The organism is Amycolatopsis sp. NPDC004747, assembly GCF_053601335.1.
In genome coordinates, this window is record NZ_JBSGBQ010000042.1 from 1 (window position 1) to 55,140 (window position 55,140).

Genomic DNA, 55,140 nt, shown 5'->3' on the forward strand with positions numbered 1-55,140 from the left:
TCAAGGCACGCTTTCCCGCCTTGACAAACCCGACCGCCGGCTGAAAATCCCACCGGAGGGGCGGGGGAGGTCGGACCCGCCCCAGCCGCGGCAGAGTGAAGCCGCGGCAGAAGCGGCGCGCAGGCGTTCTGCCGCGGCTCCAAAGAAAAGCGTCCTCGCCGGACAGGCAGGCTCCGGGATGACCACAACTACCGCTGTCGGCCGCCGGTCATGGAGTTGGGTCGCTGGGTGGTCATCCCGTCGCCTGATTGAGGCCTATCACTTTGAGCCGGGCCCGCAAGCGTGCGCTGTCATCTTGCCTTTCGCTGTGCGTTGCGGGCCCGGCTCAAAGTGATTTGACGGCCTCAGGCGACGGGATGACCACCCAGCTCCTTTATTGGGCTGCGCTCAGCGGCCCGCCGGGGTCACGTTCAGCATCATGCCCGCCAGCCCGCGGGCCCGGACCGAGAGCTTCTTCGCCACGTCGCTCAGCACCACCGACGCCGGGGCCTCCGGCTCGGACAGCACGATCGGCGTGCCCGCGTCGCCCTGGGTGACCACCCGTGGGTCCATCGGGACCTGGCCCAGCAGCGGCACCTCCGACCCGATCGACTTCGTCAGCGATGCCGCCACCGTCGAACCGCCGCCGGAGCCGAAGATCTCCATGCGCTCGCCGGACGGTGTCTCCAGCCAGGACATGTTCTCGATCACCCCGGCCACGCGCTGACGTGTCTGCAGCGCGATCGCGCCCGCCCGCTCCGCCACCTCGGCCGCCGCCTGCTGGGGGGTGGTCACCACCAGGATCTCCGCGTTCGGGATCAGCTGGGCCACCGAAATCGCGATGTCGCCGGTGCCCGGGGGCAGGTCCAGCAGGAGGATGTCCAGGTCGCCCCAGAACACGTCCGCCAGGAACTGCTGCAGGGCCCGGTGCAGCATCGGGCCGCGCCACACCACCGGGGTGTTGCCCGGGGTGAACATGCCGATCGAGATCACCTTCACGCCGTGGGCCTGCGGGGGCATGATCATCGTGTCGACCTTGGTCGGCTTCTCGCGCGCGCCCAGCATGCGGGGGATCGAGTGGCCGTAGATGTCGGCGTCCACCACACCCACCGACAGCCCGCGCGCGGCCATCGCCGCCGCCAGGTTGACCGTCACCGACGACTTGCCCACGCCGCCCTTGCCCGAGGCCACGCAGTACACCCGGGTCATCGAGCCCGGCTGGGCGAACGGGATCACCGGCTCCGCCGCGTCACCGCGCAGGGACTTCCGCAGCTCCGTGCGCTGCTCGTCGCTCATCACGTCCAGCTCGACGCGCACGTCCACCACGCCCGGCAGCTTCGAAACCGCCTCGCGGGTGTCGTTGGTCAGCGTCGCCTTGAGCGGGCAGCCCGCCACCGTCAGGTAGATCCCGACCGTGACCACGCCGTCGTCGCCGACGACCACGTCCTTGACCATCCCCAGGTCCGTGATGGGTTTCCGGATCTCGGGGTCTTGCACGCTCTTCAGCGCGCTGCGGACGTCGTCGACGCTGGGGAGCTGCTGGGTGCTGGTCACCCACCCCATGTTACGAGCCGGTAGGAGTGCGGGCCTTCCTGGGCTTGACGTCCAGGTCCTCCCGGAGCCGGTCCAGCTCGCTGCGGAGGTAGTCGCGCGTCGCCACTTCGCCGATCGCCAGGCGCAGCGCCGCGAGCTCCCTGGCCAGGTACTCCGTGTCCGCCTTCGTCTGGGCCGCCCGGTTGCGGTCCTCCTCCAAGGACACGCGGTCACGGTCGTCCTGGCGGTTCTGGGCCAGCAGGATCAACGGCGCCGCGTACGCCGCCTGCGTCGAAAACGCCAGGTTGAGCAGGATGAACGGGTACGGGTCCCACTGCAGCGACACCGCCGTGATGTTCAGCACGATCCACACCACGACGATCAGCGTCTGCCAGAACAGGTACTTCCCGGTGCCCAGGAACCGCGCGATCCGCTCGGTGAACCGCCCGAACGAATCCGGGTCGATGTTCAGCCTGAACCGGTTCTGGCCGCGGGGCTGGTCGAGCCGCCGTCCCGACGTCAGCTCAGGCACGGTCTTCCTCCAAGGTGTCGTGCAGCCCGGTCTCCCGCCAGTCCTCGGGCAGCAGGTGGTCGAGCACGTCGTCGACGGTCACCGCGCCGATCAGGTGGTCCTCGGTGTCGACGACCGGCCCGCAGGTCAGGTTGTAGGCCGCGAAGTACCGCGTGACCTCGGCCAGCGACGCGCCCGGCTTCAGCGGCGGCAGCCCGGTGTCCACGGCGCTGGCCACCAGCTCCGCCGGCGGCTCGCGCAGGAGCCGCTGGAAGTGGACGACGCCGACGTAGCGCCCGGTCGGCGTCGCCGTCGGCGGGCGGCAGACGAACACCATGCTGGCCAGCGCCGGCGGCAGCTCGGCGTTGCGGATGTGGGCCAGCGCCTCGGCGATCGTCGTGTCCGGGGTCAGCACCACCGGCTCCGGCGTCATCAGGCCGCCCGCGGTGTCCGACGAGTACTCCAGCAGCCGCCGGACCGGCGCGGACTCCTCCGGCTCCATCAGCTCCAGCAGCCGGCTCTGGTCGGCCGGGGCGAGCTCGGCCAGCAGGTCGGCCGCGTCGTCGGGGTTCATCGCCTCCAGGACGTCGGCCGCGCGCTCCTCGGCCAGATAGGCCAGCAGCTCCTTCTGGTCGTCGTCCGGCAGCTCCTCGATGACGTCGGCGAGGCGCTCGTCGTCCATCGCGTCGGCGACTTCGTGCCGCCGCTTGAGCGGCAGGTCGCGCACGGTCGCGGCGATGTCGGCCGGGCGCATCGTGTCGAACAGCATGAGCAGCTGGCCCGCCCCCTGGGGCTGGGCGCCGAGGTCGGCCAGCCCCAGCCCGGCCACCTCCGACCAGGGCAGCACCTGCATCGCCGCGCGACGGCGGCCCAGCCCGACCCGCCGCTCGCGGATGGCCAGCTTGGCCAGCACCCAGTCGCGGGTGCGGGTGGGTTCCATCCCGGCGTCGACGACGGTGATCCGGGTGTCCGAGCCGGCCAGCGTCGCGTGCGCGTCGAGCAGCTGGCCGAGCACCAGGACCTCGTTGGGGCGCTGGTTGAACTGGCGCATGTTCACCGAGCCGGTGGCCAGCGTGACGGCGCTCGGCTCGATCGCGGTGACGCGCAGCATCGGCACGAAGACCCGCCGCCGGGTGGCCAGCTCGACGACCAGGCCGAGGATCCGCGGCGGCTGCGCGTCCAGGCGCAGGCCGGCGACCAGGTCGCGGACGCGGCCGATCGACTCGCCGTCCGGGCCGAATACCGGCAACCCGGACAGCTGAGCTGCGAAAACCCTGTTGACCCCGGCCATACCGGTGACACTATCGGCTGGCTGCCCAGGGAGCGATTTCCGCCACTGTGACAAAGGCCGGATCTTCGCTTTCTTCGCCGAACTCGCGAAGTTCTTCGATCATCCAGAGCCAGTTCTGCACGGCCCGCACGAGCGTCCACGCGCGTGTCTTCGAAGCGTCCAGCTCCTGCGAAGCGACGATCAGGTCGAACCGTACGTCCAGTGTGGACTCGGTGAAGCGGTTCCAGAACAACGGGATGACGCCCCACTCGAGATCACCGGCCAGTGGCTTCGGGTCGATGACGAGCCACGGCTCGCGGGTACCGGCCAGCACGTTCTCGTAGTGGAGGTCCTCGTTCACCAGCAGTTCACCCGCCGACGGCCCGAGTTCGCGGCAGATGGCCACGGCGTCGTCGACGAGCCGCTTCTCGAACGGCTCGCCGAGTTCGGCCCAGCGGCGGGGGAGTTCCTCGGTCAGCCGCGCCGCCTCGGTGCGCAGGTGCCGGGTCAGGGAGGCCGGTGCGGGGACGGCCAGCCGCCGCGCCAGGCCGCCGATGAGCGGGATCGCCGAGCGCAGCGGCAGGTCGTCGAGGGTGCGCCCGGCGTCGAGCCGTTCGAGCAGCAGGACGCCGTCGTCCGGCGCGGAATCCAGCAGCAGCACCGCACCCCGGCCGGCCCATGTGGACAGTGCGAGCGGTTCGTCGGCGGATTCGGCGTCCCGCCAGCCGAGCTTCAGCACCACCGGCGTGCCGTCGGCCAGGCGCGCGGGCTGCACCACGCCGACGTAGCCGTGCATCGCCTCGCCCTCGAACGCGCACCCCCACTTCCGGGCGTACTCCGCGGCGAGCTCCGGCAGGGCGGCCAGCCACGGGACGGCCTCCTCGCCGAGCACCCGGGGTGCGCGGGCGGCGAACAGCGGCGGGACGCGGAGGAGGTCGGTCACCACCCCAGCCTGGCAGCCGCGTCCAATGCGTTTCGTCGGGTCCCCGGTGGGCGTACGCTGGGCTTTCAAGGGGAAACGCAACCCCGGGAGCAGCCATGGTGGTGGAGATCCTCGGCGCCGTCGTCCTCGCGGGCGGAGTCTGGCTCGCGTCCAGCGTGCGCGTGGTGAGGCAGTACGAACGCGGGCTGATCTACCGGTTCGGCCGGGTGCGCTCGCGGGTCCGCGAACCCGGGCTGGCGGTGCTCGTGCCGTTCGCGGACCGGCTCCAGAAGGTCAACATGCAGATCGTGACCATGCCGATCCCCGCCCAGGACGGCATCACGCGCGACAACGTAACGGTCCGCGTCGACGCGGTGGTCTACTTCAAGGTCATCGACCCGGTCGTCGCGGCGGTCAACGTGCAGGACTACCGGTCGGCGGTCGGCCAGGTCGCGCAGACGTCGCTGCGCTCGATCATCGGCAAGAGCGAGCTCGACGACCTGCTCTCCAACCGCGAGCGCCTCAACGAGGGCCTGGAGCTGATGATCGACAGCCCGGCGCTGGACTGGGGCATCCACATCGACCGCGTGGAGATCAAGGACGTCGCGCTGCCGGAGGCGATGAAGCGCTCGATGTCGCGGCAGGCCGAGGCGGAGCGGGAACGGCGTGCGCGCGTCATCTCCGCCGACGGCGAGCTGCAGGCGTCGCACAAGCTCGCGCAGGCCGCGGCGACGATGGCCGACACCCCCTCGGCGCTGCAGCTGCGGCTGCTGGAGACCGTGGTGCAGGTGTCGTCGGAGAAGAACTCGACGCTGGTGCTGCCGTTCCCGGTGGAGCTGCTGCGGTTCCTCGACGCGCAGACGCCGAAGCCGGCCGCCCCGGCGGCCGAACCGAAGCCGGCGGCGACCGAGGCGAAGCCGGAGGTGAACGGCCACGCGACGCCGTCGCCGCGCAGCCCGGGCGACGCGGTGCTGCCGTCGGCGGACTAGTCCAGGTAGCCGTTCGTGCCGAGGATGATCAAGGTGGTGAAGAACCCGGCCCACAGCGCGATCACGACGTAGCCGACGATCACCGCGGCCGTGGCCAGCCCGCGGCCGCCCGCCTCGCCGCGGTTGGTCTTGCTCAGGGCGATGTGGCCCATGACGAGCCCGGCCAGCGCGGTGACGCCGGAGCAGAAGCCCAGGATCGAACAGACGAGGGCGCCGATCGCCAGCGCGTTGTCCTGAGCGCGCGGCTGCGCCGGATACGGCTGGCCGAACGGCGCGGGCGGGCCGAAGGGGGCCGCGTACGGCTGACCGTAGGCCGGCTGCTGCGGGTAGGCCTGGGGGATCGGCTGACCCGGGGGCGCGTACGGCGTGCCGGGGATGTAGGCCGCCGGGGTTTCGTACGCGCCGGGCGGCAGCTGACCGGGTACCTCCGCGGCGACGGTGGGACCCGGCTGCTCGGCGGCGGCGGGCTCCGCGGTTTCGCCCGTCCCGGGCTGCGCCGCGGGGACCTCGGCGGCGGCCGTGGTGTCGTCCGCGGTCGTCGCCTCGGTGAGCGTCGCGTCGCCGGACGGCGGCTCGTAGGTCTCCGGCGTGTAGGACGCCGGCTCCGCGGCCGGTGGCGGGTCGTACGCCGCCGCGGTCGGGTCGGCGGCCGGGCGGTCCTTGTCCCCGGACGGGTCGGTCATGGCGGGTCCCCTCGTACGTGTGGGAACCACGTTAGCCGGGGCCGCGGCGGGACGTCCCGGCCCGGCGCGGTTCGCCGGAGCGTGAGCGCCCTCATAGCAGGGTTTCGGCTTTCGGGTCATACTCACCGGTAACCCAGCGCCGGGAGCGGCGTCGTACTCCGGAAAGGGAGCCGTGATGGCCCGTCTCGCCCAGACCGCCGGCCTGACCGACGTGCAGTCGGAGATCCTCGCGACCGTCCGCCAGTTCGTGGACAAGGAAGTCATCCCGCACGCGCAGGAGCTCGAGCACGCCGACACCTACCCCGCCGACATCGTCGCGGGGATGAAGGAGATGGGCCTGTTCGGGATCACCATCCCGGAGGAATACGGCGGGCTCGGCGAGTCGCTGCTGACCTACGCGCTGGTCGTCGAGGAGATCGCCCGCGGCTGGATGAGCGTCTCCGGCGTGATCAACACCCACTTCATCGTGGCGCACATGATCTCCCGCCACGGCACCGAGGCGCAGAAGCAGCACTTCCTGCCGCGGATGGCCACCGGCGAGGTCCGCGGCTCGTTCTCGATGTCGGAACCCGACCTCGGCTCGGACGTCGCCGCCATCAAGACGAAGGCGAAGAAGACCGACGACGGCTACGTCATCGACGGCTCGAAGATGTGGCTGACGAACGGCGGGTCGTCCAACCTGATCGCGCTGCTGGTCAAGACCGACGAAGGGGCCGAGAAGCCCCACCAGAACCTGACCACGTTCCTGGTCGAAAAGCCCGAGGGCTTCGGCGAGGTGGCGCCCGGGCTGACCATCCCCGGCAAGATCGACAAGATGGGCTACAAGGGCGTCGACACGACCGAAGCGGTCTTCGACGGCTTCAAGATCGGCGCCGACATGGTGCTCGGCGAGGCGCCGGGCAAGGGGTTCGCGTACATGATGGACGGTGTCGAGGTCGGCCGGGTGAACGTCGCGGCCCGCGCCTGCGGCATCGCGATCCGGGCGTTCGAGCTGGCGGTGGAGTACGCCCAGCAGCGCAAGACGTTCGGCAAGGCCATCGCCGAGCACCAGGCGGTGGCGTTCAAGCTGGCCGAGATGGCGACCAAGGTCGAGGCGGCGCACCTGATGATGGTGAACGCGGCCCGGCTCAAGGACTCCGGCGCGCGCAACGACGTCGAGGCCGGGATGGCGAAGCTGATCGCCTCCGAGTACTGCGCGGAGGTCACCCAGGACGCGTTCCGCATCCACGGCGGCTACGGCTACTCGAAGGAGTACGAGATCGAGCGCCTGATGCGCGAGGCGCCGTTCCTGCTGATCGGCGAGGGCACCAGCGAAATCCAGAAGACCATCATCAGCCGCGGGCTGCTGCGCGAGTACAAATCGCGGTCCTGAGTACGTTTGTCGCTCTGTCGACATTCGCACCGCCCGGCCTTTCGGGGTAAGCGGCTCGCACGGTCCGGGCGTTCTTGACAAGATGGACGCCCGGACCCACGAGTGCGCAGGTGATGATGGTGAGTAGTCCCTTTGGCGGGGGGCGGGCGCCCGGTGGCCTGCCGCGGCTGCCGACGCCGCCGACCGGCTGGCCGATCGGGTCGTACGCGACCTACGGCGAGGCGCAGAAGGCGGTCGACTTCCTCGCCGAAAGCGAGTTCGCGGTCGGTGACGTCACAATCGTCGGGGTCGACCTGATGCTGGTCGAGCGCGTGATCGGCCGGCTGTCCTGGGGCCGGGTGCTCGGCACCGGCGCGGTGTCCGGGGCCTGGTTCGGCCTGTTCGCGGGGCTGCTGCTCGGGCTGTTCGTCAACCAGGGCTTCGCGTTGCAGGTGCTGACCGGGGTCGTGCTCGGGGTGCTGTCCGGGCTGATGTTCGCCGCGATCGGGTACGGCATGTCGCGGGGGCACCGCCGGGACTTCTCCTCGGCGAGCCAGCTCGTCGCCGGCCGCTACGACGTCCTGTGCCAGCCGCGCTCGGCGGAACAAGGCCGGGAACTGCTCGCCAAACTGGCGCTGAAACCGCCGTCCGCGAACCCCTGAAAAACCCCAGCTCTAGCAGGGGAGAATCACGATTCGACGCGCGGTGCGCTGGATCGTTACCGATACTGCTTGCGGGGTGTGATCGCCCGGCATAAGTTGGCCGACACCAGTCGGGCGGCCTCGCCCTGCAGCGCGGCGGCCCGAGCACTAGCACGTCGGGGTGCTGGCGCGGTTTCGCCTCATCGCGTCGCGGTGCCCACGGGGTACCGCGGTAACCGGCGTGCACGCGGGTGAGGAGGCCTTATGGGGAAGAGGATCGGCGCGGGCAAACGGGGACGGTCGCCCGGCCGCACCGCCGTCCTGCTGGGGGCAGGGGCACTGGTGACCGGCATGCTCGCCGGTTGCGCGACGAGTTCCGGGCTCAAGATCAACATCTACATGTCGCCCGAGGACAACTTCCAGAAGGTGGTCGACGGCTGCAACCAGAAGGCGGCCGGCAAGTACGAGATCATCTACAACAAGCTCCCCCGTGGAGCGGACGACCAGCGGCTGCAGATGGCGCGCCGGCTGGCGGCGGGTGACACCGCCATGGACATCCTGGGCCTCGACGTCACGTGGGTCTCGGAGTTCGCCGAGGCCGGCTGGGCCGAGGAGTGGACCGGCGCCAACAAGGCGGAGGCGTCGCAGGGTGTCCTGCAGGGCCCGCTGGACACGGCGACCTACAACGGGAAGCTGTACGCGGCCACGAAGAACACCAACGTGCAGCTGCTCTGGTACGACGACCGGGTGACGCCGAAGCCACCGGCGACCTGGGACGAGATGATGCAGGCCGCCCAGCGGCTCAAGGGCCAGGGCAAGCCGTACGAGATCGTCTTCACCGGCGCGCAGTACGAAGGCCTGGTCGTCTTCTACAACACGCTGGTCGCCTCGATGGGCGGGCACATCCTGTCCGACGACGGCAAGTCCGTGGTGATGGACGACGGCGCGGTGCAGGCGCTGGAGCTGCTCAAGAAGGTCTCGACCTCCGGGCTCACCGACCCGTCGCTGAGCAACATGAAGGAAGACGACATCCGGCAGGCGTTCCAGCGCGGCCAGGCCGCCTTCCAGCTCAACTGGCCCTACGTCTACGCCGCCTACGCCAAGGACAAGAAGGCGGACCTCCCGCACTTCAAGTGGGCGGTCTACCCCGAGGCCAAGGCCGGGATGCCGGCCAAGACCACGATCGGCGGGTTCGACCTGGCGGTCAGCACGTATTCGCAGCACAAGCCCGAAGCCTTCGAGGCGGCGCTGTGCCTGCGCAGCCCGGAAAGCCAGAAGATCTCCGCGATCAACGACGGCGTGCCGCCGAGCATCGAATCGGTGTACCACAACGACGTTCCGCTCGATCCGGGCAAGCCGGCGTCGGCCGACAACCCGAACATGGCGATCCAGTACCCGATGCGCGACGCGATCCTCGCCGCGCTCAAGACCGCCGCGGTGCGCCCGCTGACCCCGGCGTACCAGAACGCCTCGACGGTCATCTCGAAGATCCTTTCGCCGCCGTCGGACATCGACCCGCAGGCCACCGCGGCCAAGCTGCGCGAGCAGCTCGGTGACGCGCTCCAGTCGAAGGGAGTGATCCCGTGACCGTCCAGGACTCGACCCCGGCGGAGACCGCCGGGGCCACCGTCGCCGGGGAGGCGACGTCGCACAAGAAGGGCAAACCCGCCCTCTCCGAAGGGAAGAAGGCCGAGCGGCGGCTCGGGCTGTGGCTGTGCGCGCCCGCCTTCATCGTGATGATCGCGGTCACCGGCTACCCGATCCTCTACTCGATCTGGCTGTCGCTGCAGCGGTACGACCTGCGGTTCCCGGCGCAGCAGGAGTTCGTCGGCTTCGACAACTACGGCGCCGTGCTGTCCAGTTCGTACTGGTGGACCGCCTTCGGCACCACGATGTTCCTCACCGTCGTCTCGGTGGCGATCGAGTTCGTGCTGGGCATGGCGCTGGCGCTGGTCATGCACCGGACGCTCGTCGGCCGCGGCCTGGTCCGCACCGTCGCGCTGATCCCGTACGGCATCGTCACGGTCGTCGCGGCGTTCTCGTGGTACTACGCGTGGACGCCGAAGACCGGCTACCTGGCGAACTTCCTCGCCGCCGACGCGGCCCCGCTCACCGAGCAGTGGCCGTCGCTGTTCATCATCATCGGCGCCGATGTGTGGAAGACCACGCCGTTCATGGCGCTGCTGCTGATGGCGGGTCTGGCGCTGGTGCCGGACGACCTGCTCAAGGCCGCGGCGATGGACGGCGCGAGCGCGTGGCAGCGGTTCACGAAGGTGATGCTGCCGGTGATGAAGCCGGCGATCCTGGTCGCGCTGCTGTTCCGCACGCTCGACGCGTTCCGCATCTTCGACAACATCTACGTGCTCACCAACGGCGCGCAGGACACCGGGTCGGTGTCGATGCAGACCTACGACAACCTCGTCAAGGGCCTCAACCTCGGCATCGGATCGACGATGGCGGTGCTGATCTTCATCACGGTGGCGATCATCGCGTTCATCTTCATCAAGGTGTTCGGCACCGCCGCACCGGGTTCGGACAACGGGGGTAAGCGCTGATGACGATGGGAACCGTCACGACGGGCCGCAAGGTCAGGTGGGGCCTCGTCGACATCCTGGTGCTGGTGTTCGCGCTGGTGCCGGTGCTCTGGGTCGTCTCGCTGTCGTTCAAGACCAAGGACACGATCACCGACGGGGCGTTCATCCCGCAGTCGTGGACGTGGCAGAACTACGCGGACATCTTCCAGACCTCGGAGTTCCTGCTGGCGCTGGTGAACTCGATCGGCATCGCGATCATCTCGACGGTGATCGCGGTGGTGCTGGGCACGATGGCCGCGTACGCGGTCGCCCGGCTCGACTTCCCTGGCAAGCAGCTGCTCGTCGGGCTGTCGCTGCTGATCGCGATGTTCCCGCAGGTGTCGCTGGTGACGCCGCTGTTCAACATCGAGCGGAACATCGGGCTGTTCGACACGTGGCCGGGGCTGATCCTGCCCTACATCACGTTCGCGCTGCCCCTGTCGATCTACACGCTGTCGGCGTTCTTCCGGGAGATCCCGTGGGAGCTGGAAAAGGCGGCGAAGATGGACGGCGCCACGCCGGCACAGGCGTTCCGCCGGGTGATCGCGCCACTGGCCGCGCCGGGCGTGTTCACCACGGCGATCCTGGTGTTCATCTTCTGCTGGAACGACTTCCTGTTCGCCATCTCGCTGACGTCGACCACCGCGTCGCGCACGGTGCCGGCGGCGCTGTCGTTCTTCACCGGGTCCTCGCAGTTCGAGGACCCGACCGGGCAGGTGTGCGCGGCCGCGGTCGTGATCACCGTCCCGATCATTGTGTTCGTGTTGTTCTTCCAGCGTCGCATCGTGGCGGGGCTGACCTCCGGTGCGGTGAAGGGGTAGCGCAATGGCAGAGATCGTGCTCGACAAGGTGTCGAAGAAGTACCCCGACGGCGCCCTCGCCGTGTCCGAAGTGGACATCACCATCGCCGACGGCGAGTTCATCATTCTCGTGGGCCCGTCCGGCTGCGGGAAGTCGACGACGCTGAACATGGTCGCGGGCCTGGAGGACATCTCCTCCGGTGAGCTGCGCATCGACGGCAAGCGCGTCAACGAGAAGGCCCCGAAGGACCGCGACATCGCGATGGTGTTCCAGTCCTACGCGCTCTACCCGCACATGAGCGTCCGGGAGAACATGGCCTTCCCGCTGCGGCTGGCCAAGGTCGACGACAAGACCGTGCGGGCGAAGGTCGAGGAGGCGGCGAAGATCCTCGACCTGACCGCGCACCTGGACCGCAAGCCGGCCAACCTCTCCGGTGGCCAGCGCCAGCGCGTCGCGATGGGCCGGGCGATCGTCCGCAGCCCCAAGGCGTTCCTGATGGACGAGCCGCTGTCCAACCTGGACGCCAAGCTGCGCGGCCAGATGCGGACGTCGGTGTCGAAGATCCAGAAGCAGCTCGGCACGACGACGCTGTACGTGACGCACGACCAGACCGAGGCCATGACCCTGGGCGACCGGGTCGTGGTGCTGCGGGCCGGGTACGTGCAGCAGATCGGCTCGCCGCAGTTCCTCTACGACAACCCGGCGAACCTGTTCGTGGCCGGGTTCATCGGCTCGCCGTCGATGAACTTCGTCCCGGCGACGCTGGAGAACAACGAGCTGCGGAGCGCGTTGGGCACGACGCCGCTGACCGACCGCGTCCGGCAGCTGGTGGAGCGGGCGAACGCGCCCCGCGACGTCATCGTCGGCATCCGGCCGGAGCACTTCGAGGACGCGGCGCTGGTGGAGGCGGGCCAGAAGGCCGGCGGCGCCACCTTCACCGCGCACATCGACGTGCTCGAGTCGATGGGTTCGGAGAAGTTCGCCCACTTCACGCTGGAGGGCGAGACGGCCACGTCCGAGGAGCTGGCCGAGCTGGCCGCGGACAGCGGTTCGTCCGACGTCCCGGGCGCGGAGTCCCAGATCGTCGCCCGGCTCTCGGCGGAGTCGTCCGCCGCGGAGAACGCCGACCTCGAGGTCTGGTACGACGCGGACAAGATCAAGCTGTTCGACCCGTCGAACGGCAAGAACCTCACCTACGAGGACTGAGCCCGCAATCCGTGAAGGCCGTCCCGGTTGCCGGGGCGGCCTTCACGGACGTCCGGGGGCGGGCAGGCGGGGCAGGATCGTGTTCGCCGCGGTGCGGGCCAGCGCGCAGGTGCCGTCGCCCGCCGTGCCCGCCGTCTCGACGACGCTGATCTCCGCCAGCTCGCGGTGGCCCTTCAGGCCCGGGGCCGGCTGGGTCGCGTCGACCAGGCAGAACGCGCCCGCCACCCGAACACGGGCCTCGCGGCCGCCGAGCTGCTCGACCTGGCCGGCCGGTTCGCCCGTCTCCACCGTGAGCTTGAAGCTGATCTTGCCGCGGATGCAGCTGTGCCCGGACAGGCCGATCATCGGCTGGCTGCCCTTGCCGGCGGCGTCGTCGAGGTCGCGGGTTTCGAGCGGGACGCACGGCGCCACCCGGCCCCACGAGCCGTCCGGGAACGTCAGGCGCGCGACCTTGCGGGCGGTGATCGCGTCCAGCGCCGAGCCGACCGCGCCGTCCGCGACGCCGCAGCGGCTGGCCTGGTCCCCGGCGTCGGTCACGGACAGGTCCAGCCGGTTGCCGTCGGCGAAGGTGATCGCGCGGGTGCACGCGCTGTGGTCGTTGAACGTCGACTGCTGGATCGCGACGCCGTCGGGCAGCGGCCCGAGGTAGGCGTAGGGCTTGATGTTCGGGTCGGAGTCGAACGCCAGCGGTCCGACGACGATCGTGCGCGGGCCGGCTTTGGCCTCGCAGCTCTCGAACGTCGGCACGGTGACCGCGCCGGGCGCCACTTCGCGCACGTTCAGCAGGCTGCAGTAGTCGATGCTGCCGAAGTCGCCGAGCGCGTCGGCGGCGGTCAGCGGGGTGGGCCCGGAGCTCGGCGCGGGGGCGGCCTGGGTGGTGGCGCAGCCGGCGGTCAGCAGGGCGCAGAGCATCGCGACGGCCAAGCGTTTCGAACTCGGGTACACGGGGAGCAAGTATCACCACATCGAGCCGAAAAACCAGCCCTGACGGGGAGATCTCTCAATCTTTTTCCGGGCACCGGCGGCGAACCCGCAGTTCAGGCGGTTTTCGCTGCGCGGCAGCGGGTTCGGCCAGTCATCTGAACGATTTTCGGTTTTACCGCCCCCTAAGGGAGAGATCCTTCCCGTGAGCGATGCGGAAGCGGGTACTCCGGTGGTGAAGTGGAGGTATCGGAACTTCGAGGAAAGGGAAACGACGATGAGCGCACCGGTCACACGACGGCTGTCCCGTCCGCGCCACGGCCGCATGATCGGCGGCGTCTGCGCGGGCTTGGCCCAGCGGTACGGCATGAAGCCGGGCACCGTCCGGCTGCTGGCCGTGCTGTCCTGCCTGCTGCCCGGGCCGCAGTTCGTGGCCTACCTGATCCTGTGGGCGGTCATCCCGTCCGAGTGAGTGTTCGACGCGCCGGTGATCCGCAGCGATCACCGGCGCACTGCGGTGCCTCAGGGGCGCCAGCAGGACATCGCCTCGTCGACTTCGCGCTCGCTGAGCGGCGGGTGGGGCAGCACCGACGGCTTGCCGGGCTCGGCGCGGAGCCCGTCGAGCAGCATGGTGAGGGAGCGCCGCCAGAGGTCCGGGTCGACCGCGCAGGTGAACTCCACCACCGAACCGATCATCATGTGCACCATCGCCATGTCCGAAGGGGCGAAGTCGGGCCGCAGGCCGCCGGCCGACTGGGCCCGCTCGATGAGTTGTGTGATCAACGGCACCATGCGGGCCTTCTCTTCGGCGACGTGCTCGTGGCCGAACTTGTTGGACAGCATGATCTCGCGCAGGCCGCGGTCGGCGGAGTGCAGCTCGGCCGCCTGCCACGTGAAGTCGACGAACGCCTGCCACGCGTCCTCGGCCTTCAGCGACTCCACGGCAAGGTCGCAGATCTCTTCCATCCGCTCGGCGAACATGGCCTCCACCAGGTGTTCCTTGCTGGGGAACCGGCGGTAGACCGTGCCGACGCCGAGCCCGGCGTGGTGGGCGATGTCGTCCAGCGTGGCTTCGAGCCCGCGACGGCCGAACACTTCGCGGGCCGACGCCAGGATGCGACGGCGGTTGAGTTCAGCGTCACGCCGCAGCGGCCGCGCCGGTGCGGCGGGACCAGCGTCCCGTGCCATGTCCGCCATTCTAACGCCTCAAGTAGAGGCGCCCTCTCCGCTTCTTGTGTACTTTGGACGACGTAAGGGGAGATACCTACTCCACATAGTCTTTTGATCACGATCTGTGAGGGACATCCATGTCCGAGTCCACGCTCGCTGCCGCGCCGTCGGGGGACACGCGCGCCGCCGAGAACCCCCATCACGCCAGACGCTGGCTGATCCTGGTGATGATCGGCATCGCGCAGCTGATGGTCGTGCTGGACGCGACCGTCGTGAACATCGCGCTGCCGTCGGCCCAGCTCGACCTGGGCTTCTCCAACGACGCCCGGCAGTGGGTCGTCACCGCCTACGCGCTCGCGTTCGGCAGCCTGCTGCTGCTCGGCGGGCGGCTCGCGGACCTCTTCGGCCGCAAGAACGCCCTCCTCGTCGGCCTGGCCGGCTTCGCCGCGGTGTCCGCGCTCGGGGGTGCGGCGACCAACATCGAGATGCTGCTGATCGCCCGGGCGGCGCAGGGTGTGTTCGGCGCGCTGCTCGCGCCCGCCACGCTTTCGCTGCTGACCACGACGTTCACCGACCCGAAGGAGCGCGGCCGCGCGTTCGGCGTGTTCGGCGCCATCGGCGGTGGCGGCGCGGCGGTCGGGCTGCTGCTCGGCGGCGTGCTCACCGAGTACCTCGACTGGCGCTGGTGCATGTTCGTCAACATCATCTTCGCCGTGATCGCCTTCGCCGGCAGCTCGGTCCTGCTGCGCAACCAGAAGGACGAGGGCCCGCGGCCGAAGCTCGACCTGCCCGGCACGATCACCGCGTCGGCCGGCCTGTTCGCGCTGGTCTACGGCTTCGCGAACGCCGAGTCGGACTCGTGGTCGTCGGTGTCGGTCTGGGGCTTCCTGGCCGCCGGCGTGGTGCTGCTGGGCGTGTTCGTGTGGCTGCAGCAGCGCGTCGAGCACCCGCTGCTGCCGCTGCGCGTGCTGCTCGACCGGGACCGTGGCGGCTCGTACCTGGCGATGTTCCTGCTCGCCATCGGGATGTTCGCGATCTTCCTGTTCCTGACGTTCTACGTGCAGCAGAACCTGCGGTTCACGCCGATCGAGAGCGGTGTCGGGTTCCTGCCGATGGTGGCGACGCTGATGCTGTCGGCCACCACGGCGACCGCGGTGCTGCTGCCGCGGTTCGGCCCCCGGCCGCTGGTGCCGACCGGCATGGCCATCGCCGCCGCCGGCCTCTTCTGGCTGAGCGGGATCGGTCTCGAAAGCACGTACGTTTCCGGCGTCCTCGGCCCGCTGCTGGTGATGGGCTTCGGCATCGGGCTGGCGATGGCGCCGGCGATGAGCGTCGCGACCTTCGGTGTCGAGGCGCACGACGCGGGTGTCGCGTCGGCGGCGGTGAACACGATGCAGCAGGTCGGCGGTTCGATCGGCACGGCGCTGCTTTCGACGCTGGCCGGCAACGCAGCCGCGGCCTTCATCGAGGGCAAGACCCCGACGCCGCAGCTGGCGGCCGAGGCGGCCATCGAGAGCTACACCACGGCGTTCACCTGGGCCGCGGTGATCTACGTGGCCGGCGCGGTGCTCAGCGGGCTGCTGCTGCGCCCGGGCGTCCCGAAGGGCGAAGCGGCGCCGGGCGCCGTGCACATCTAGTGGTCCCGGTGACGTGACCGGGTTCCCCGGTCACGTCACCAGGCCGTGGCGGTAGGCGTAGACGACCGCCTGGACGCGGTCGCGCAGGTCCAGTTTGGTCAGGATGCGCGAGACGAACGTCTTCACCGTTTCCTGGCTGATCACGAGCCGCTCCGCGATCTCGCTGTTCGACAGACCGTCCGCGAGGAGGCGGAGGACCTCCAGCTCGCGGGGGGTCAGCGGGAGCTCCGGTGCGGCGTCCTCGGCGGGCCGGATCCGGGCGCCGTAGCGGCCCACGAGCCGGCGCGTCACGTCCGGGTCCAGCAGCGCCGCGCCGGTGGCCACCGTCCGGATCCCGTGCAGCAGCCGGTCCGGCGGCGCGTCCTTGAGCAGGAAGCCGCTCGCGCCCGCGCGCAGGGCTTCGTAGACGTACTCGTCGAGGTTGAACGTCGTCAGCACGAGCACCTTGACCGGGTGCGGGACCCCGGCCCCGGCCAGCAGGCGGGTGGCCTCGATGCCGTCGAGCACCGGCATGCGCACGTCCATCACCACGACGTCCGGGTGCAGCCGGCCGGCCAGCTCGACCGCGGCCCGGCCGTCCCCGCACTCGCCCACCACCTCGAAGCCGGGCTGGGCACCGATGATCGTCACCAGCCCGGTGCGGATCAGCATCTGGTCGTCGCAGACGAGGACCCGGATCGGGGCGCTCACGTCGGGTTCCCCGTCGGAATCCGGGCGTGCACGGCGAATCCGCCGCCGTCGTGGCCCGCGCTGAAGTCGCCGCCCAGGACGGCGACCCGCTCCCGGAGCCCGGCGAGCCCGCGGCCGCTGCCGCCGGGGGAGACGCTCGACGGCCCGTTCGTGCTGACCGCCACGGCGATTTCCCGGTCCCCGTGGTGCACCTCGACCGAGGTGCGGCTGCCGCGGGCGTGCTTGAGGGCGTTCGTCAGCGCCTCCTGCACGACCCGGTAGGCCACCAGGTCGGCGCTGCCCGCCGACTCCGCGGGCGTGCCGTCCTCGGTGAACTCCACCGGCTGCCCGGCCTGGCGGGCCTGCTCGACGAGCGAGCCGAGCCCGCCGGGCGACGGCCGGCTGTGACATCCGGGGCTTCGCCCCGAGCCGGGGGCTCCGCCACCCGGAACCCCCGAAAAGCCGTTGACCTCGGTGCCGTGATCGGGGTTCAGCAGGTCCAACAGGTGCCGCAGGTCGGTGATGGCCCGGCGGCCGGTGTCGGTGATCGCGGTCAGGGTCTGATCGAGCCGCTCCGGTGCCGCGGTCAGGTACCGGGCCGCCTCGGCCTGCACGACCATCGCCGTCACGTGGTGGGTGACGACGTCGTGCAGCTCGCGGGCGATGGTGGTGCGTTCGGCGGCCCGGCTGGCCTCGGCGACGCGGCGGCGGTGCCGGGCTTCGGCGGCGCGGGTCCGGCGCAGCCAGGCCCCGATGCCCCACGCGAACGCCAGCAGCAGGGAGAACGTCACGAACTCCGAGACCGGCTCCGAACCGAGCCGGGAGAGGACGATCGCCAGCACCACGTACGCCACCGAGAGCACGGCCGCGGTGGTGCGCCGGTGCCGTTCGAGATGGGCGCCGGCGCTCACCAGCGCGAAGCCGAGCGCGGCGGCGGCGACCGTGTGGTAGCCGCGGAGCTGGTCGACGGCGAAGCCGAGCGCGACCAGCGTCAGGCTCACCGCCGGCCACCGCCGTCGCAGGGCGAGCGGAAGGCTTTCGACGGCGACCACGAGGACGGCCAGCGCGTCGAAGGGCCGGTCCGGCACGCCGCCGACCTGCGTCCCGTGGCCTTGGAGCACGGGGAGGAAGGACCCGGCCAGAAACAGCAGCCCGAGGGGCAGATCACGGATCACGACGTCCAGCCGGCGCCACCGCGCCAGTGCCGCCCGGTGCTCGATCACGCGGGAAGTGTAGTGACGTCGGCGGTCCGCTCGGCGCGGCGCCGGGGCACCAGCCGGCCCCGCCGGTGGGCCAGCCGCAGGAAGACGCACGTCGCCAGGAAGCAGAACAGCACCGAGTACAGGCTGCCCTCGGGCCCGAAGTCGCCACCGGTGAGCAGCGGCGACCCCGACGTGACGGCGTCCAGCAGCCCCTGCGAGGCGCCCTGGCCGGAGACCACCGCGCCGAAGATCCCGGCCCCGGCGAAGTTCCAGCCGAAGTGCAGGCCGATCGGCAGCCACAGCTTGCGCGTCGCGATGTACGCCGAAGTCAGCAGGCCGCCGCCTTCGATGGCGATGGCGATGGCGCCCCACAGGCTCGCGTGCTCGTTGAACAGGTGCATGAGGCCGAACACCAGGCCGCTCAGCACCAGCGCGAGCCAGGTGCCGAGCCACTTCTCGACGAGCCGGAACAGGATGCCGCGGAACAGCAGCTCCTCCGTCACCGCGGCGGCGGCCATGAAGCCGACGAGCCCGAGCGCCCCCGGCAGGCTGCCCCAGCCGCGGATCTCGTAGTCCCCGACGAGGGCGATGTTCGCGATGACGGCCGCGAACAGGGCGATCCCGACCAGCGTCCCCCGGCCGAGCGCGCTGCGGGCCCCCGGCCCGGCCAGCTCGGCGACCGGCCGCTGTTCGGTCTTCCGCACCACCCAGCGGTAGGCGTAACCCGCGAGCACGGCGGTGAGCCCGCCGAACACCAAGGTCAGCCACGGGTTTCCGGCGACCGCGGCAACGCACAGCTGCCCCGCGAACGCCACCGCCGCCACGGCCAGCAGCTGCCACACGAACCTCATGAGAACCCCTTCGCCTCTCCCGCGGCGGAAGCCCCGCGGCCTGGGAAGAACGCTAGGGATCCGGCGGCGGCGAATCGTCACCATCGAGCGGGCACCCGCGCGTAGCTCGCACGGGGGACGCTTGAACCTTCCCAGGGCCCGGAGCCCTAATAAGGACGTGGCCGGGGACGTCGAATTCAGCGAGTACTTCGCCGCGCGGGTCCAGCGGTTCCGCCGGGTCGCGTTCGCGCTGTGCGGGGACTGGCACGCGGCCGAGGACCTGGTCCAGGCGATGTTCGTCCAGCTCTACCGGCGCTGGCGGCGGGTCCGGCCGGGCACGGTCGACGCCTACGCGCGCCGGATCCTGCTGAACCTGTTCCTGGCCGGGCGGCGCGGTTCCGGGCGCGAGTACGTGACGTCTGCGGTGCCGGACCAGGAGTCGCCACCGGGCCGGGACACGCCGTTGCGCCTCGACGTCGAGCGGGCGCTGGCCGGGCTGACGCCCCGGCAGCGGGCGATGGTGGTGCTGCGGTTCCTCGAAGACCTGCCGGTGAGCGAGGTGGCGGCGCTGCTCGGCGTCGCCGAAGGAACGGTCAAGTCCCAGACGGCCCGTGGGGTCGAGGCTTTGCGCGCGGCCCTGCCGGCGCCGACGGCGGAGGAGCCGTGATGGAGGACGTCCGGACGGCGTTGACGGCCTACGTGACCGACGGCGAGCCGCCGCTCGGGCTGACCGCCGGCGCGGTGCTGGCGGCGGCCCGCCGGTCGCGCCGGCAGCACCTGGTCACGGGCGCGGTGGCGGTGTGCGTCGTCGTGCTGGCCCTCGTGCTGGCGGTGGTCGTGCTGCCGCACCGGGACCAGGTCGCGAGCCCGCCGTGCCCGGGCGGCACGGACACGCGCGCGGCGCTGGTCGAGCGGCTGAGCTGCCTGGTGGGGCGGGCGGTGCGCGCGCTGCTCCCGCCCGAGGCGCAGGTCTCGCGGCTGACCATCCCCGGCGAGACCCCGCCGGCGGACCCGTTCCACCTGATCGCCGACCCGGCCGGGGACGCACCCGGCGACGCGCTCTTCCACATGGGCGTCCGGGTGACCGACGCCCGGGGCACGGGCTCGGTGTACGTCCTCATCCTGCCCGGCGGCGGGGGCGGGCCGAAGTGCGGTGACCCGGAGCAGATCGGCTGCCGCACGGAAACCACCCCGCGGGGCCTGCTGTGGCTGTCGACCCTGCGCTCGGGCGACGTCGTGACCAACCGGGCCGGCTTGGCCGCGCCGAACGCGCACGTGCAGTTCTGGTCGGACGACAGCGGTGTGCTGCCGCAGCCGGGCGTCCGCCTGCCGAAGCGGCGCCCGGAGCCGACGCTGACCCTCGACCAGGTGCGGCAGCTGGCCCTGACGCCGGGGTTGGACCTTTAGCTCAGGGCACCAGCGCCACGAACCCGAGGCCGGTCGTGCGCTCGGCCAGGTCGAGGGCGGCCGCCGGGTCGGCCAGGCCGGCGGTCACCAGCTCGACCGCCGGGAGGTCCAGCAGCCCGGACCGGACCAGCCGCCACACGGTCGTCACCGTCCGCTCGTCGCTCATCCACGAGCCGCGCAGGGTGAGGCGGCGGTGCACCAGGTCGCCGTACGGGACGGCCAGGTCGTGGCGCACGCCGCCGACGAGCACCAGGGAGCCGCGCACCCGCAGGCTGTCGTAGGCGGCCATGGTCGCGTCGGCCGACGGGGTGGCCCCGAGCGCGTCGACGGCCACGTCCACCGGGCCGATGCCCGCCGCGTCCGCCGCCCGGTCGCCGGTCAGCCGGTGGGTGCGCACGCGCCGGTCGAGCCCGGCCAGCCGGTCGAGCGCGGCCTCGTTGCGGCCCACCGCGGTCACCGTCGCCGCGCCTTCCGCCAGTGCCGTCAGCACCGCCGCGCCGCCCAGCTGGCCGGTCGCCCCGACCACCGCGACGTCACGGCCGGCGAGCGGGCCCGCCGCGTGCAGGCCGGTGGCGGCGATGCAGAGCCACGGCAGGAACGCCAGGCGGGCCGGGTCCGGGTACGCCTCCGCGCCGGGCAGCTTGACCAGGGTTTCCTTGGCGCACAGGGCTTTCTCCGCGAAGACGCCGTCGCGCCACACCGCGCGCATGCGGTCCGTGCGCGCGCTGCCCGCGCCGGAGCCGCCCAGGCCGACCCAGCCCACCAGGACCTCGTCGCCACCGCCCGCGTCGAGCAGCGCGGTGTCCAGCACGAGGTCGCCCGGCTCGACGTGGAACACGTCCGGCGCGACCTCGAGCACCCGCCCGACGCAGGACGGCCCCAGGACCAGGGGCACCGGCAGGCCGCCGCGGTTCCCCGCCACCACGGCTCTCGTGTACGCCGGGACGTGCGCGGCGAGCACTTCCACGAGCACACCACCGCCCTTGAGCGTGGGCTCCGGCACTTCTTCGAGGCGGACGTCCTGTCCGGTTGCGATCCAAGCTTGCATGGCACCAGCCTCGCGGCACGTTAAGCTGGTATCCAGAATCGCCTTGTTCTGGTACTGGAGGTTCCAGGGTGAGCACCGAACTCGGCGCGTTCCTGCGCAGCCGCCGGGAGCGGCTGGCCCCGGCCGACGCGGGCCTGCCGGCCACCGGACGGCGCCGCACCCCCGGCCTGCGCCGCGAGGAACTGGCCCTGCTGGCCGGGATCAGCGCCACCTGGCTCACCTACCTCGAGCAGGGGCGCGACGTGCGGCCCTCCGGCCAGGTGCTCGACGCGCTGGCCCGGGCGCTGCGGCTCACCGGCGCCGAGCGGGAGCACCTGCACCGCCTCGCGGGAGGCGGGAAGACGCCGGGGGAGAGCGCCGTCGAGGAAGCCGCGCTCGAGGTCGCGGGCGTCCCGGCGTTGCTGGGCGGCAATCCCGCGTACGTCACCGGGATCTGTTACGACGTCCTCGCGCTCAACACCGCCGCCGAGGAGCTGCTCCCGGGCATCGGCCCGGGTGGCAACATCGTGCGCTGGTTGTTCACCGAGGCGGCCGCCCGCGAGGTGCTGGTCGACTGGGAGCAGGAGGCCCGCGGCGTGCTGGCCCGGCTGCGGGCGATCGCGGGGCGGCACCCGGACCACCCGCGAGTGACCCGGCTGGTGGCCGAGCTGACCGAGGCCAGCCCCGAGGTGCGCGCGTGGTGGCCGCAGTACGACGTCCAGTTCAGCCACGCGGGCCACAAGCGCCTGCGGCACCCGAGGCTGGGCGAAATCACCGTGGCGCACGCCGCGTTCCACGTCGCCGAGCGGCCCGAGCAGACGCTGGTGGTCTACCACCTAGTGACGCCGTGACCGCAGCGCCTCGATGACGTCGTCGTCCCAGCGGTGGGTGCGGATCAGGCGGTACCGCTCCGCGGCCACCCACATGTACGCCTCGGCGTCGGTGCGGTCGCCGATCAGGCCGGCCTGCCGCAGCATCGCCACCACCGGGCCGAACTCCTCCTCGAACCACCGCTGCGCGACGCTCGCGCGGTCGCAGAACCTGCCTTCGTCCTGCATCAGCCGGAAGCCCCACGCCTCCACGTGCTCGCCGAGCTTCGCGTAGTCCCACGGGTCCGACACGATCACCGACGCGCGGGCGTGACCGGTCAGCGGGACGCGCTCCAGGAACAGCCGCCGGTAGTCCTTGACGATCAGGTCGCCGCGGTGGCGGATGCCGCTCGGGTCCAGTTTGGTGCGCACCACCGTCACCATGGCCTCTATTGTGGACAGTCCCTGGGCGAGCGCCACCGAGACGCGGTGGTGGCCGTCGATGATGAAGTGCAGCTCGCCCACCCGGTAGACCTCGATCGGCGGGATCTCCTCGCCGCGGCGGGCGGCCAGGGCCAGCCGCTCCCAGCGCTCGCGGACCCGGGCCGACGTCGGGCGGAAGCGGCGGTCGAAGTCGCGGCTGCGGTCGACCGTGCCGACGATCGACTCCAGCTTGATCACGCGCAGCCCGATCCGGTGCTCGCCGAGGTAGCCGAGCGCCTCCACCACCTCGTGGAACGGCAGCATGATGTTGACGTCGTCGGGCTCGCGCCGCAGCCACGTCGAAAGCCGCGAGAGCACCTGGCCCCGGCGCGCGCGGAGGAAGTCGTTCTCCGCGTCGGCGCGGGGGAATCCCGTCTCTTTCATGGCAACTCCATGATCCGGTGGCCCACCACGTTGCGGATCCGGGTCGTGCCGGCGACCCGGTCCGGCACCGGCTCGCCGTGGGGGTGGATGTGCCCGTGCAGCAGCCACTTCGGGCGCAGCGCCGCGATCGTGGGGTGCAGGCACGCGAACCCGCGGTGCGGCGGGTCGTCGCGGTCGCCAAGGTGCAGCGGCGGCGAATGCGTCAGCAGGACGTCGACGCCGCGCCCGTCGCGCCACCGCCGGAACCGGGCGCGCCGGACCAGCCCGCGGGCCCGCCGGGCCTGCTGGCGCTGCGTCCACTGGTTCGGCCCGTCGTTGTAGCGGATCGAGCCGCCGAGCCCGGCGAACCGCAGGCCGGCGACGTCGACGAGCCTGCCGTCGGCGTTGATGCCGCCCGCCGGGCCGGGCCAGACCGTGGGAAATCCGTCCTTCATGGACAGCCCGCCGTAGCGCGTGTAGCCGCTCAGGTCCGGGTCGTGGTTGCCGGGCACGAACACGCACGGCACGTCGAGCGCGCTGGCCAGGAAGGCCAGGTAGTCGTACGGCAGGTCGCCGGCGCCGATGACGAGGTCGACGGAGACGGCGCGGACCGCGTCGGTCCACAACCGCTCGTCGACCTCGTCGGAGACGACCAGCGCTTTCGGCATGCGCCCAGGATAGGACGCGCCGCCGTTATTTCATCCCGTGCGCGAACCCGGGGTCGGCGACGATGACGAAAGTGATGACGAAGATCCACACGAGGCTGAGCGCGAGCGCCCAGAACTTGAGGTTGGAAAGCAGCCTGGACATGACAGTGCTCCGAAGGAAATCCGGTGGGGAAAGGGGGACTAGAGCCAGCCGTTCTTCCGGAATATTCGGTACAGCAACAGGCAGATCCCCAGGATCACGGTGATCACCAGCGGGTACCCGAACTTCCAGTGCAGTTCGGGCAGGTAGTCGAAGTTCATCCCGTAGATGCCCGCGATCATCGTCGGCACGGTGATGATCGCCGCCCACGACGTGATCTTGCGCATATCGGTGTTCTGCTGCAGGGAAATCTTCGCGACGGTCGCGTCGACCAGGGTGGACAGCAGCTCGTCGAACGCCGCCACCCGCTCCGACACCGTCGTGAGGTGGTCGGCGACGTCACGGAAGTACGAGCGGACGTCGTCGGGCACCAGCCGCGTGTAGCCCTCGGCCAGCCGCTGGATCGGCGTCGCCAGCGGCATCACCGCGCGGCGCAGCTCGAGCACCTCCCGCTTCATCAGGTAGATCTGCTCGGCGCTGACCTGCGAGCGGGGCGCGAAGACCTGCGCCTCCATGACGTCGATGTCGTTCTCGATCCGGCCCGTGACGTCGAGGTAGTGGTCGACGACGTGGTCGGCGATCGCGTGCACGACCGCGGACGGGCCCAGCTGCAGCCGCTCCGGGTCCTCGTCGAGCTCACGGCGCAGCCGGGCCAGCCCGGAGTGGTTCCCGTGCCGGACGGTGATCACGAAGTCGCGGCCGAGGAACACCATCAGCTCGCCGGTCTCGACGATCTCGTTCGCCGTGGTGGGGGACTCGTGTTCGACGTACCGGACGGTCTTGACCACCAGGAACAGCGTGTCGTCGTAGCGCTCCAGCTTCGGCCGCTGGTGCGCTTCGAGCGCGTCCTCGACCGCCAGCTCGTGCAGCCCGAACGTGTCCGCGACGCCCTGGATCTGCTGGGCGTCCGGCTCGTGCAGGCCGATCCAGACGAACCCCTCGTGCCGCTTCCGGACCTCCTTGATCGCCTCGGAGTGGGTCCAGCGGCCGGGCAGGCGCTCACCGGCGACGTAGACCGCGCAGTCGACGACGTACGCGGACAGCGGCACCGGAACCGGGCGCACCGGAACGGTGCCCTTGTTGCCGCGGCCGCGGAGGCCGCCGAGCGAGGGAATGGCAGGCATGGGATCTCCTGGTGTCGTGCGTGGTCGTGCGAGACGACGGACCAGGGGCGGAAATGCGTCCGCCCGGCGACACACCAGCGTTCCCGGGGGAGAGAAGGCCTACCAGGAGATGAGCCGGCCGGCCGGTGAGGTGGGAACGCTGGGACTACTAGGGAGCGGACTATCGCCACTACTCATCGAGTTCCTCACCTCCTTCGGGCCGGGGGCAACAGTGGTGGGGCTCGCGTTGACGCGCGAACACCGATGGTTGAGGGTACTCCTCACTACTGATGCGTGTCGGACCAGGCTCACGCGGTGTTACGCGACAGGAGATGACGAGTGCAGTTCGGTCGGTACTACGAGGAGTTCGAGGTCGGTGCGGTCTACAAGCACTGGCCGGGCAAAACGGTCACCGAATACGACGACCACCTGTTCTGCCTGCTGACCATGAACCACCACCCGCTGCACATGGACGCGCACTACGCCGAGGAGACGACCGACTTCGGCAAGAACGTCGTCGTCGGCAACTACGTCTACTCGCTGCTGCTGGGCATGTCCGTGCCGGACGTCTCCGGCAAGGCGATCGCGAACCTCGAGGTCGAGTCGCTCAAGCACGTCAAGCCGACCTTCCACGGCGACACGATCTACGGCGAGACCGAGGTGCTCGACAAGACGCCGTCGAAGTCCAAGGACGACCGCGGGGTGGTGTACGTCGAGACGCGCGGTTACAAGCAGGACGGCCTGATCGTGTGCACCTTCCGGCGGAAGGTGATGGTGCCGAAGCGCTCGTACGGGGAAACTCGGGGCGGGGAGCAGCCGGGCCGGCCGGTGCCGCACGAATGAGGCTCTGATGGACCTGGACGGGATCAAGGGCACACTCCGCACGTTCGCGGAAGTCGAGGCCCGCGGCGTCTCGCCGCTGTACGAGCACCTGGCGCTGCAGGCGGCCGCGGACGACGACGTCGCCGGCCTGCTGGCCTCGGCCCGCGACGGCGAGGTGCGCGGAACGCTGCTGATGGCGGTCGCGCACCGGCTCGTGCAGGCGGACCCGATCCACCCGCTCTCGCGCTACTACCCGTCGCTGGGCGGTTTCGACGGGGTGGATTCGGACACGTGGCCGCTGTTCCGGTCGTTCCTGCTGGAGCGGGCCGCGAAGGCGCGTGAGCTGATTTCGTCGCGTTACACGCAGACGAACGAGGTCCGCCGGGCGGCGCTGCTGTACCCGGGCGTGGCCCGGGCGGCCCGCGAGGCGGGCGGCAAGGTCTCGCTGCTGGAGGTCGGCTGCAGCGCGGGGCTCCTGCTCGGCCTGGACCGCTTCGGCTACCGCTACCAGTGCGACGGCGGCGACCAGCTGACGGCCGGCCCGACGAAGGCCGCGGTGGGGCTGCACTGCGCGCTGGACCTGGCGCCGGGCGCGGTGGTCCCGAAGCTGCCGAAGAAGCTGGCCGTGCTCGACCGCGCCGGCCTCGACCGGGCACCGGTGGACCTGTCGGACGAGGACGAGCTGGCCTGGCTGGAGGCGTGCGTCTGGGCCGACCAGCCGGACCGCATCAGGCTCCTGCGCACGGCGGCGGCCGAGCAGGCCCGCCGCCGGCCGCGGTTGATCACCGGCGACGGGGTCGACGACCTGGCCTCGGCGGCCGCGTCGCTGGAGGGGCCGCTGGTGGTGATCACGAGCCACGCGCTGGCGTACTTCCCGGCTTCGCGGCGGGCCGCGTTCCTCGAGGCGTTGGCGGGGCTGGCTGCTTCGCGGCCCGTGTGGTGGGTCTCGGAGGAGTTCTACGGAGCCGGGCTGGAACTCGTGCTGCCGGGCCGCGACGACCTCTCGGGCGCGGACGGGCTCGCGACACTGGGCGTCGTGCGGTGGGAGGACGGGAAGGCCGAGGCGCACGCGCTGGCGCGGACCGCACCGCACGGGCAGCGGATGACCTGGCTGCCGCTGTAGTCAGGCGCGCGGCAGGGCGTTCCAGTCACGCAACGTCACGTAGAGGAGGTCCACCAGCGCTCCAGCGGCCTCCAAGGCCGAAAGGTCTGCCGCATCGGACCAACGGACGTCGGCGGCGTCGTCACCAGCGGTGAGAATGCCGCCCTCGACCTCGCAGGCGTAGTCGAAGATCTCGTACGGTCCCCGCCGCACCGAGCCGATGAGTGTGCCCGGAATCACGTCGAGCCCGGTCTCCTCCCGCAGCTCGCGCACCACGGCCTTTTCGTCCGTTTCGCCCGGTTCGACTCGGCCGCCCGGCAGCGACCACTGCCCCGAACCGGGGTCGTTCCGGCGCCGGATGAGCAGCAAACGGCCGTAGGGGTCGAACGCGATCCCGCCGACACAGCGGATCGTGGTGCTGGTGAGGCCCTCCATGTCCCGAAGGGTAGACGTGACCGAAACGAAAAGGGACGTCCTGTACACGGAGAGTAGCCGTACGGTACACTTCGGACCGCGTGCTGACCCAAGCGCGGGACTTTCCTCCCGTGCGCCTGTCCAGTGCGGTACAAGTAAAACGTCAGATTCTCTGCTGTTGTCCGGTGTCACCGTAAGAGACGGGATTTGATCGCGGTGAACGTGAAGAAGATTGCGGGCCTCGCCGGTATCGCGTTGGTGCTGTTCTTCGTCATCGCCCAGCCTGGGCAGGCCGCCGGCCTCGTCGGCAACATCATCGACTTCCTGCGCAGCTCGGCCGAATCGGTGATCACCTTCGTCAGCAACGTGTTCAAGGGCTGATCGCGGGGTTACCCTCGAACCATGTTCGCGCCACGCGACCCCGACGAGTACCTCCTCGACACCGAGCGGCGGGTCATCCGGATCCGCCGCCACTGGGCGGTGCTCCTGTGGGACACCTTCGAGGCGGCCGCGCTGCTGGCCGTCTGCGTGCTGGTGTCCTACCTGCTGCCGCCGGCGCTGTACATCGGCCAGAACATCCTCTGGTACGTCGCGCTGCTCGTCGTCCTGCGGTTCGCCTACGTGGTGATGGAGTGGTGGGTCGAGCGCCTGGTGGTCACCGACAAGCGGTTCGTCATGACCACCGGGGTGTTCACCACCAAGGTGCTGATGATGCCGATCAGCAAGGTCACCGACCTCAGCTACGTCCGCAGCGCCACCGGCCGCATGATGGGCTACGGCACGATGGTCGTCGAGTCCGCCGGGCAGATCCAGGCGCTCAACAAGATCGACTTCCTGCCGCGGCCCGAGGAGTTCTACGACACGATCTCGGAGCTCGTCTTCGGCGACAAGCAGAAGCAGGCCGAGCGCTTCTCCATGATCAAGGCCCAGCGGGCCGCCCGGGGCAAGAAACCCGTCGGCTGAGCCCGCCCGGGGTGTGACCTGGCGCATCGTCGACAATGGACACGATGCGCATCGACCTGCACGCCCACTCCACCGCTTCCGACGGCACCGACACGCCGGCCGGGCTCGTCGCCGCGGCCGCGAAAGCCGGGCTCGACGTCGTCGCGATCACCGACCACGACACCACCGCGGGCTGGGCGCCCGCCTCCGAAGCGGTGTCACCAGGCCTGACGCTCGTTCCCGGCGCCGAGCTCTCCACCGTGTCGATCGACCCCGGCACTGGCCGCCAGATCAGCGTCCACCTGCTCGCCTACCTCTTCGACCCGACATCCGAGCCCATCGTCACCGAGCAGACCCGGCTGCGGCTCGAGCGCCGCACCCGGCTGCGCCGGATGGCCGAGCGGATGGCCGCCGACGGCCTCCCCATCGACATCGACGAGATCTTCGGCCTGCTGCCCGAGGACTCCCCGCCCGGCCGTCCCCACCTGGCGCAGGCGCTGGTCCGGGCCGGGCTGGTCAAGTCCGTCGACGAGGCCTTCGCCGACTACCTCAGCCCGCGCCGCGGCTACTACGTCGCCCGCCGGGACACCCCGGTCGAAGAGGCCATCGACATGATCGCCGCGGCCGGCGGGGTCACGGTCGTCGCGCACCCCTTCGCCTTCAGCCGCGGCGCCACCATCAGCGAGGACACCCTCGCCGGGCTGGCCGCGCGCGGGCTCACCGGTGTCGAGGCCGACCACCCCAACCACGACGCGCCGACCCGGGCCCGCGTCCGCGAGCTGGCCGCCGAGCTCGGCCTCGTCTTCACCGGATCCAGCGACTACCACGGCACCAACAAGACGATCAAACTCGGCGAGTGCACCACCGACCCCGGGCAGTTCGAGGAGCTCGCTTCGCGCGCTACGGGGTTCCAGGTCGTGAAGGGCTGAAATGACCCTCGCCGACGTCTTCGACGCGAAGCTCTTCATGAGCGCGACGATCACCCTGATCGTCATCATGGACCCGCCCGGCACCGTGCCGGTGTTCCTCAGCCTCGTCGGCCGCAAGCCGATGGCGACCCGGGCGCGCGCCGCCCGGCAGGCCGTCCTGGTGTCGCTGCTGGTCATCAGCCTGTTCGCGGTCGCGGGCCAGGCGATCCTGGCCTACCTCGGCATCGGCATCCCGGCGCTGCAGGGCGCGGGCGGGCTGCTGCTCCTGCTGATCGCGCTGCAGCTGCTCACCAGCAACGGCCACGAGCCCGAGGCGGCGGCCGAGGACGTCAACGTCGCGCTCGTGCCGCTCGGCACGCCGCTGCTGGCCGGGCCCGGCGCGATCGCCGCGACCATCGTGTTCGTCCGGCAGGCCGATGGGCACATCGGTGCCTACATCGCCCTGGCGCTGGCGATCGTCACCGTGCACTTCGTGATCTATCTCTGCATGCGCTACTCCGGTCTCGTCATCCGGCTGATCAAGGAAAGCGGCATCACGCTGCTGGCCAAGGTGGCCGGTCTGCTGCTCGCGGCCATCGCCGTCGAGCTCGTCGCGAACTCCGTCCGCGGGTTCATCTCCGGCGCCGGCTGAACCGGCCACCCGGGTTGTCCTGCCGGACAGGATCGGCCCGGTCCGTTGACATCGTTGGCACCGCTCCCGCAGCCTGAAGCTCGGCTCAGCGTTTGAAACGATTCAACGCCCTTGCGGAGGCCTCGATGAAGTGGCTCAGAGCAGTCCTGCCGGTCACGGTGCTGGTGGCGAGCGGCGTGGTCGCCGCGCCCGCCGACGCCGCGCCCGGCTGGCAGAAGTACGTCGTCGCCCCGGCGAGCCGGGACGTCCGGCCGGTGCAGGTGCTGTCCACCACCGGGGACGTGACGAACCCGAACGGCCTGCTCGGGCGGGGAGTGGCCACGTTCAAGCGGCAGGCGCCGCCGCCGAAGCCGGTCTGGCCAGCGGGGACCACCGCGGCCGCGTCGTCGTTCCACGCGCCGAACAACGGCGGGAACGGTCAGCCCAGGACGTACGACCCCGGCAACGCCGTCGACGGCAACCCCGAGACGTTCTGGAACGACGACACGATCGGGGTCTACCCGGACGTCCTGACGATCACCGCGGGCGCGCCGGTCGCGCTGCCCGGCGTGACCGTCCTGTCCAATGTGGACGGCGTACCGCAGGACTTCACGGTCGAGGTGCTGGACGCGGGCGCGTGGCGGGTGGCCGCCACGGTCAGCGGCAACACGGCCGTGCAGCGCGCGGTCACCTTCGACCGGCCGGTGACCACTGCGCAGGTCCGGATCACCGTGACCAAGGACCAGAACACCCCGTCGGGCGAGTTCAGCCGGGTCGCCGAGGTGTGGCCCGGCGTGGTCGCCGACCCGCCGGTGCCGACCGCCGTCGTCGACTTCGGCAAGGTCGTCGCCGGGTACCCGAAGATCGCCTTCGCGGGGGCGTCGGCGAACCGGCCGGGCGTCCGGCTGGCGTTCTCGGAAACCCTCCAGTACCTGGGTGAACGCTCTGACTTCACCCGCTCCGACTTCTCCGGCGGGCCGGGCACCGACCAGTTCGCCGTGCCTGCGGCGCCGACGGTCTGGCGCGACACCAAGGGCTGCGCGTCCGGGAACCAGGTGTGCGCGGACGGTCTGCACGGCTTCCGCTACCTGCGGATCAGCCTCGACGCGCTGGCGTCGGACGCGCCGTCGGCCCAGCCTTCGGGTGAGGTGCGGATCAGCGGCGTCTCGCTCGACTTCACGCCGTTCCTCGGCACGCCGTCGACCTACCGGGGCTGGTTCGAGTCGTCGGACTCCGAGCTGAACCGGTACTGGTACGCGGCGTCCTACACGAACGAGCTGGGCATGGACACCTTCCGGGAGTCCGATGTGGACCCACGTGGTGCGTTCTCGCCTTCGCTGGACGGGAAGCTGGTGCTGCACGACGGCGCGAAGCGTGACCGTGACCCGTACGTCGGCGACGTCGCGGTGTCCGGCCTGACGCAGTACCTGACCCACCAGGACGGCACGGCGGCTCGGAACGTCCTCGCCGACTTGGCCGACCACCAGCGCGCGGACGGCTGGATCCCGCCCGCGTCGATCAACAGCTACACGCTGCCGCTGTTCGACTATCCGCTCTGGTGGGTGACTTCCAGCTGGGACTACGTGCTCTACTCGGGCGACACCGCGTACGCGGCTTCGTACTACCCGCACCTCCTGAAGACGCTGGACAGCTGGTACCCGTCGGTGACCGATTCGCGCGGGTTGCTCGCGAAGGGGCTCAACGGCACCGGCGGCTACGGGGACTACGCGTTCCTGCCGCGTACGGGCGAAGTGACGTACTACAACGCGTTGTACGTCCGAGCGCTTCAGGGCGCCGCCGGTCTGGCGCGCGCGACGGGACACGCGGCCGACGCGGAGAAGTGGCTTTCGCGTGCTTCGGGTGTCTCCGCGGCGGTGAACCAGTTCCTGTGGGATCCGGCGGCGGGCGCGTACCTCGACTCGGCGACGGGTGCGGTGCGGCACGGCCAGGACGGCAACAGCCACGCCGTTTTGGCTGGTATCGCGTCTCCGGCGCAGGCCGCTTCGGCGCTGGCGCGGCTCGCGGCGGGCGCGTTGCCATACGGGAACCCGTTCATGGACAACGACACTTTGGTCGGCGACGGCACGAAGCGCGTGTACGCGTTCACGTCGTTCCCGGAGCTGCAGGCGCGGTTCCGGACCGGGCAGGCGGCGTCCGCGATCGACCAGATCAAGCGCATGTACGGCTGGATGGCCACGCACGACCCCGGCATCACGGCCTGGGAGGGCATCGGCGAAGGCGGCTCGCACTACGAGCAGGGGTACACCTCGGCCGCGCACGGCTGGTCGACCGGAGTCGTGCCGGCGTTGACGAACGAGCTGCTGGGCGTCTCGCCGACTTCGCCGGGCTTTGCGACCTGGACGGTTTCGCCGCACCCGGGCTCGGTTTCGTGGGCGCGGGGAGCGGTGCCGACGCCTCGAGGCGCGTTGTCGGCGTCGTGGTCGCAGCAGGGTTCGGTGTTCTCGTTGACGGTTTCCGCGCCGCAGGGGACTTCGGGGTCGTTGGTGGTGCCTTCGGGGCGGCTGGTGCTGCTGGACGGGCGAGCGGTGCGGGCCGCGGGTCCGCTGACGGTTTCCGGTGGCATGCACACGGTCTTGGTAGTGCGTTAGCCGGGCTTTCCGCGCGGGGCCGCTCGCCCCGCGCGGAAAGTGTCGGTGGTGGTGCGTAGCGTGGGCGGCGTGAAGGAGCAGATGGGCTTCGACTTCGGCGTCGCGCAACCGGTGCGGCTCACGAAGGTCTCGCCGGCGCGGCTGGCGACCTTCGACGACTGCCCGCGCCGGTACCGCCTCGCGTACCTCGAACGGCCGACCCCGCAGCGCACCGGGCCGTGGGCGCACAGCACGCTCGGCGCGGTGGTGCACAACGCGCTGCGGGCGCTGTTCGACCTGCCGGTGCTCAAGCGGGTGCCGCAGCGGGCGGTGGCGCTGGTGGCCGAGTTCTGGAAGGACGCGGGCTTCGAGAGCGAGGAGCAGGCGGCGCGGTACCGGGCGCGGGCCAAGGGGTGGGTGGCGGAGTACGTCGAGGACAACGACGTCTCGCACGACCCGGTGGGCTTGGAGCGCTGGGTCTCGGCGCCGGTCAGCGGCACGCCGGGGGAGCGGCCGTCGATGATCATTGAGGGCCGCGCGGACCGGATCGACGCCCGCTCCGGGGAACTGGTGATCGTCGACTACAAGACCGGCCGCCGTCCGCCGGACGAGTACGAGGCGCGGGCGTCGCAAGCGCTTGCGCTGTACGCGGTGGCGGCGGCGCGGACGTTGCGGATGCCGTGCACGACGGTGGAGCTGCACCACCTGCCGACGGGCACGATCGCGGCGGCGGAGCACACGCCGGAGAGTCTGCAGCGCCACCTCCAGCGCGCGGAAGAGACCGCCGGGGACCTGAGGCTGGCCACGGATACCCTGGACGCGGGCGGCGACGGGGACGTGCTGTTCCCGGCCCGCCCGGACCGGCGGTGCGCTTGGTGCGACTTCAGGCCGAGCTGCGCGGCGGGCCAGGAAGCGGCCCCGCAGGCCCAGCCGTGGGACCTGCTCGCGCCCTGACACGGGAGGGAACGTGGCTTCACCGGACACCGACGAACTGGCGACCGTCCCGCTGCCCGCGGGCGAGCCCGAAGCCGGGCGGGGACCGGGCCGGTCGGCCGCCCAGCCCGAGGCACCGGTCGCCGGGCGGGAAGTGACCGAGGTGCCGACCGTGAAGCAGGAGCGGGTCGAGCCCGAGCCGGCCGAAGCCGCTGCGGCGGCCGAAGCCGCTCCGGCGGGCGAAGCCGCTCCGGTGGGCAAAGCCGCTGCGGCGGGCGAGGGGCAGGCCGCTCCGGCCAAGGTGCGCGGCCGGTGGTGGCGCGGGTTCACGGGCTCGCTGGCGGCCGGCCTCGCGGTCCTGGCGCTCGGGGTCCTGGTCGTGGGGGCGATCTGCCTGTACACGGGGGTGCCCGGCCCGGGCGCGACTCTCCTGATCGGTCACCCGGTGGCGGCCGTGCTGGCGCTGCTGGCCCAGCGGGTCGCCGACCGCCGCAACGGGCCACCGGCCGTGGGGGCGGGTGTGGCGGTGGTGCTGTTCACCGTCTCCGCGCTGACCCTCTTCTGGCTCACCTGACCCGAGCCCGGCGTCCGCCCTCGACCGATCTCGCGTGATTGTGGCCGGGGCTCGCGTGATCGGGGCCGGAACTCGCGTGATCAGGGCCGGAACTCGCGTGATTGCCGGCGGGGCTCGCGTGATCGGGGTCGGGAATCGCGTGATCGAGCCGGGGATCGCGTGATTGGAGCCGGGACTCGCGTGATCGCCGGCGGAACTCGCGTGATTGTGGCCGGGACTCGCGTGACCGGAGGCGGAACTCGCGTGATCAGGCGGGCATTTCGCGTGTTTAGGCGGGCATCTCGCGTGTTTGGAGGGGCATCAAGCCGGGTGGGTTACTTCAGGGCGGTCAGGGTCGGGCCGCGTTGCTCCAGCAGCACCGGGCCGGCCACGCCGAGCCGGATCGGGCCGGGGTAGCCGCGGCGCTCGACGCCCACCGTGCGGATCGTCGAGCCGTCGTTCTCGTTCAGCACCGCCAAGCCGCCCTTGATCGGGACCACCAGCTGCTGGGCGAACGTCACGCCCGGGCCCAGTGCGCTGCTCAGCGTCCAGCGCGGCGACAGGTCGTCGCGGGACAGGGCCAGCACCTTCGAGCCGCTGAACCAGTACGTGTTCGCCGCCGTCTGGGTGGTGGCCTCGGTGCCCGAGGGCGGGTCGGCCGCCAGGTCGCCCGGCGGGACGTCCAGCGGGTACGCCGCTCGCTGGGTTCCGTCGCCGTTGTAGGTCACCAGGAGCTTCTGGTCCGGGAGGACCACCGCCGTCAGGTCGCCCGACATCGCGATCACGCGGGCTCGCTTGCCCGCCAGCACCGAACTGAAGCTGACCTGCGGCTCGTCGTCCTTCTCCGGCGCCGCCTTGTACACCGTCAGGCGGTCGGCCGGGTCGCCCGGGCAGCGCTCGATCACGCCGATGCGGCCCGACGCCGCCGCGATCGTGCCGTACGTGCAGCCCGTGCGGGGCTGCTTGCCCGCGTTCACCAGCGCCGGGACCTGGCCGTACTCGGCGCTCTGCACCAGGTCGTCGCGCCAGGTCGTGAGGAGTGTCTTGCCCGTCGCCGTGACGTGCGAACCGTCGTCCACCAGCTGGGTGCCCAGCTCCGCGTTGCCGTTGCGCTGCGCGGTGATCCGGCCCGTGCCCGGATCCAGCTGCGTGACCTCGCTGCAGTTGCGGCTCTTGTGGTAGACGGCGTTCAACCGCCCCCAGACCGTGTCCAGCGTGCACAGCGGCAGGTCACGCGTGTAGTGCCAGCGGACCTGCCCGGTCAGCGGGTCCCGGACGGCGACCTCGCCGCCGTCTGCGGTGGCCACCGAGTCGCCGGCCACGACCGGGACCGTGGTCGCGCCGCTGGGGGCGCTCCAGATCTCCGCCATCGACCCCGGCACCTTGTCCGGGGGCGCGGGCAACGCCGGGGGCGCCGCCGCTTCGGTCCGGTCGGTGGCCGCGCTGTCGCTCGTCGCGCCGATGACCAGCGCGACGGCGAGCACGACCACCACGATCAGCGCCGCGGCCACCCTGTCCCGGCCGCGGTTCCACGGCGAACGCCGGGCCTTGACCCGCGGCGCGGGCGGAGTGGCCGGGGCGTCCTCCAGGACGTCCTCGGAGCCGTACTGGGGGGTCGGTTCTGCCGCGGGCTCGACCTCTTCGGGCGCGCTTTCGGGCGCCTTCTCGTCTTCGCTCACTTACCCGACCCCCGTGCGTAGGCCTCAGTCTGCCGACGCAGGTGTATCAGACGTCGCGGCCGGACGGCGACGGCGGCGTCGCCGAGCCGGGCGCTCGGCGTTCTCGCCGGCTTCCTTTTCGACGGCCGGGCCGGTCGCCTCGGGGGCGTTGCCGCTGCGGGTGCGACGGCGCGTCCGGGTGCGGCCCTCCGACGCGGGAGCCTCCTCGGAAGGGGACGAGGCGGCCGCGTTGTCCGCGGCCTCGATCGCCTCGGCCGCCCGCGCGCCGCCGCGGGTGCGCTTGCGCGGGGCCCGGGTGCGCTTGCGCGGCGCGTCTTCCGAGGCGGGCTCGCCACGGCGGCGGCCGCGCTTCTTGCCGCCCAGGTCCTCTTCCTCCTCGGCGGCCAGGCCCGCGCGGGTCCGCTTGGCCAGCGGCAGCCGCCCGGTGGTGCCCTCCGGGATGCCCAGGTCCTCGAACAGGTGCTTCGACGACGAGTACGTCTCCACCGGCTCCGGCATGTCCAGGCCGAGGGTGTCCGAGATCAGCTTCCAGCGCGGCTCTTCGTCCCAGTCGACGAGGGTGACCGCGACGCCGGTGCGCCCGGCGCGGCCGGTGCGGCCGATCCGGTGGACGTAGGTCTTCTCGTCCTCCGGGCACTGGTAGTTGATGACGTGCGTGACGTCGTCGATGTCGATGCCGCGGGCGGCGACGTCGGTCGCGACCAGCACGTCGACCTTGCCCGAGCGGAACGCGCGCAGCGCCTGCTCGCGGGCGCCCTGGCCCAGGTCGCCGTGCACGGCGGCGGCCGCGAAGCCGCGCTCGACCAGGTCGTCGGCCACCTTCTGGGCGGTGCGCTTGGTGCGGCTGAAGATCATCGTGAGCCCGCGGTCGGCCGCCTGCAGGATGCGGGCGATCACCTCGGGCTTGTCCATCGAGTGCGCCCGGTAGACGAACTGCGTGGTGCGCTCGTGGACCGCGCCGGCGTCGTTCTCCTCGGCGCGGATGTGCGTCGGCTGGCGCAGGAACGTGCGGGCCAGCGTGATGATCGGGCCGGGCATGGTGGCCGAGAACAGCATGGTCTGCCGCTCGTCCGGCACCATCCGCAGGATGCGCTCGATGTCGGGCAGGAAGCCGAGGTCGAGCATTTCGTCGGCCTCGTCGAGCACCAGCCCGCGGACCTTGCCCAGCACCAGGTGCTGCTGCTCGGCCAGGTCGAGCAGGCGGCCCGGGGTGCCGATCACGACGTCGACGCCCTTGCGCAGCGCCTCGATCTGCGGCTCGTACGGGCGGCCGCCGTAGATGGCCAGGGTCCGGATGCCGAGGTGCTTGCCGGCGCCCTTGAGGTCGTTCGCGACCTGGATGCACAGCTCACGGGTCGGCACCACGACGAGCACCTGCGGGGTGCCGTCGCCGGGGACCTGCACGCGGTGCAGCAGCGGGACGCCGAAGCCGAGGGTCTTGCCCATGCCGGTGCGGGCCTGGCCGATGAGGTCGTCGCCGGCCATGGCCAGCGGCAGGGTGAGGGCCTGGATGGCGAACGTGCGCTCGATGCCGGCTTCGCCGAGCGCCTTGACGATCTCCGGCTTGACGCCGAAGGACGCGAAGGTCGGGGCCTCGGGCTCGACCTCGACGCCCGCCTGGAGCGGGTGCGAGGTGTCGAGCGCGGCCGGGCCGGTCTCGCTGTGTTCCAGCGCGACGGCGGGGGTCTGTTCGGTTGTGGGAATTTCTGCGGTCAGGGTGATCGCCTCTCTCGTGACCAGCGCGCACCGCCGTTGGTCCGCTCGACACTCGACCGGGAGTAAACCCTGGTCCCTGGCGCTGTTCGGAAGCGCGGAACCGGTCCGCCCCGGGAATGCCGGAAGAGGCGTGCACGCACATTGCAGTACGTCGGCAGGTCACGCGACCTGCCTGTTTCCCGACGCCGGTATGGCGTACGGAAGCTCGATATCGTGTGCCAGTGTACCTGGTCAGCAGTTTTTCGACAGTACCCGGCGCGCCGGAACCAGTGGGATCGGTCTCGTCCCGACACGCCCGGGTGCTTCGGCGATACCCTGCCCCCGTGACCGAGCCGAAAGAGATCAGCGAAGGCGTAGCCGACCTTCTCGGTGTGATCGCCTATGGCGAACTGTCCGCGTTCGACCGGCTGGCGGAAGACGCGCGCAGCGCCCCCACCCTGGCCGGGCGGGCCGCCCTGGCGGCGATGGCGGCCGCCGAGATCGGTCACTACGGCCAGCTCGCCAAGCACGTCGCCGCGAACGGCCTCAAGATCGAGGACGCGATGGCGCCGTTCGTGCACCACATCGACGCCTGGCACGCTTCGACGGCGCCGAAGTCCTACCTGGAGTCGCTGGTCAAGGCCTACGTCGGCGACGGGCTCGCCGCCGACCTCTACCGGGAGATCGCCAGCTGGCTCGACCCGGAGACCAAGGACCTGGTGCTGACCGTGCTGGCCGACACCGGTCACTCGGCCTTCGCCGAACGCGAGGTCGCGGCCGGCATCGAGGCCGACCCCAAGACCCGCGACAAGCTCGCCCTGTGGGGCCGCCGCCTGCTCGGCGAGGCCCTGACCCAGGCCCAGTACGTCGTCGCCGAGCGCGACGGGCTGGCCGAGCTCATCATCAGCGGCTCGGGCGACCTCTCCGGAATCGCCGCGCTGTTCCGGCGGTTGCAACAGGGGCACACGAAGCGCATGCAGGCGCTCGGCCTGGGCTGATCTCGATGGAGTACCCGGAAGTGACGACGCGGTCGGGCGCGGACATGCGCCACCGGAACGAGCCGGTTCGGTTAGCCTTGGCCGGCACATCCCTTACGAATTTCCAGCGGAGGTCCCACGTGGAGGTCAAGATCGGCATCAAGGACACGCCGCGCGAGCTGGTGGTGTCCAGTGGCCAGTCTCCCGAAGAGGTGGAGAAGCTGGTCGCCGAGGCCCTGACGGCCGGTGACGGGCTCTTCCGCATCAACGACGAGAAGGGGCGCAAGTACATCGTCCCGTCCGACCGCATCGCGTACGTCGAGATCGCCCCGTCCGACGTCCGCAAGGTCGGCTTCGGCGTCGGCGACTGATCCGGTCCCCGCCGGGAAGGCCGCCCTCCGGGTGGCCTTCCCGGTTTCACCGGATTGTGGTGTTTTCTTTGGAGTGTCGCTTTTCCGCCGCCTAGCTTCGGCCCGGTGACCACTCTCGAGCCGACCGCTGTCGCGGATCTCGTGCGGAACACGCTCTCCGCGCACAAGTCCCTGTTCCTCGCCACCTCGGGCAGTTCCGGGCCGTGGGTCGGCGGGGTCTACTTCGCCGAGACCGGCGAATTCACGCTGAACCTCGTGGTCGAGGACCGCGGCCGGACGCTGGCCGCCATCCGGGAGAACCCGGTGGTCTCGGTTGTGGTGTCGACCGGCTCGCCGATGCAGCCGTTCCTGCAGGCGCAGGCGTCGGCGGAGATCCTTGGCGGTGCCGAGGAAGCGCGGGTGCGCGAGCTGCTCGTCGCGAAGGTTCCGGAGGCTGCGCCGTTCCTGGCCGCGCCGGTCACCGCGGTGCGGCTGACCGTGGGCAAGTGGCGGGCCACGGACATCGCGAACGGCGTGCTGCCCGGCGTCGAACTCCCGGGCCCCCGCCTGTCCTAGGCGTTCAGCTCTTCCAGGGTCGTGGGCACGTGGAACGGCGGCGTGCTCGTGCCCATGATCCGGTAGCGGCCCCACGGGTCGGGGTCCGAAAGCTCTCCGGTGGCCGAATGCGAGCCCGCCTGGATGGTGACGGCCCGCTTCTTGCCGCCGGCAAGGCGGGTCAGCTCCTCGTTCACCGCCACCCGGCCGTACCAGCGGTAATAGCCGTCGATCGGCTGGAAGTAGCCGCGCAGCTCGACCGTCACCGGCAGCGAAACGCCGTCGACCACCAGGGTCGCTTCGCCGCTGTAGCCGTCTTCGTCGTGCTCGCTCATGAGGTCTCCTCCATCGGCTCCGGGGCGCGGCCCAGCTGGACCACCTTGTTGACGTCCAGGGGCAGGTTCGGGTCGATGACCACGCCGTGCTGGCGGGTCAGCCCGTCGATGGCCGCCCAGATGATCTGCGTCAGGTACTCGACGACCGCGTCCCGGCTCATCGAGCGGCGGTCCAGCCACCACTCGCCGGTGTTCTGGACCATGCCGACGATGCCGTGCGCCCACGGCTCGGCCGCGCCGGAGTCCATGTTGAACATCCGCATGTAGTCGCCGAGCAGCGCGGTCAGCGCCGACGCGATCAGCTCCTTGTCCTCGGCGACTACGTCCGACGAGACCGGCTTCTCCGGCCGTCCGTGCGCCAGCAGCCGGTACAGGTTCGGGTGTTCCTCGATGACCGTGAAGAACGCGTCGAGGGCCATCCGGATCCGCGGGACCGGCGCCAGCTCGGCGTTGATCGCCGGGATCAGCCGCTCGAAGAGGATTTCCGTGCCGCGCTGGCCGAGGGCCACGTACAGGTCGGCCTTGTCGTCGAAGTGCCGGTAGAGCACCGGCTTCGTGACACCGGCCTCCGCGGCGACGTCCTCCATGCCGAGGTCCGGGCCGTGCGTGTCGAGCGCCCGCAGCGCCGCCTCGACGAACTCCTTGCGGCGGGCGATCCGGTGCTTGCGCCACCGGTCACGCCGGGCGTCACCGGTCGCTTCGTCGCCGCGGGAGGGCTTGCCGGCCTGCTTGCCTGAGCGCTTGACACGTTCGATCACCCGGGTCATGCTACGCAGAGGTAACTGTTACCTCAAGTTACACATCTTGAACGAGTGGGGCGGAAGGGGTGTCGGCAATGACGCGGACGCTGAAGGAACCGGATCGCGAGAAGACCGCGGACCGCCTGCTGAAGTCGTCGGCGAACAAGTTCTACGACCCCGACGTCGACATCGACTGGACCGCGCCGCTGGTCGAGGGCAAGCGGTTCATCCTCGAAGAGCGGTCTTCGCTCTACGGCACCGAACTCTGGGAGAAGCTCACCCCGGAGCAGCGCATCGAGCTGGGCAAGCACGAGGTCGCGAGCGTCGCGACCACCGGCTTGTGGTTCGAAATCCTGCTGATGCAGATGCTGCTCAAGGAGGTCTACGAAGAGGACCCGACGTCCGCGCACGCCCAGTTCGCGCTCACCGAGATCGCCGACGAATGCCGGCACTCGACGATGTTCGCGCGGATGGCCGCGCGGATCGGCTGCCCCGCCTACGGCCCGGTGCCCTGGCTGCGGAAGCTCGCGAAGCTGATGCCGTCCATCTCCTACGGCCCCGCGCGCTACGGCGCGATCCTGGTCGCCGAGGAGGTCCTCGACCGGCTGCAGCGCGAGCAGATGAACGACGAGGGCGTCCAGCCGCTGGTCCGGATGGTCAACCGGATCCACGTCCTGGAGGAGGCCCGGCACGTCACCTTCGCCCGCGAAGAGGTCACGCGCGGCATGGCGAAGCTGTCGAAGGCCGAGATCGCCTACCAGCAGTTCATCATCGCGGTGATTTCCTACTTCGTGACGCGCGCGTTCATCAACCCACACGTCTACAAGGCGGTCGGCATCCGCCCGCGCGACGGCGTCGAAGCGGCGCTTAACAACCCGCACTGGCAGGGCACCATCGCCTGGGCCGGGGAGAAGATCATGCCGTTCCTGCAGGAGTCCGGTCTGGTCGGGCTGCCGGGGAAGTACTTCTGGCGGAAGTCGTTCCTGCTCCCGGCGGGCCGATGACCGCCGTCCTCTCGCCCGGGCAGCGGTTCGTGGCGAGCGACGGCGCCGCGCTCAACGTCGTGCCGTCGGGACCGGCCGATTCCGCGGTCACGCTGGTGCTCGTGCACGGCTGGACGCAGGACCACCGGACGTGGGACTTCGTCCTGCCGCACCTCGACCCCGGCGTGCGCGTCCTGCGCTACGACATGCGCGGCCACGGCGGCTCGGCGCCCGCGCGGCCCGGCGGGGCCACGATCGCGCGGCTGGCCGACGACCTCGCCGAGCTCATCGCCGACCGGGTGCCGGACGGGCCGCTGGTGCTGGCCGGGCACTCGATGGGCGGCATGACGCTGATGGTGCTCGCCGAACGGCACCCGGAGCTGGTGGCCGGCCGGCTGGCGGGTGCGGCGTTCGTGGCGACGTCGTCCGGCGACATGGACAAGCTGACCCTCGGCTTCCCCGGGCTGGTGGGCCGGAGTGTGACGCGGTTCGAGCCGCGGGTGGCGAAGCTGCTGGCGGGACTCCGGAGCGACACGCTGCGGCTGCGGCCGGGCATGGTCCGCTCGGGCGCCCGGCGGCTGGTGTTCGGCGTCCGCCCGGGGCGCGAACAGGTGGACAGCGTCGTCGAGCAGCTGCTGTGCGCGCACCCGGCGAGCGCGGGGATGTTCCTGGACGCGATCGCGGCCCACCGGGGCGTCGGCGGGCTGGGCGCGCTGTGCGACGTGCCGTCCGTGGTGCTGGCGGGGGAGAAGGACCGGCTCTGCCCGCTCCCGCACGCGAAGGTGATCGCGGACGAGCTGCCGCACGCGGAGTTCGTCCGGTTCCCCGGGGCCGGGCACATGCTGCCGCAGGAACGGCCGCACGAGGTGGCGCGCCGGATCGGCGCTCTGGTCCGCGCCGCCGCCCGCTGATTCCCGCCGGAGGCGGCACTTCCAGGGGAGTGCCGCCTCCGACCGGTCAGCCGTCCTTGAGGGGGAAGCCGCCGCCGATGCCGCGCCAGGCCAGGTTGGCCGTCAGCGCCACCGCCTCCTCGCGGCTCATCGACTGGTGGTGGGCCAGCCAGAACCGGGCGCTGACCTGGCTCATCCCGACCAGCCCGACGGCCAGCAGCCGCGCCTTGTCCTCGTCGAGGCCCGCGTCCGCGGTGATCGTCTCGGTGATCGCGTCCACGCTCGCCGACGTCGCCCGGTCGACCGCTTCCTGCACCGCCGGCTCGCCGCGCAGGTCGGACTCGAACACCATCCGGAACGCGCCCGCGTCGTTGCTGACGAAGTCGAAGAACGCGCCGACCGTCGCCGGGACGCGCTGCTTGTTCTCCGTCGTCGAGTCCAGCGCGTTCTGCACGCGCTTGACCAGCTCGTCGACGTGGCTCTCCAGCAGCGCGATGTACAGATCGAGCTTGCCGGGGAAGTGCTGGTACAGCACCGGCTTCGAGACGCCAGCGACCTCGGCGATCTCGTCCATCGCGGCGGCGTGGTAGCCGTTCTCGGCGAAGACCCGCTGCGCCGCGGCGAGGAGCTGAGCCCGGCGCTCGGTCCGGGGCAGCCGCACCCCACGTTGCTGCAGCCGCGTCATCTCCGTCATGCTCATCCTCCCGTCATCGCTTCTTCGACGGGCGGGGTCGCCACCGCGTGAAGTCGCCCTGAAGATTACTCGCCGGTACGTGCGCCGCGCCAAGGGTCGGGCATTCTGGACCCGTGGACACCCCCGTGCAGGCCCGGTCACCGCTGACCCACGTGCCGCTTTCGACCAGGGCCTTGCCGTCGCTCGACCCGGTCCCGGCGCCCTGGCCGGCGGCCTTCGAAGAGGTCGGCACCGCCCGGCTCCACGTCCGCCGCACGCCGGGCCCGGACGGCGTGCCCGCCGTGTACGTCCACGGCCTCGGCGGCTCCTCGACCAACTGGACCGACCTGGCCGCGCTGCTCTCCCCCGTGGCCGGCGGCTCCGCCATCGACCTGCCGGGGTTCGGCTACTCCGAGCCCGAGGACGGCTTCGACTTCTCGCTGCAGGCGCACGCGGACGTCGTGGTGCGGCACGTCGAGAAGTGCGGCGGGCCGGTGCACCTGTTCGGCAACTCCATGGGCGGCGCCATCGCGTTGCTGGTCGCGGCGCAGAGACCGGAGCTGGTGCAGACGCTGACGCTCGTTTCGCCGGCGGTGCCGGATCTGCGCCTCGACCCGCGGCGGCTGTCGGACCCGCGGATGGCGTTCGCGTACCTGCCGCTGGTCGGCGCGCGCGTGCGGGCCCAGCTCGCCGCGCTCGGGCCGCGGGAACGCGCCGCGCAGGTCATCAAGTTGTGCTTCGCCGACCCGTCGCGGTTCCCGGAGAGCCGCCTCGACGAGCTGACCGAGGAGCACGGCGCCCGTGCCGGGTTCGCCTGGGCCGCGCCCGCGATGGCCCGCAGCACCTTCGCCATCTTCCGGGCCTGGTCGACGCGGGGGAAGGCGTCGCTGTGGTCGGTCGCCCCGCTCGTCAAGGCGCCGACCCTGGTCGTCTGGGGGCGGGAGGACCGCGTCATCTCGGTGAAACGCGCGGTGCGGACCGCACGGGCGATCCCGCGGGCCCGGCTGCTGGTGCTCCCGCGCACCGGGCACGTGGCCCAGATGGAACGCCCGGTGGTCGTCGCGAAGGCCGTGCTGGGCATGTGGGAGCACGTCGAAGCGGGCACGTGGTAACCCGAACGGGTGATCGCGAGTTCACTCGATGATCCGCCAGTCGGCGACGGCGGCGCTCCGCCGCTGTGGCACCCTGGTGCGGTGGACCGGGTGAAGCACGACGCGCGAGGCGAAGATCGCCGGCCGCCCCACCGTGCGTCGGCCCGCCGGGCGACGGACGCCGAGGACCACCCGCGCACCGGGCAGTACCGCCCGTCGAAGGCGTCGGCCCAGCGCGTCGAGGAGGACCGCTACCGCCCGGGCGGCCGCCGGACCAGCGCCGAACCGCTGAGCGCCTCCTGGAAGCCGGAGGTGCCGGTCGCGCGCGAGAAGGAGACTTCGCCGCCGCAGTCCGGCGTCGCGAAGCTCACCAAGACCTACGGCTGGCGCGTCTACGCCCTGCCGATCCTGGTCGTGCTGACCGTGCTCGTCGTGGTCAACACCGCCAACAGCCCGGCCCAGCCGATCGCCGAGCAGGGCCCGGGGGCCACCGGGCCCGGTCTCGAGTCGGCGGGCGGCGACGGCTCCGGCGGCGCCATCGACGGCAACGGCGAGCAGGCCATCCCGGAGAACCCGGCCACCCCGGTCGACCTCAAGGTGCCCACCGCCGACCTGCCGGAGGGCATCCCGTTCACCCAGGCAGGCACCGGCAACTGGCACGTCGTCCCGGGCAACGGCCCGAAGATCGGCAACGGGAAGCTCTACACCTACACCATCGAGGTCGAGGACGGCATCGACCCGGCGAGCTACGCCGGTGACGACGCCTTCGCCGCGGCCGTCCAGGGCACCCTGTCGAACCCGACCCAGGGCTGGACCTGGGACGGCAAGATCGCGTTCCAGCGCGTGGACGGCAGCTTCCCGAACCCGTCCTTCAAGGTGAGCCTCACCACGCCGGAGACCACCCACCGGCCGGACGCCTGCGGCTTCCAGATCAAGTTCGAGGCCTCCTGCTACCGCAAGAGCCTCGGCCGCGTGCTGATCAACCTGGCCCGCTGGGTGCGCGGCGCGAAGGCGTACGGCCCCGACATGACCGGGTACCGGCAGTACGCCATCAACCACGAGGTCGGCCACGCCCTGGGCAACCAGCACGTCGGCTGCGGTGGCAACGACCAGCCGGCGCCGGTGATGATGCAGCAGTCGTTCGGCGTCTCCGACGACTACGTCTCGATGCTCAACGACATCCCCGGTGGCGACAAGGGCAAGGTGGCCAAGGACGGCCGCATCTGCAAGACGAACTCCTGGCCGAACCCCACGCCGCAAGGCTGAGCCGTCCCACCATCCGGACGCGGGAAGGCATATTTGCCCGAGCGCGTTGTGCATAGTGGGATGGACGCGATACGCGCGCGAGATGGAGGACCCATGTCAGCACTGCCGCCGCTCGTCGAGCCGGCTGCCGAGCTCACCAAGGAAGAGGTGGCCCGGTACAGCCGTCACCTGATCATCCCGGACGTCGGGGTGACCGGGCAGAAGCGGCTGAAGAACGCCAAGGTCCTGGTGATCGGGGCCGGCGGCCTCGGCAGCCCCGCGCTGCTGTACCTGGCCGCGGCCGGGGTCGGCACGCTCGGCATCGTCGACTTCGACGTGGTGGACGAGTCGAACCTGCAGCGCCAGGTCATCCACGGCCAGTCCGACGTCGGCAAGCTCAAGGCCGCGTCCGCGCAGGAGTCGATCGCCGAGATCAACCCGCTGGTCAAGGTGCACCTGCACACCGACCGGCTCGACTCGTCGAACGCGCTGGAGATCTTCGAGCAGTACGACCTGATCGTCGACGGCACCGACAACTTCGCCACGCGCTACCTGGTCAACGACGCCGCGGTGCTGCTGGGCAAGCCGTACGTCTGGGGCTCGATCTTCCGGTTCGAAGGCCAGGTCAGCGTGTTCTGGGAGGACGCGCCGAACGGCAAGGGCCTCAACTACCGCGACCTCTACCCGGAGCCGCCGCCCCCGGGCATGGTCCCCTCCTGCGCCGAGGGTGGCGTGCTGGGCGTGCTGTGCGCGTCCATCGGCTCGATCATGGTGACCGAGGCGATCAAGCTCATCACCGGCATCGGCGAGCCGCTGCTCGGCCGCCTGATCAGCTACGACGCGCTGGAGATGAAGTACCGCGAGGTCAAGATCCGCAAGGACCCGGACACGCCGAAGATCACCGAGCTGATCGACTACGAGGCGTTCTGCGGTGTCGTGTCGGACGAGGCCGCGTCGGCGGCTTCCGGCAGCACGATCACGCCGGCCGAGCTCAAGGCCAAGTTCGACAGCGGCGAGAACTTCGCGCTGATCGACGTCCGCGAGCCGCACGAGTACGAGATCGTCAACATCAAGGGCGCGACGCTGATCCCGAAGGACCGGATCCTTTCGGGCGAGGCGCTGGCCGAGCTGCCGCAGGACAAGCCGATCGTGCTGCACTGCAAGTCGGGTGCCCGGTCCGCCGAGGCGCTGGCCGCCCTGCACGCGGCGGGCTTCAAGGACGCGACGCACCTCGGTGGCGGCGTCCTCGCTTGGGCGAAGCAGATCGATCCGAGCCTGCCGACCTACTGACAGTGTGTCTTTCGCCCGGCCGGGAAACCGCGTGTGAGCAGCGAGTCTTCTCATTCGTGGAACACCCGGCCGGGTAACGTCACGGCCGTGCGGTCAACCCTCGAACGTCCCCCGGCGCACGTCTGCGCGGCCTTCGGCGGCCCCGCCGACGACGGCGAACGCCTGCCGGACTCGACGGCGTGGCGCTGCGGCGACCTCGTGCTCAAGCCGGTCACCGACAAGGTCAAGACGCTCTGGACCGCGCACGCGCTGGACTACGTCCGCGAGCCGGGCCTGCGGGTCGCGAGGCCGGTCCGGTCGACGGACGGCCGCTGGATCGTCGGCGGCTGGACGGCGTCCCGGTTCGTGCCCGGCACCCCGGAGCACCGCGGCGACGCGTCGGTGCTCGCGGCGGTGAAGCTGCACCGCGCCACGGTCGGCCTGCCCCGGCCGGACTTCCTCGACGCCCGCACCGACGTGGACGCGGTGGCCGACCGGGTTGCCTGGGAGGAACTCGAGGTTCCCCTGGAGGAGACGAAGGGCGGCCGCTGGTTCGAGGTACTGGCGGGCGCCCGCCGCCCGATCCGCCAGCCGTCGCAGGTGGCCCACGGCGAGCTCCTGGCGGGCTTGCTGTTCGACGGAGACGCCAGCCCGGGCCTCGTCGACTTCGTGCCGTACTACCGCCCGGGCGAGTACGGCGCGGCGATCGTGGCGGTGGACGCGCTGGCCTGGGGCGGCGCGGGGCGAGACCTGCTGGAACGCTGGGCGCACCTGCCGGAGTGGCCGCAGCTGCTGCTGCGCGCGGTGCTCTTCCGGCTGGCGGCCAACGCACTGAACCCGAGGTCGACGCAGGCCTCCCTGGACGGCCTGCGTGCGGCAGCGCGCGAGGTGTCCGGGGTTCTGTGACCCACGTCGCAAGATCGCGGGACATCTCCGGTACCTCCCCACTGACCTTCGGACTCCCGCCAGATGGACGGGGATCTCACCGGACGGGCGCCGGAAACACCGCCGCAATGTCAACTGCCTGAAACATTCGGTCGAATCCGGTTAACACGGCCTCCTTAGCGTCAGGGCAAGCCCGAACCGCCGAGGAGGTGCCCGATGCCGCAGGTCGACACCCACTGCCCGTACTGCGCCCTGCAGTGCGGGATGCGCCTCGAAGGCACCCGCGTGACGCCGCGGGACTTCCCGGTCAACGCCGGCGGCCTGTGCCAGAAGGGTTGGACCTCCGGATCCCTGCTCACCAGCCCGAAGCGGCTGACCACGCCGATGCTGCGCGTGAACGGCGTGCTCGAGCCGGTCGGCTGGGACTTCGCGCTCGACCACGTCGCCCGGAAACTGCGGGAAACGCAGGAAAACCACGGCCCCGACGGCGTCGCGATCTTCGGCGGCGGCGGGCTGACCAACGAAAAGGCTTACCTGCTCGGCAAGTTCGCCCGGGTCGCGCTCGGCACCTCGCAGATCGACTACAACGGCCGGTGGTGCATGTCCTCGGCCGCCGCCGCGGGGATCAAGGCCTTCGGGGCCGACCGCGGGATGCCGTTCCCCGTCACCGATCTGAAGAACGCCGACGTCGTGCTGCTCGCCGGGGCGAACCCGGCCGAGACCATGCCGCCGTTCGTCCAGCACCTGCGGGGCAGCGACCTGATCGTCGTCGACCCGCGGCGCACCCCGACCGCCGAGCTGGCGAGCCTGCACCTGGCACCCGCGCCCGGCACGGATCTCGCGCTGGCGCTGGGCATCCTGCACGCCGTCGTCGAGGGCGGTCTCCTCGATCAGTCCTATGTGGATGATCGAACGAACGGCTTCGCCGAGGTGTGGCGGATCGCGGCGAGCTGGTGGCCGGAGCGCGCCGAACGCGTCACCGGCGTCTCGGCCGCCGACATGCGCCTCGCCGCCGAGAAGCTCGCCGGCGCCCGCAACGCCTACGTCCTCACCGCCCGGGGCACCGAGCAGCACGCCACCGGCACCGCGACCGTCGGCGCCTGGATCAACCTCGCGCTGAGCCTCGGCCTGCCGGGCCGCCAGGGCTCGGGTTACGGCTGCCTCACCGGCCAGGGCAACGGCCAGGGTGGCCGCGAGCACGGCCAGAAGGCCGACCAGCTGCCCGGCTACCGCAAGCTCGACGACCCGGCCGCGCGCGAGTACGTCGCCGGCGTCTGGGGCGTCGACGCCGACAGCCTGCCCGGGCCCGGCCGTTCCGCCACCGAACTGCTCGAAGCGCTCGGCCAGGAGAACGGCCCGAAGGCGCTGATGGTCTTCGGCAGCAACGTCGTCGTCTCGGCCCCGCGCTCGCAGCGCGTCCAGGACCGGCTGGTGGCTCTCGACTTCCTGGTCGTCGCCGACTTCGTGCTGTCGGAGACCGCGGCGCTCGCCGACGTCGTCCTGCCGGTCACCCAGTGGGCCGAAGAAGACGGCACGCTCACCAACCTCGAAGGCCGGATCCTGCTGCGGCGCAAGGCGTTGACGCCGCCGCCGGGCGTCCGGTCCGACCTCGACGTCCTCCACGGCCTCGCGCAGCGGCTGGGACAGCCCGAAGGCCGGTTCCCGGCCGACGCCGAAACCGTGTTCGAGGAGCTGCGGATCGCGTCCAAGGGCGGCATCGCCGACTACTCCGGCGTCAGCTACGACCGGCTCCGCGACGGCGAGGCCCTGCACTGGCCGGTGCCGGAAACCGACCACCCCGGCACCCCGCGGATGTTCCTCGACACCTTCGCACACCCGGACGGCCGCGCGCGGTTCGTGCCGGTCGAGCACACCGGCCCCGCCGAGCTGCCCGACGACGAGTTCCCGTTGCAGGCCACCACGGGCCGCGTGCTCCAGCACTACCAGTCGGGCGCGCAGACCCGGCTCGTGCATGAGCTCAACGAGGTCGTGCCCGAGGCGTTCGTCGAGGTGCACCCGGACACCGCCAAGCGTGCCGGGCTCGAAGAAGGTGACCGGGCAGTGGTCCGCTCCCGGCGCGGCGAGACCGTCGCGAAGGTCCGGTTCGCGCAGAGTCTTAAGCCCGACCTCGTCTTCCTGCCGTTCCACTTCCCGGGTGAACAGCGCGCCAACCTGTTCACCAACCCGGCGCTCGACCCGGTCTCCCGGATGCCGGAGTTCAAGGTGTGTGCCGTTTCCCTGTCTACTGTGGATGGTGCCGCATGAGTCCCCGCGAAGTCGTCATCGTCGGCTACGGCATGGCCGGTGCCCGGCTGGCCGACGAGATCCGCCGTCGCGACCCGATCGCCGAGCGGGTCCGGCTGACCGTGCTCGGCGCCGAAAAGCACGCCGCCTACAACCGGGTGCTGCTGTCCGCCGTCGTCGCCGGGGGCATGAGCGCCGAGAGCGTCCGCCTGCACGACGACGAGTGGGCGCAGCGGCACAACATCGACCTCCGGCTCGGTGTCGACGTCGAACGCATCGACCGCGAGAAGCGCTGCGTCGAGCTCGCCGACGGCACATGCGTGGACTACGACGCCCTGGTCCTCGCCACCGGCGCGAACCCGTGGATCCCGCCGGTCGAAGGCCTCGAAGCCGGGCCGGGCGTGGTCGCCTTCCGCAGCCTCGACGACTGCGCCAAGATCCTCGACGCCGCCCGCTTCGGCGCACCCGTCGCGGTGCTCGGCGGCGGCCTGCTCGGCCTCGAAGCCGCCCGCGGGCTGGCCGGGCGCGGCAACCAGGTGACCGTCGTGCACCCGCTGGGCCACGTCATGGAACGCCAGCTCGACCCGGCCGCCGGCCACGTACTGGCCCGGCAGCTCACCGAGATGGGCGTGACCTTCCGCTTCGGTGCCACCGCCGCTCGCTACCTGCCCGGCGACGGGCTCAAGCTCGACGACGGCAGCCTGGTCCCGGCCGACCTGGTCGTGGTGGCCGCCGGCATCCGGGCCGAGACGCGGCTGGCCGCCGAAGCCGGTCTCGACGTCGACGGCGCCGTGCTGGTCGACGACGTGCTGCGCACCAGCGACGGCCGCATCCACGCCCTCGGCGACTGCGCCCGCCACCCGGGCGCCCCGGCCGGGCTGATCCAGCCCGCCTGGGAGCAGGCCGCCGTCCTCGCCGACGTCCTCACCGGGACGAACGCGGCGGCCCGCTACCGCGGCACCACGGCCGTCACCCGGCTCAAGGCCCGCGGCATCGACCTCGCCGCACTCGGCGAGACCCAGCTCGAAGCATCCGACAACGGCGCCGAGGTGCTCACCTTCAACGACCCCACCGGCGGCCGGTACGGCAAGCTCGTCGTCCGCGAAAACCGCGTCGCCGGGGCGATCCTGCTCGGCCTGCCCGACGCGGCCGCGACCATCACCCAGTTCCACGACCGCGGGACGCCGCTGCCGGACGACCGGCTCGCCGTCCTGCTCGGCCGCGCGCTGCCCACCGGCAGCACCCCGGCGGCCAGCCCCGCCGACCTGCCCGCGGCGGCGGTGATCTGCCGCTGCAACAACGTCACCAAGGGCCGGCTGATCGAAGCCTGGAAGGCCGGGGCCACCGACACCCCCGCACTGGCGCGGGCCACGCGAGCCACGACGGGATGCGGCGGGTGCACCGACACCGTCGGCGGCATCGCGAACTGGCTCGCCGCGCAGTGACCGATTCCCACTGACCGTCACGAACCGCCGCACGAAGGAGAACGCCGTGGCCCACCAAGGAAAGCACTGGATCGAACACTGGGAACCCGAGAACGAGCAGTTCTGGGAGTCCACGGGCAAGAAGGTCGCCCGCCGCAACCTCTGGTTCTCCGTCTTCGCCGAGCACATCGGCTTCTCGATCTGGACCCTGTGGTCGGTCATCGTCCTGTTCATGGGCAAGGACTACGTCTTCTCCGCCGCCGACAAGTTCCTCCTGGTCTCGACGCCGACGCTGATCGGCGGCCTGATGCGGCTGCCCTACACCTTCGCCGTGGCGAAGTTCGGCGGCCGCAACTGGACGGTGGTCAGCGCCGTGCTGCTGCTGATCCCCACCACGCTGGCCGCGATCGTGCTGCACCCCGGCACGTCGCTCGGCACCTTCCTGATCGTCGCCGCCCTCGGCGGGGTGGGCGGCGGCAACTTCGCCTCGTCGATGACGAACATCAACGCCTTCTACCCCGAGAAGCACAAGGGCTGGGCGCTGGGCCTCAACGCCGGCGGCGGCAACCTCGGCGTCGCGGCGATCCAGCTGGTCGGGCTCCTGGTGATCGGCACGGCGGGGGCGACCGCGCCCCGGCTGGTGCTGTTCGTCTACCTGCCGCTGATCGTGGTCGCCGCGCTGTGCGCGTACTTCTACATGGACAACCTCGCCACGATGAAGGGCGACACCAAGGCGATGCGCGAGGTCGTCAAGGACCCGCACACCTGGGTGATGTCGTTCCTCTACGTCGGCACGTTCGGTTCGTTCATCGGCTACAGCTTCGCCTTCGGCCTGGTGCTGCAGAACCAGTTCGGCCGCACCCCGCTGCAGGCGGCCGCGGTGACGTTCCTCGGCCCGCTGCTCGGTTCGCTCTCCCGGCCGGCCGGCGGCTGGCTGTCCGACCGGATCGGCGGCGGCAAGGTCACCTTCGCCACCTTCATCGGGATGGCGCTGGCCACGGTCGTGCTGATCCTCGCCTCGACGTCGAAGTCCCTGGCCCTGTTCACCATCGCCTTCATCGTGCTGTTCGTGCTGACCGGCATCGGCAACGGCTCGACGTACAAGATGATCCCGGCGATCTTCCGGGCCAAGGCGAAGGTGGCGATCTCGAACGGCGCCGAAGAGGCGGCCGAGCTGCTCAAGGCGCGGCGCCTGTCCGGCGCGCTGATCGGCCTGGCCGGCGCGATCGGCGCCGAGGGCGGCCTGTTCATCAACCTGGCCTTCCGGCAGTCGTTCGCCGACACGAAGAGCGGTGTCCCCGCCTTCGTCGGATTCCTGGTCTTCTACGGGCTGTGCTTCGCCGTCACCTGGGCGGTCTACCTGCGTAAGCCCGCCGAACAGCCCACGAGTGAGCGCGGTCTGGCGCTCGCGGGAGCGGAGGTCTGAGATGCCCACCCTGGTCGTCGCCGGACACGGCATGGTCGCCCATCGGCTCGTGGAGGCGGTGCGCGCGGAAGACCCTTCTGGAACCTGGCACATCGTCGTCCTGTCCGAGGAGCCGCGCCCGGCGTACGACCGGGTGGCGCTCACGTCCTACGTGGACACCTGGGACCCGGCTTCGCTGGCGCTGCCCGGCTCGGACTACGCGGGCGACCGGCACGTCGACCTCCGGCTCGGTGAGCCGGCGGTTTCGGTGGACCGGTCCGCGAAGACCGTCACCACGGCGTCCGGGGACGTCGTCGCCTACGACGCCCTGGTGCTGGCCACCGGCTCGCGGCCGTTCGTGCCGCCGGTGCCCGGGCACGACCTGGACGGCTGCTTCGTCTACCGGACCATCGAGGACCTCGACCGCATCCGCGCCGCGGCGGTCGAGAAGCCGGGCCGTGGCCGCCGGTCGGCCGTCGTCATCGGCGGTGGCCTGCTCGGCCTGGAGGCCGCGAAGGCGCTGCGGGACATGGGCCTGTCCCCGCACGTCGTCGAGATGGCGCCGCGGCTGATGCCGCTGCAGGTCGACGAGGGCGGCGGCTCGCTGCTGCGGCGGCTGATCACCAACCTCGACGTCACCGTCCACACGGGAACGTCGACCGACGCGATCGAGGCCGACGGCTCGCGGCTGCTGGCCAAGCTGGGCAACGGCACCGAGCTCGACGTCGACCTGGTCGTGTTCTCCGCCGGCGTCCGGCCGCGCGACGACCTCGCCCGGCAGTCCGGCCTGGACCTCGGCCCGCGTGGCGGTGTGCTCACCGACGCGTCCTGCCGCACCAGCGACCCGGCGATCTACGCGATCGGCGAGTGCGCCGCGGTCGAGGGTCGCGTGTACGGCATCGTGGCGCCCGGGTACGCGATGGCGGAAATCGTCGCCGCGCAGCTCACCGGCGGGGCCGGGACGTTCCCGGAGCCGGACACGTCCACGAAGCTGAAGCTGATGGGCGTCGACGTCGCTTCCTTCGGGGACGCGCACGCCCGGACGGAAGGTGCCCTCGAGGTCGCGGTCAACGACGCGGTCGCCGGGACGTACAAGAAGCTGGTGGTCACCGACGACGGCAAGACGCTGCTCGGCGGGGTGCTCGTCGGCGACGCCACCGAGTACAACACCCTGCGCGCCCTGGTCGGCCGTCCGCTGCCGGCCGAGCCGGGCGCGATCCTCTCCCCGGCGGGCGGCGGTGCGGCGGTCGGCGTCGACGCGCTGCCCGACGCGGCGCAGATCTGCTCGTGCAACGCGGTGTCGAAGGGCACGATCACCAGCGCCATCCACGAGGACGGCTGCGACACCGTCCCCAAGCTGAAGGCCTGCACCCGGGCGGGGACCGCGTGCGGGTCCTGCGTCCCGCTGCTGGGCAAGCTGCTCAGCGCGGCCGGGGTCGAGCAGTCGAAGGCCGTCTGCGAGCACTTCCCGCAGTCGCGCGCGGAGCTGTTCGAGATCGTCCAGGCCACCCGGATCGGCACGTTCAGCGAGCTGATCGCCCGCTACGGGACGGGCAGCGGCTGCGCGGTCTGCAAGCCGGCGGTGGCCTCCATCCTGGCCACCCTCGGCAACGGGCACGTGCTCGGCGGCGAGCAGATGACCCTGCAGGACACCAACGACCGGTACCTGGCCAACCTGCAGCGCAACGGCACGTACTCGGTGGTCCCGCGGATCCCCGGCGGGGAGATCACGCCGGACAAGCTGATCGTGATCGGCGAGGTGGCCCGCGACTTCGGGCTGTACACCAAGATCACCGGCGGCCAGCGGATCGACCTGTTCGGGGCCACGGTGGACCAGCTGCCGCTGATCTGGCGGCGGCTCGTCGACGCCGGGTTCGAGTCCGGGCACGCCTACGGCAAGGCGCTGCGGACGGTGAAGTCGTGCGTCGGGTCGACGTGGTGCCGCTACGGCGTGCAGGACAGCGTCGGGCTGGCGATCGAGCTGGAGCTGCGCTACCGCGGCCTGCGCTCGCCGCACAAGCTCAAGTCCGCGGTGTCCGGCTGCGCCCGGGAGTGCGCGGAGGCGCGGGGCAAGGACTTCGGCATCATCGCCACCGAGAACGGCTGGAACCTCTACGTCGGCGGCAACGGCGGCACCACCCCGCGGCACGCCGAGCTGCTCGTGTCCGATGTGGACACCGAGACGCTGATCCGGACCATCGACCGGTTCCTGATGTTCTACGTGCGCACCGCCGACCGGCTGCAGCGGACCGCGCCCTGGATCGAGGAGCTCGACGGCGGGCTCGACCACCTGCGCGCGGTGATCGTCGACGACTCGCTCGGCATCTGCGAAGACCTCGACGCGGCGATGGCCAAGCACGTCGACAACTACGCCGACGAGTGGAAGGGCGTGCTGGAGGACCCGGAGAAGCTGGCCCGCTTCACCTCCTTCGTCAACGCCCCGGGCACGCCCGACCCGGCGATCTCGTTCCGCGAGGAGCGGCAGCAGAAAGTGCCCGTCATGCTGGGAGTTCCGGAGGTGCGGCGATGACCACGTCGATCGAACGGACCTGGACGGCGATCTGCTCGGCCGCTCAGGTGGCCGAGTACTCGGGTGTCGCCGCGCTGCTCGACGGCGGCGTGCAGGTGGCGATCTTCCGGCTTCCCGGCGACCGGTTCTTCGCGCTGTCCAACTGGGACCCGTGCAGCGGCGCGGCGGTGCTCTCGCGCGGCATCGTCGGTGACGCGGACGGTGTCCCGGTGGTCGCTTCGCCGGTCTACAAGGAGCGGTTCGTCCTCGAAACCGGCCGGTGCCTGGACGCCGCGGACGTCTCGGTACCGGTCTACGAGGTGCGGGTGCGGGAAGGCGTCGTCGAAGTGGAGAGCCCGTGAGCGATGTGCTCCCGCTGGCCGGTTTCGTGATCGGCATCACCGCGGCGCG

Annotated in this window: 56 protein-coding genes (1 of these 56 only partly in view); 36 read left to right on the plus strand and 20 right to left on the minus strand. The window is 71.2% G+C overall.

Annotation, left to right across the window (positions count from 1 at the left end; genetic code table 11):
• Positions 1 to 387 precede the first annotated feature (387 nt).
• The 4 genes from ACWEGE_RS41290 to ACWEGE_RS41305 are packed head-to-tail and all read right to left on the minus strand — an operon-like array spanning position 388 to position 4,239.
• Positions 388 to 1,533 (minus strand): Mrp/NBP35 family ATP-binding protein, encoded by a 1,146-nt coding sequence (locus tag ACWEGE_RS41290; RefSeq protein WP_449665941.1) that lies wholly within the window; start codon positions 1,531 to 1,533, stop codon positions 388 to 390.
• Between the two features lie 10 nt (positions 1,534 to 1,543).
• Positions 1,544 to 2,044 carry a DUF1003 domain-containing protein gene (locus ACWEGE_RS41295; protein WP_449665942.1) on the minus strand — a complete coding sequence of 167 codons (501 nt, stop codon included), beginning with the start codon at positions 2,042 to 2,044 and terminating at the stop codon, positions 1,544 to 1,546.
• On the minus strand, positions 2,037 to 3,314 hold the full coding sequence (locus tag ACWEGE_RS41300) for a magnesium transporter MgtE N-terminal domain-containing protein (protein WP_449665943.1): 1,278 nt from the start codon (positions 3,312 to 3,314) through the stop codon (positions 2,037 to 2,039). The genes ACWEGE_RS41295 and ACWEGE_RS41300 overlap by 8 nt, the downstream gene beginning before the upstream one ends.
• Before the next feature lie 10 nt (positions 3,315 to 3,324).
• Positions 3,325 to 4,239: an aminoglycoside phosphotransferase family protein gene (locus ACWEGE_RS41305; protein ID WP_449665944.1), complete on the minus strand. Its 915-nt coding sequence runs from the start codon at positions 4,237 to 4,239 to the stop codon at positions 3,325 to 3,327.
• Between the two features lie 92 nt (positions 4,240 to 4,331).
• On the opposite strand from ACWEGE_RS41305, the gene ACWEGE_RS41310 reads away from it, so the two are divergent.
• Positions 4,332 to 5,204: a slipin family protein gene (locus ACWEGE_RS41310; protein ID WP_449665945.1), complete on the plus strand. Its 873-nt coding sequence runs from the start codon at positions 4,332 to 4,334 to the stop codon at positions 5,202 to 5,204.
• On the opposite strand, the gene ACWEGE_RS41315 is transcribed toward ACWEGE_RS41310, so the two are convergent.
• Positions 5,201 to 5,887: a DUF4190 domain-containing protein gene (locus ACWEGE_RS41315; RefSeq protein WP_449665946.1), complete on the minus strand. Its 687-nt coding sequence runs from the start codon at positions 5,885 to 5,887 to the stop codon at positions 5,201 to 5,203. The two genes, ACWEGE_RS41310 and ACWEGE_RS41315, sit on opposite strands and share 4 nt — an antisense overlap.
• Positions 5,888 to 6,062: 175 nt before the next feature.
• Between ACWEGE_RS41315 and ACWEGE_RS41320 the strand changes: the two genes are divergently transcribed.
• From ACWEGE_RS41320 to ACWEGE_RS41345, 6 genes are all read left to right on the plus strand, one after another.
• Positions 6,063 to 7,259: an acyl-CoA dehydrogenase family protein gene (locus tag ACWEGE_RS41320; protein WP_449665947.1), complete on the plus strand. Its 1,197-nt coding sequence runs from the start codon at positions 6,063 to 6,065 to the stop codon at positions 7,257 to 7,259.
• Between the two features lie 113 nt (positions 7,260 to 7,372).
• Entirely contained in the window at positions 7,373 to 7,900 is a 528-nt protein-coding gene (locus ACWEGE_RS41325; RefSeq protein WP_449665948.1) for a general stress protein, read from the plus strand.
• 243 nt (positions 7,901 to 8,143) lie between these two features.
• On the plus strand, positions 8,144 to 9,466 hold the full coding sequence (locus ACWEGE_RS41330) for an ABC transporter substrate-binding protein (RefSeq protein ID WP_449665949.1): 1,323 nt from the start codon (positions 8,144 to 8,146) through the stop codon (positions 9,464 to 9,466).
• Complete coding sequence (locus ACWEGE_RS41335) at positions 9,463 to 10,434, plus strand: carbohydrate ABC transporter permease (protein WP_449665950.1); 972 nt, start codon at positions 9,463 to 9,465, stop codon at positions 10,432 to 10,434. Before ACWEGE_RS41330 ends, ACWEGE_RS41335 begins: the two co-directional genes overlap by 4 nt.
• Positions 10,434 to 11,273 (plus strand): carbohydrate ABC transporter permease, encoded by an 840-nt coding sequence (locus ACWEGE_RS41340; RefSeq protein WP_449665951.1) that lies wholly within the window; start codon positions 10,434 to 10,436, stop codon positions 11,271 to 11,273. Before ACWEGE_RS41335 ends, ACWEGE_RS41340 begins: the two co-directional genes overlap by 1 nt.
• A gap of 4 nt (positions 11,274 to 11,277) precedes the next feature.
• Positions 11,278 to 12,459, plus strand: a complete 1,182-nt coding sequence (locus tag ACWEGE_RS41345) for an ABC transporter ATP-binding protein (protein ID WP_449665952.1) — start codon at positions 11,278 to 11,280, stop codon at positions 12,457 to 12,459.
• Positions 12,460 to 12,501: 42 nt separating this feature from the next.
• Here the strand turns inward: ACWEGE_RS41345 and ACWEGE_RS41350 are convergent, their stop codons facing one another.
• Positions 12,502 to 13,404 carry a hypothetical protein gene (locus ACWEGE_RS41350; protein ID WP_449665953.1) on the minus strand — a complete coding sequence of 301 codons (903 nt, stop codon included), beginning with the start codon at positions 13,402 to 13,404 and terminating at the stop codon, positions 12,502 to 12,504.
• Positions 13,405 to 13,657: 253 nt separating this feature from the next.
• Between ACWEGE_RS41350 and ACWEGE_RS41355 the strand changes: the two genes are divergently transcribed.
• Positions 13,658 to 13,852, plus strand: a complete 195-nt coding sequence (locus ACWEGE_RS41355; protein WP_176172951.1) for a PspC domain-containing protein — start codon at positions 13,658 to 13,660, stop codon at positions 13,850 to 13,852.
• A gap of 50 nt (positions 13,853 to 13,902) precedes the next feature.
• Here the strand turns inward: ACWEGE_RS41355 and ACWEGE_RS41360 are convergent, their stop codons facing one another.
• On the minus strand, positions 13,903 to 14,568 hold the full coding sequence (locus tag ACWEGE_RS41360) for a TetR/AcrR family transcriptional regulator (protein ID WP_449665954.1): 666 nt from the start codon (positions 14,566 to 14,568) through the stop codon (positions 13,903 to 13,905).
• A 119-nt stretch (positions 14,569 to 14,687) separates the two neighbouring features.
• Between ACWEGE_RS41360 and ACWEGE_RS41365 the strand changes: the two genes are divergently transcribed.
• Positions 14,688 to 16,187: an MFS transporter gene (locus ACWEGE_RS41365; protein WP_449665955.1), complete on the plus strand. Its 1,500-nt coding sequence runs from the start codon at positions 14,688 to 14,690 to the stop codon at positions 16,185 to 16,187.
• A 30-nt stretch (positions 16,188 to 16,217) separates the two neighbouring features.
• Here ACWEGE_RS41365 and ACWEGE_RS41370 read toward each other — a convergent pair whose 3' ends face one another.
• Genes ACWEGE_RS41370 through ACWEGE_RS41380 form a run of 3 tightly spaced genes read right to left on the minus strand, consistent with a single transcriptional unit; the run spans position 16,218 to position 18,909 of the window.
• Positions 16,218 to 16,877: a response regulator gene (locus ACWEGE_RS41370; RefSeq protein WP_449665956.1), complete on the minus strand. Its 660-nt coding sequence runs from the start codon at positions 16,875 to 16,877 to the stop codon at positions 16,218 to 16,220.
• On the minus strand, positions 16,874 to 18,079 hold the full coding sequence (locus tag ACWEGE_RS41375; protein WP_449665957.1) for a sensor histidine kinase: 1,206 nt from the start codon (positions 18,077 to 18,079) through the stop codon (positions 16,874 to 16,876). The genes ACWEGE_RS41370 and ACWEGE_RS41375 overlap by 4 nt, the downstream gene beginning before the upstream one ends.
• Positions 18,076 to 18,909, minus strand: a complete 834-nt coding sequence (locus ACWEGE_RS41380) for a CPBP family intramembrane glutamic endopeptidase (protein WP_449665958.1) — start codon at positions 18,907 to 18,909, stop codon at positions 18,076 to 18,078. The genes ACWEGE_RS41375 and ACWEGE_RS41380 overlap by 4 nt, the downstream gene beginning before the upstream one ends.
• 157 nt (positions 18,910 to 19,066) lie before the next feature.
• Here ACWEGE_RS41380 and ACWEGE_RS41385 point away from each other — a divergent pair, with 157 nt between their 5' ends.
• Positions 19,067 to 19,555: a SigE family RNA polymerase sigma factor gene (locus ACWEGE_RS41385; protein ID WP_449665959.1), complete on the plus strand. Its 489-nt coding sequence runs from the start codon at positions 19,067 to 19,069 to the stop codon at positions 19,553 to 19,555.
• Positions 19,555 to 20,295 carry a hypothetical protein gene (locus ACWEGE_RS41390; protein WP_449665960.1) on the plus strand — a complete coding sequence of 247 codons (741 nt, stop codon included), beginning with the start codon at positions 19,555 to 19,557 and terminating at the stop codon, positions 20,293 to 20,295. Before ACWEGE_RS41385 ends, ACWEGE_RS41390 begins: the two co-directional genes overlap by 1 nt.
• A gap of 1 nt (position 20,296) precedes the next feature.
• Here ACWEGE_RS41390 and ACWEGE_RS41395 read toward each other — a convergent pair whose 3' ends face one another.
• Positions 20,297 to 21,343: a zinc-binding dehydrogenase gene (locus ACWEGE_RS41395; RefSeq protein ID WP_449665961.1), complete on the minus strand. Its 1,047-nt coding sequence runs from the start codon at positions 21,341 to 21,343 to the stop codon at positions 20,297 to 20,299.
• A 68-nt stretch (positions 21,344 to 21,411) separates the two neighbouring features.
• On the opposite strand from ACWEGE_RS41395, the gene ACWEGE_RS41400 reads away from it, so the two are divergent.
• Positions 21,412 to 22,173: a helix-turn-helix transcriptional regulator gene (locus ACWEGE_RS41400; protein WP_449665962.1), complete on the plus strand. Its 762-nt coding sequence runs from the start codon at positions 21,412 to 21,414 to the stop codon at positions 22,171 to 22,173.
• Here ACWEGE_RS41400 and ACWEGE_RS41405 read toward each other — a convergent pair.
• From ACWEGE_RS41405 to corA, 3 genes are all read right to left on the minus strand, one after another.
• On the minus strand, positions 22,159 to 22,998 hold the full coding sequence (locus tag ACWEGE_RS41405; RefSeq protein WP_449665963.1) for a chromosome partitioning protein ParB: 840 nt from the start codon (positions 22,996 to 22,998) through the stop codon (positions 22,159 to 22,161). The two genes, ACWEGE_RS41400 and ACWEGE_RS41405, sit on opposite strands and share 15 nt — an antisense overlap.
• Positions 22,995 to 23,645 (minus strand): metallophosphoesterase family protein, encoded by a 651-nt coding sequence (locus tag ACWEGE_RS41410; RefSeq protein WP_449665964.1) that lies wholly within the window; start codon positions 23,643 to 23,645, stop codon positions 22,995 to 22,997. Before ACWEGE_RS41410 ends, ACWEGE_RS41405 begins: the two co-directional genes overlap by 4 nt.
• A gap of 180 nt (positions 23,646 to 23,825) precedes the next feature.
• Positions 23,826 to 24,908, minus strand: a complete 1,083-nt coding sequence (gene corA / locus ACWEGE_RS41415) for a magnesium/cobalt transporter CorA (RefSeq protein ID WP_449665965.1) — start codon at positions 24,906 to 24,908, stop codon at positions 23,826 to 23,828.
• 318 nt (positions 24,909 to 25,226) lie between these two features.
• Here corA and ACWEGE_RS41420 point away from each other — a divergent pair, with 318 nt between their 5' ends.
• Both ACWEGE_RS41420 and ACWEGE_RS41425 read left to right on the plus strand, forming a co-directional pair.
• Positions 25,227 to 25,730, plus strand: a complete 504-nt coding sequence (locus ACWEGE_RS41420) for a MaoC family dehydratase (protein WP_086851845.1) — start codon at positions 25,227 to 25,229, stop codon at positions 25,728 to 25,730.
• A 7-nt stretch (positions 25,731 to 25,737) separates the two neighbouring features.
• Entirely contained in the window at positions 25,738 to 26,832 is a 1,095-nt protein-coding gene (locus ACWEGE_RS41425; RefSeq protein WP_449665966.1) for a DUF2332 domain-containing protein, read from the plus strand.
• On the opposite strand, the gene ACWEGE_RS41430 is transcribed toward ACWEGE_RS41425, so the two are convergent.
• Positions 26,833 to 27,246, minus strand: coding sequence for an NUDIX hydrolase (locus tag ACWEGE_RS41430; protein ID WP_449665967.1), 414 nt, complete (start codon positions 27,244 to 27,246; stop codon positions 26,833 to 26,835).
• 195 nt (positions 27,247 to 27,441) lie between these two features.
• On the opposite strand from ACWEGE_RS41430, the gene ACWEGE_RS41435 reads away from it, so the two are divergent.
• The 7 genes from ACWEGE_RS41435 (at position 27,442) to ACWEGE_RS41465 (ending at position 33,801) form a co-directional block, all read left to right on the plus strand.
• On the plus strand, positions 27,442 to 27,606 hold the full coding sequence (locus ACWEGE_RS41435) for a hypothetical protein (RefSeq protein ID WP_162146229.1): 165 nt from the start codon (positions 27,442 to 27,444) through the stop codon (positions 27,604 to 27,606).
• Between the two features lie 21 nt (positions 27,607 to 27,627).
• Positions 27,628 to 28,188 carry a PH domain-containing protein gene (locus tag ACWEGE_RS41440; protein ID WP_449665968.1) on the plus strand — a complete coding sequence of 187 codons (561 nt, stop codon included), beginning with the start codon at positions 27,628 to 27,630 and terminating at the stop codon, positions 28,186 to 28,188.
• Between the two features lie 44 nt (positions 28,189 to 28,232).
• A complete protein-coding gene (locus ACWEGE_RS41445) occupies positions 28,233 to 29,096 on the plus strand; it encodes a PHP domain-containing protein (RefSeq protein ID WP_449665969.1) in 864 nt (287 codons plus the stop codon).
• A 1-nt stretch (position 29,097) separates the two neighbouring features.
• Positions 29,098 to 29,727, plus strand: coding sequence for a MarC family protein (locus ACWEGE_RS41450; protein ID WP_449665970.1), 630 nt, complete (start codon positions 29,098 to 29,100; stop codon positions 29,725 to 29,727).
• 125 nt (positions 29,728 to 29,852) lie between these two features.
• Positions 29,853 to 32,315 (plus strand): alpha-L-rhamnosidase-related protein, encoded by a 2,463-nt coding sequence (locus tag ACWEGE_RS41455; protein WP_449665971.1) that lies wholly within the window; start codon positions 29,853 to 29,855, stop codon positions 32,313 to 32,315.
• A gap of 81 nt (positions 32,316 to 32,396) precedes the next feature.
• Positions 32,397 to 33,248: a RecB family exonuclease gene (locus ACWEGE_RS41460; RefSeq protein ID WP_449666007.1), complete on the plus strand. Its 852-nt coding sequence runs from the start codon at positions 32,397 to 32,399 to the stop codon at positions 33,246 to 33,248.
• A gap of 13 nt (positions 33,249 to 33,261) precedes the next feature.
• Complete coding sequence (locus tag ACWEGE_RS41465; RefSeq protein WP_449665972.1) at positions 33,262 to 33,801, plus strand: hypothetical protein; 540 nt, start codon at positions 33,262 to 33,264, stop codon at positions 33,799 to 33,801.
• A gap of 314 nt (positions 33,802 to 34,115) precedes the next feature.
• Here the strand turns inward: ACWEGE_RS41465 and ACWEGE_RS41470 are convergent, their stop codons facing one another.
• On the minus strand, positions 34,116 to 35,459 hold the full coding sequence (locus ACWEGE_RS41470) for an Rv3212 family protein (RefSeq protein WP_449665973.1): 1,344 nt from the start codon (positions 35,457 to 35,459) through the stop codon (positions 34,116 to 34,118).
• A gap of 24 nt (positions 35,460 to 35,483) precedes the next feature.
• Positions 35,484 to 36,944, minus strand: coding sequence for a DEAD/DEAH box helicase (locus tag ACWEGE_RS41475; protein WP_449665974.1), 1,461 nt, complete (start codon positions 36,942 to 36,944; stop codon positions 35,484 to 35,486).
• Between the two features lie 554 nt (positions 36,945 to 37,498).
• Here ACWEGE_RS41475 and ACWEGE_RS41480 point away from each other — a divergent pair.
• From ACWEGE_RS41480 to ACWEGE_RS41490, 3 genes are all read left to right on the plus strand, one after another.
• Positions 37,499 to 38,152 (plus strand): ferritin-like fold-containing protein, encoded by a 654-nt coding sequence (locus ACWEGE_RS41480; protein ID WP_449665975.1) that lies wholly within the window; start codon positions 37,499 to 37,501, stop codon positions 38,150 to 38,152.
• Positions 38,153 to 38,271: 119 nt separating this feature from the next.
• Entirely contained in the window at positions 38,272 to 38,502 is a 231-nt protein-coding gene (locus ACWEGE_RS41485) for a DUF3107 domain-containing protein (protein WP_013223016.1), read from the plus strand.
• A 105-nt stretch (positions 38,503 to 38,607) separates the two neighbouring features.
• Entirely contained in the window at positions 38,608 to 39,057 is a 450-nt protein-coding gene (locus tag ACWEGE_RS41490) for a pyridoxamine 5'-phosphate oxidase family protein (protein WP_449665976.1), read from the plus strand.
• Here ACWEGE_RS41490 and ACWEGE_RS41495 read toward each other — a convergent pair.
• Both ACWEGE_RS41495 and ACWEGE_RS41500 read right to left on the minus strand, forming a co-directional pair.
• Positions 39,054 to 39,371 (minus strand): DUF4873 domain-containing protein, encoded by a 318-nt coding sequence (locus ACWEGE_RS41495; protein WP_449665977.1) that lies wholly within the window; start codon positions 39,369 to 39,371, stop codon positions 39,054 to 39,056. The genes ACWEGE_RS41490 and ACWEGE_RS41495 overlap by 4 nt on opposite strands.
• Positions 39,368 to 40,138 carry a TetR/AcrR family transcriptional regulator gene (locus tag ACWEGE_RS41500; protein WP_449665978.1) on the minus strand — a complete coding sequence of 257 codons (771 nt, stop codon included), beginning with the start codon at positions 40,136 to 40,138 and terminating at the stop codon, positions 39,368 to 39,370. Before ACWEGE_RS41500 ends, ACWEGE_RS41495 begins: the two co-directional genes overlap by 4 nt.
• A gap of 68 nt (positions 40,139 to 40,206) precedes the next feature.
• On the opposite strand from ACWEGE_RS41500, the gene ACWEGE_RS41505 reads away from it, so the two are divergent.
• The gene (locus tag ACWEGE_RS41505; RefSeq protein WP_449665979.1) at positions 40,207 to 41,115 is read left to right on the plus strand and encodes an AurF N-oxygenase family protein; all 909 of its coding nucleotides are present in this window, start codon (positions 40,207 to 40,209) and stop codon (positions 41,113 to 41,115) included.
• The gene (locus tag ACWEGE_RS41510) at positions 41,112 to 42,005 is read left to right on the plus strand and encodes an alpha/beta fold hydrolase (RefSeq protein WP_449665980.1); all 894 of its coding nucleotides are present in this window, start codon (positions 41,112 to 41,114) and stop codon (positions 42,003 to 42,005) included. The genes ACWEGE_RS41505 and ACWEGE_RS41510 overlap by 4 nt, the downstream gene beginning before the upstream one ends.
• A 46-nt stretch (positions 42,006 to 42,051) precedes the next feature.
• Here the strand turns inward: ACWEGE_RS41510 and ACWEGE_RS41515 are convergent, their stop codons facing one another.
• Entirely contained in the window at positions 42,052 to 42,678 is a 627-nt protein-coding gene (locus ACWEGE_RS41515) for a TetR/AcrR family transcriptional regulator (protein ID WP_086850521.1), read from the minus strand.
• A 113-nt stretch (positions 42,679 to 42,791) separates the two neighbouring features.
• Here ACWEGE_RS41515 and ACWEGE_RS41520 point away from each other — a divergent pair, with 113 nt between their 5' ends.
• The 10 genes from ACWEGE_RS41520 to ACWEGE_RS41565 all read left to right on the plus strand — a co-directional run.
• Positions 42,792 to 43,769, plus strand: coding sequence for an alpha/beta fold hydrolase (locus tag ACWEGE_RS41520; protein ID WP_449665981.1), 978 nt, complete (start codon positions 42,792 to 42,794; stop codon positions 43,767 to 43,769).
• Positions 43,770 to 43,850: 81 nt separating this feature from the next.
• Positions 43,851 to 45,014, plus strand: a complete 1,164-nt coding sequence (locus ACWEGE_RS41525) for a DUF3152 domain-containing protein (RefSeq protein ID WP_449665982.1) — start codon at positions 43,851 to 43,853, stop codon at positions 45,012 to 45,014.
• Between the two features lie 93 nt (positions 45,015 to 45,107).
• Positions 45,108 to 46,283, plus strand: a complete 1,176-nt coding sequence (gene moeZ / locus ACWEGE_RS41530) for an adenylyltransferase/sulfurtransferase MoeZ (protein ID WP_449665983.1) — start codon at positions 45,108 to 45,110, stop codon at positions 46,281 to 46,283.
• Between the two features lie 87 nt (positions 46,284 to 46,370).
• Positions 46,371 to 47,168 (plus strand): TIGR02569 family protein, encoded by a 798-nt coding sequence (locus tag ACWEGE_RS41535; protein WP_449665984.1) that lies wholly within the window; start codon positions 46,371 to 46,373, stop codon positions 47,166 to 47,168.
• 195 nt (positions 47,169 to 47,363) lie between these two features.
• Positions 47,364 to 49,412: a molybdopterin oxidoreductase family protein gene (locus ACWEGE_RS41540; protein ID WP_449665985.1), complete on the plus strand. Its 2,049-nt coding sequence runs from the start codon at positions 47,364 to 47,366 to the stop codon at positions 49,410 to 49,412.
• Positions 49,409 to 50,836, plus strand: a complete 1,428-nt coding sequence (locus tag ACWEGE_RS41545) for an FAD-dependent oxidoreductase (protein ID WP_449665986.1) — start codon at positions 49,409 to 49,411, stop codon at positions 50,834 to 50,836. Before ACWEGE_RS41540 ends, ACWEGE_RS41545 begins: the two co-directional genes overlap by 4 nt.
• A 46-nt stretch (positions 50,837 to 50,882) precedes the next feature.
• Positions 50,883 to 52,241, plus strand: coding sequence for a nitrate/nitrite transporter (locus ACWEGE_RS41550; RefSeq protein WP_449665987.1), 1,359 nt, complete (start codon positions 50,883 to 50,885; stop codon positions 52,239 to 52,241).
• Between the two features lies 1 nt (position 52,242).
• On the plus strand, positions 52,243 to 54,750 hold the full coding sequence (nirB, locus tag ACWEGE_RS41555) for a nitrite reductase large subunit NirB (protein ID WP_449665988.1): 2,508 nt from the start codon (positions 52,243 to 52,245) through the stop codon (positions 54,748 to 54,750).
• Positions 54,747 to 55,091, plus strand: coding sequence for a nitrite reductase small subunit NirD (gene nirD, locus ACWEGE_RS41560; protein ID WP_449665989.1), 345 nt, complete (start codon positions 54,747 to 54,749; stop codon positions 55,089 to 55,091). Before nirB ends, nirD begins: the two co-directional genes overlap by 4 nt.
• Positions 55,088 to 55,140 carry the start of a uroporphyrinogen-III synthase gene (locus ACWEGE_RS41565; RefSeq protein WP_449665990.1) on the plus strand. 1,051 nt of this gene lie beyond the right edge of the window, so only the first 53 of its 1,104 coding nucleotides appear in the window; the start codon lies at positions 55,088 to 55,090; its stop codon lies beyond the right edge, outside the window. The genes nirD and ACWEGE_RS41565 overlap by 4 nt, the downstream gene beginning before the upstream one ends.

Coding starts and splice junctions, on each gene's coding strand:
- ACWEGE_RS41300 (WP_449665943.1), bottom strand. CDS start 3,314: ATGGCCGGGGTCAACAGGGTTTTCGCAGCTCAGCTGTCCGGGTTGCCG.
- ACWEGE_RS41310 (WP_449665945.1), top strand. CDS start 4,332: ATGGTGGTGGAGATCCTCGGCGCCGTCGTCCTCGCGGGCGGAGTCTGG.
- ACWEGE_RS41315 (WP_449665946.1), bottom strand. CDS start 5,887: ATGACCGACCCGTCCGGGGACAAGGACCGCCCGGCCGCCGACCCGACC.
- ACWEGE_RS41320 (WP_449665947.1), top strand. CDS start 6,063: ATGGCCCGTCTCGCCCAGACCGCCGGCCTGACCGACGTGCAGTCGGAG.
- ACWEGE_RS41325 (WP_449665948.1), top strand. CDS start 7,373: ATGATGGTGAGTAGTCCCTTTGGCGGGGGGCGGGCGCCCGGTGGCCTG.
- ACWEGE_RS41330 (WP_449665949.1), top strand. CDS start 8,144: ATGGGGAAGAGGATCGGCGCGGGCAAACGGGGACGGTCGCCCGGCCGC.
- ACWEGE_RS41340 (WP_449665951.1), top strand. CDS start 10,434: ATGACGATGGGAACCGTCACGACGGGCCGCAAGGTCAGGTGGGGCCTC.
- ACWEGE_RS41345 (WP_449665952.1), top strand. CDS start 11,278: ATGGCAGAGATCGTGCTCGACAAGGTGTCGAAGAAGTACCCCGACGGC.
- ACWEGE_RS41355 (WP_176172951.1), top strand. CDS start 13,658: ATGAGCGCACCGGTCACACGACGGCTGTCCCGTCCGCGCCACGGCCGC.
- ACWEGE_RS41360 (WP_449665954.1), bottom strand. CDS start 14,568: ATGGCACGGGACGCTGGTCCCGCCGCACCGGCGCGGCCGCTGCGGCGT.
- ACWEGE_RS41365 (WP_449665955.1), top strand. CDS start 14,688: ATGTCCGAGTCCACGCTCGCTGCCGCGCCGTCGGGGGACACGCGCGCC.
- ACWEGE_RS41380 (WP_449665958.1), bottom strand. CDS start 18,909: ATGAGGTTCGTGTGGCAGCTGCTGGCCGTGGCGGCGGTGGCGTTCGCG.
- ACWEGE_RS41390 (WP_449665960.1), top strand. CDS start 19,555: ATGGAGGACGTCCGGACGGCGTTGACGGCCTACGTGACCGACGGCGAG.
- ACWEGE_RS41395 (WP_449665961.1), bottom strand. CDS start 21,343: ATGCAAGCTTGGATCGCAACCGGACAGGACGTCCGCCTCGAAGAAGTG.
- ACWEGE_RS41405 (WP_449665963.1), bottom strand. CDS start 22,998: ATGAAAGAGACGGGATTCCCCCGCGCCGACGCGGAGAACGACTTCCTC.
- ACWEGE_RS41410 (WP_449665964.1), bottom strand. CDS start 23,645: ATGCCGAAAGCGCTGGTCGTCTCCGACGAGGTCGACGAGCGGTTGTGG.
- corA (WP_449665965.1), bottom strand. CDS start 24,908: ATGCCTGCCATTCCCTCGCTCGGCGGCCTCCGCGGCCGCGGCAACAAG.
- ACWEGE_RS41425 (WP_449665966.1), top strand. CDS start 25,738: ATGGACCTGGACGGGATCAAGGGCACACTCCGCACGTTCGCGGAAGTC.
- ACWEGE_RS41430 (WP_449665967.1), bottom strand. CDS start 27,246: ATGGAGGGCCTCACCAGCACCACGATCCGCTGTGTCGGCGGGATCGCG.
- ACWEGE_RS41440 (WP_449665968.1), top strand. CDS start 27,628: ATGTTCGCGCCACGCGACCCCGACGAGTACCTCCTCGACACCGAGCGG.
- ACWEGE_RS41445 (WP_449665969.1), top strand. CDS start 28,233: ATGCGCATCGACCTGCACGCCCACTCCACCGCTTCCGACGGCACCGAC.
- ACWEGE_RS41450 (WP_449665970.1), top strand. CDS start 29,098: ATGACCCTCGCCGACGTCTTCGACGCGAAGCTCTTCATGAGCGCGACG.
- ACWEGE_RS41455 (WP_449665971.1), top strand. CDS start 29,853: ATGAAGTGGCTCAGAGCAGTCCTGCCGGTCACGGTGCTGGTGGCGAGC.
- ACWEGE_RS41460 (WP_449666007.1), top strand. CDS start 32,397: ATGGGCTTCGACTTCGGCGTCGCGCAACCGGTGCGGCTCACGAAGGTC.
- ACWEGE_RS41475 (WP_449665974.1), bottom strand. CDS start 36,944: ATGGCCGGCGACGACCTCATCGGCCAGGCCCGCACCGGCATGGGCAAG.
- ACWEGE_RS41495 (WP_449665977.1), bottom strand. CDS start 39,371: ATGAGCGAGCACGACGAAGACGGCTACAGCGGCGAAGCGACCCTGGTG.
- ACWEGE_RS41500 (WP_449665978.1), bottom strand. CDS start 40,138: ATGACCCGGGTGATCGAACGTGTCAAGCGCTCAGGCAAGCAGGCCGGC.
- ACWEGE_RS41505 (WP_449665979.1), top strand. CDS start 40,207: ATGACGCGGACGCTGAAGGAACCGGATCGCGAGAAGACCGCGGACCGC.
- ACWEGE_RS41510 (WP_449665980.1), top strand. CDS start 41,112: ATGACCGCCGTCCTCTCGCCCGGGCAGCGGTTCGTGGCGAGCGACGGC.
- ACWEGE_RS41515 (WP_086850521.1), bottom strand. CDS start 42,678: ATGACGGAGATGACGCGGCTGCAGCAACGTGGGGTGCGGCTGCCCCGG.
- moeZ (WP_449665983.1), top strand. CDS start 45,108: ATGTCAGCACTGCCGCCGCTCGTCGAGCCGGCTGCCGAGCTCACCAAG.
- ACWEGE_RS41540 (WP_449665985.1), top strand. CDS start 47,364: ATGCCGCAGGTCGACACCCACTGCCCGTACTGCGCCCTGCAGTGCGGG.
- ACWEGE_RS41545 (WP_449665986.1), top strand. CDS start 49,409: ATGAGTCCCCGCGAAGTCGTCATCGTCGGCTACGGCATGGCCGGTGCC.
- nirB (WP_449665988.1), top strand. CDS start 52,243: ATGCCCACCCTGGTCGTCGCCGGACACGGCATGGTCGCCCATCGGCTC.
- nirD (WP_449665989.1), top strand. CDS start 54,747: ATGACCACGTCGATCGAACGGACCTGGACGGCGATCTGCTCGGCCGCT.